Origin of the sequence: Mesorhizobium sp. M0808 (assembly GCF_040320025.1) — a bacterium.
Lineage (GTDB): Bacteria > Pseudomonadota > Alphaproteobacteria > Rhizobiales > Rhizobiaceae > Mesorhizobium.
This window is the reverse complement of sequence record NZ_JAMYOX010000034.1, coordinates 1-57,671: the sequence shown is the minus strand read 5'-3', so window position 1 is coordinate 57,671 and position 57,671 is coordinate 1. Positions and strand designations below refer to the sequence as shown.

Genomic DNA, 57,671 nt, shown 5'->3' with positions numbered 1-57,671 from the left:
CACCGCCGCATCTACCTCGACTACATTGGCGTCAAGACCTACACCGGCAAAGGCGTGCTTTCAGGCGAGCTCCGTATCGTCGGCCTGTTCACCTCGACTGCCTATACGCGCTCGGTGATGAAAATCCCCTACCTGCGCTCGAAGGCGGAAACCGTCATTGCCAAATCCGGCTTCAATCCAGGCGACCATTCCGGCAAAGCTTTGATCAACGTGCTGGAGAGCTATCCGCGCGACGAGCTGTTCCAGGTTCCGGTGCCGATCCTGCGCAAGCATGCCGAAGCCATACTGGGCTTGATCGAGCGACCGCGCGTCAGGGCATTGGTGCGTGTCGACCAGTTCGACCGCTTCGTCTCCGTGCTCGTCTTCGTGCCGCGCGACCGCTACGACAGCGTCGTGCGCGAGAAGATCGGCACCTATCTGAAGACCGTCTTCGAAGGCCGGCTGTCGGCCTATTATCCGGCCTTCCCGGAAGGCGGGCTGGCGCGCGTCCATTTCATCATCGGCCGCTCCGGCGGCAAGACACCGAAGGTCGAGCAGGCGACGATCGAGGCGGCGATCCGCGACATCGTACGGACCTGGGACGATGCACTGCGCGAGACCGCGACAGAGACCGGCGCCGATGCGAGACTCACGGCCATCGCCTCGCGTTTTTCGGAAAGTTATCGCGACAGTTTTCCGCCGGCCGTGGCGCTGGCCGACGCCGGGCGCATCGCCAAGCTCGATGCGTCAAATCCGATCGCCATCGACTATTACCGTCACACCGTCCAGAAGCCGCATCAGGCGGCGCTGAAGATCTATCACCATGGCAGCCCGGTGGCGCTGTCGCGGCGCGTGCCCGTGCTGGAAAACATCGGTTTCCGCGTCATCAGCGAGCGCACTTTCGAGGTCGGCGACATTCAATCCGGCATGATCAATAGTGATCAGCCCGGCATGGTCTTCATCCACGACATGGAACTCGAGAACAGCTACGGCAGGCCGATCGACCTCGGCAATGGCGGCGCGCTGTTCGAGGATGCGTTCCTTTCCGTCTGGCGCGGCGATGTCGACAATGACGGCTATAACGGCCTTGCCCAGACCGCCGGCCTGTGGTCGGGCGAGATCACCGTCCTGCGCGCCTATGGCCGCTATCTGCAGCAGGCCGGCATCCCGCAGAGCCAGGATTTCATCGCCGCCGCACTCAACCGTTATCCCGAGATCGCCCGCGGCCTGCATGCGCTGTTTGTCGCCCGCCTCAGCCCGACGGCCGAGACGGAAGGCGTCGTTCAGGCCAAACATCTGAAAGCCAAGATCACGGATGCGCTGGAAGACGTCCCCAACATTGACGACGACACCATCATCCGCCGTTATCTGAACCTGATCGAAGCCTCGCTGCGCACCAATCATTTCGTTGCCGATACGAAACAGAAAGGCCAATCGCTGGCGATCAAGCTCGATTCGCAATCGGTCGACGGGCTGCCGGCGCCGCGGCCATGGCGGGAGATCTTCGTCTACGGCTCCGAGGTCGAGGGTGTGCATCTGCGCTTCGGCCCGGTCGCGCGCGGCGGCCTGCGCTGGTCGGACCGTGCGCAGGACTATCGCACCGAGGTGCTCGGCCTGGTCAAGGCACAGCAGGTCAAGAATGCGGTGATCGTGCCGGTTGGCGCCAAGGGCGGCTTCTACCCGAAAAAGCTGCCGATGAGCGCCGGGCGCGACGCAATTTTCGAGGCCGGCACGGCCGCCTACAAGAATTACGTTTCCAGCCTGTTGTCGATCACCGACAATATCGGGCTGGACGGCGTCATCCCGCCAGCCGGCGTCGTGCGCCGCGATCAGGATGATCCGTATTTCGTCGTCGCCGCGGACAAGGGCACGGCGACCTTCTCGGACATCGCCAACGCCATCAGCGAAAGGCACGGCTTCTGGCTCGACGACGCTTTCGCCAGCGGCGGTTCGGCCGGCTACGACCACAAGAAGATGGGCATCACCGCCAAGGGCGCCTGGGAAGCGGTCAAGCGGCATTTCCGCGAGATGAACCGCGACATCCAAACCACGCCGTTCACCGCCATCGGCGTTGGCGACATGTCAGGTGACGTGTTCGGCAACGGCATGCTGCTGTCGGAGCAGACCCGGCTGATCGCCGCCTTCGATCATCGCGACATCTTCATCGATCCCGATCCCGACATGGCGGCTTCGATGGCCGAGCGCCGGCGTATGTTCGCTCTCGCCCGCTCAAGCTGGCAGGATTACGACAAGACGAAGCTGTCCGAAGGCGGCATCATCGTCTCGCGCAGCCAGAAGTCGATCACCTTGCCGGCCGCCGCGGCTGCAGCTATCGGCCTCGGCAAGACAACGGCCACGCCGGTCGAGATCATGAGTGCCATCCTCAAGGCGCCGGCAGATCTTTTGTGGTTCGGCGGCATCGGCACCTATGTCAGGGCATCGGGCGAGACCAACCAGGACGTCGGCGACCGTGCCAATGACGCGATCCGCATCACCGCGCTCGACCTGCGTGCCAAGGTCATCGGTGAAGGCGCCAATCTCGGCGTCACGCAGCGGGCGCGCATCGAATTCGGATTGAATGGCGGCCGCTGCAACTCAGATGCGATCGACAATTCGGGCGGCGTGAACTGCTCAGACGTCGAGGTCAACATCAAGATCGCGCTGGCTTCCGCCATGCGAAAGGGATCGCTGACGCGGCCGTCGCGCAACAAATTGCTGGCCGAGATGACCGACGAGGTCAGCGCCCTGGTGCTGTCCAACAATTACCAGCAGACGCTGGCGCTGTCCCTTGCTCGCAAGCGCGGCCTTGCCGACATTGCCCATCAGAGCCGCTTCATGGAGGCGCTCGAGGCGCGCGGGCTGCTCGACCGTGCCGTTGAGACGCTGCCGTCGCCGGCGGCTGTTGCCGAGCGCGAAGCGCGCGGCGAGCCGCTCACCCGGGCCGAGCTCGGCGTGCTGCTTGCCTATGCCAAGATCGTGCTGTTTTCCGATATCGTCGCCAGCGACGTGCCGGACGATCCGCATTTCGACCGCGACCTGATGGGTTACTTTCCCGACGGCATGGCAAAGAAATATGCGGCGGAAATCCACGGCCATCGCCTGCGCCGCGAGATCATCGCCCGTGTCGTCGCCAATGATCTGGTCAATCGCGGCGGCCCGTCCTTCGTCAACAGGCTGCAGGAAGCGACCGGGCGCAGTGCCGCCGATGTCGTGCGCACCTTCGCCGTGGTGCGGGATGGCTTTGCACTGCCGGCGCTCTATCGCCAGATCGACGCGCTCGACAACCAGATCGACGGACAGATCCAGCTCGACCTCTATCAGGCGGTCAGCCGGCTGATCTATGTGACCAGCGGCTGGTACCTGAAGAACGATGCCGACACTGCACTGCTCGGGCAGCGGATTGCCGAGTTGCAGGATGCGCGCAAGGCGCTGGAGCCGAAGCTCGTTTCGCTGCTGCCGGCCTTCTCGCGCGAGCGGATCGAGGAGCGGCGGCACAGCCTGTCGAAGGGCGGCGCGCCCGAGAGCCTTGCCGAGCAACTGGCGTTGACCGATGTGGCGGAACTCATCCCCGACATAGCGCTGACGGCGCGGACGGCAAATGCCGGCATCGTCGCTGCCGCCAAGGCGTTTTTTGCAGTCAGCGATGTCTTCCGCATCCCGCGCGTCGAAGATGCGGCGCGCTCGATCACGCCCTCGGATTATTACGATCAACTGGCGCTTTCCCGCGCCACCGACACGATCGGCGCGGCCAGGCGCGGCATCGCGGTGGCGGCGCTGACCGGCCATGCCGAGGCGGCGGATCCGGTGACGGCATGGTTGGAGGCCGGCGGCGAACGGGTCGGACGCATCCGCGAGCGGTTGCAGGCTCTGACCGAGGGCGGCGACATCACCGTGTCGCGGCTGTCGGTGGCATCCGGCCTGATGAGTGATCTGACGCAGCTGTGAGACGTCTTCCATATCGCGCGGGATTGCCGGCAAGAACCGCGCTATAGAGCAAACGGCGCGCTGCTTTGGGGGGCGCCGGACCATGATCCCAAAAAGTGACGATCGGCTTTTGGACAAGATCGTGCTCAACAAGAAGACGGAGCATCATTCCGATTCGATCGGCATGGAGCAAGCTCCAGCGGAGGGACATGGCTGAGATGGCAGTGCAGCGGGCATCGGGACGCGGCATCTGGGGATGGATGCTGTTCGACTGGGCGGCACAGCCGTTTTTCACGGTCGTTACCACCTTCATCTTCGGTCCTTATTTCGTCTCGCGTATGGCCAGCAATCCGGAGACCGGGCAAGCGGCCTGGGGCTACGGCATTGCCGCCGCCGGCCTCGTCATTGCCGTTTTGTCGCCGGTCCTCGGCTCGATCGCCGATCAGACCGGACCACGCAAACCGTGGATAGCCTTCTTCGCCGCGGTCAAGATCACCTGCCTCACCCTGCTGTGGTTTGCCGCGCCCGGCTCTGATCTTTTTCTGGTCGTGGCGTTGTTCTCGCTGGCGTCGGTCGCGGCGGAATTCTCGACCGTGTTCAATGATTCGATGATGCCCCGCCTGGTGCCGAAGAGCGACATCGGCAGGATCTCGAACATGGCCTGGGGACTCGGCTATCTCGGCGGCATGATCGCACTGATCTTCGTCGTTACCGTCATGGCCGGCTCGCCTGAAACCGGCAAGACCGTCGTTGGGCTCGACCCGATCTTCGGCCTCGACCCCAGGCTCGGCGAGGACGCGCGCGCTACCGGGCCGTTGTCGGCGGGCTGGTATTTCCTGTTCATCCTGCCGATGTTCTTCTTCACGCCTGATGCGATCAAAGGCATTCCAATCGGGCCGGCGGTGCGCGAAGGCCTGTCGGAACTGAAGTCGACGCTGGCCGAAGTGCGCAAGCGCAGCGGCATTTTTCGCTTTCTCGTCGCCCGTATGATCTATCAGGACGGCGTCAATGCACTGCTGGCGCTGGGCGGAACGTTTGCGGCGGCAATGTTCCATTGGTCGATTACCGAGATCGGCCTGTTCGGCATCATCCTCAACGTCGTTGCCATCGTCGGCTGCCTGGTTGCCGCACGCCTCGACACAGCGCTGGGTTCCAAGACCATAGTGATGATTTCGCTGGTCATGCTGAGCATTGCCACGATCGGCATCGTTTCGACCGGACCGGGCTATACGCTGTTCGGCGCCTGGGTGATGCCCGGACTGGATGGTGGCGGATTGTTCGGCACGGCGGCGGAAAAAGCCTACATTTTCTACGGCCTGCTGATCGGGCTTGCTTTCGGCCCGGTGCAGGCATCGTCGCGCTCCTACATGGCGCGCAGCGTCTCCGCTGCCGAATCGGGCCGCTATTTCGGCATCTATGCGCTGGCCGGCCGGGCAACCAGTTTTGCCGCACCCTTCATGGTGGCCACGATCACCCTGGCCAGCGGCTCGGCGCGGCTCGGCATGGCGGCGATCGTGCTGTTCCTTGGCGCCGGCATGGCGATCCTGATCGGCACGCCCTATCCGGCAGATCGGCCGGCGGAGTGAGCTGCTCTTGCCTTCTCCCACAGCGGGAGGGTAACGCGTTCAATGCCGGAAATGCCTCACTCCGGTGAAGACCATGGCAATGCCGTGAGCGTCGGCGGCGGCGATGACATCGTCGTCGCGCATCGAGCCGCCGGGCTGGATGACGGCGGTGGCGCCGGCTTCGATTGCCGACAAAAGCCCGTCCGCGAACGGGAAAAAGGCATCCGAGGCGACGACCGAGCCCCTGGTCAAAGGCTCCGTCAGGCCGGCAGCCTCGGCCGCGTCGAGCGCCTTGCGCGCCGCGATGCGCGAGGAATCGACCCGGCTCATCTGGCCGGCGCCGATGCCGACTGTAGCGCCATCCCTGGCATAGACGATGGCGTTCGACTTGACGTGCTTTGCCACGCGAAAAGCGAATTTCAGATCGGCCAATTCGGCCGGCGTCGGAGCGCGCCTGGTCACCACTTTCAGCTCGAGGTCATCCACCACCGCGTTGTCGCGGCCCTGGACCAGCAAACCGCCGGCAACCGATTTCAAGCCAAGGCCCGCCGCGCGCGGGTCGGGCAGGCCGCCGGTGACCAGCAGGCGTAGGTTCTTCTTGGCGGCAATGATGCGGACTGCTTCTTCGGACGCCTCCGGTGCGATGATCACTTCGGTAAAGGTCTTGACGATCTCTTCGGCGGTTCCGGCATCGAGGATGCGGTTCATGGCGACGATGCCGCCGAAGGCCGAGACCGGGTCGCAGGCCAGCGCCTTGGCATAGGCCGCCTGCAGCGAAGCGTCCTCAGCGACGCCGCACGGGTTGGCGTGCTTGATGATGGCAATTGCTGCGGAGCGCGACGGGTCGAACTCGCCGACCAGCTCGAAGGCAGCGTCGGTGTCGTTGATGTTGTTGTAGGAAAGCTGCTTGCCCTGAAGCTGGCGCGCCGTGGCGACGCCCGGCCGCCTGTCGCCGTTGACATAGAAGCCGGCGCCCTGATGCGGGTTTTCGCCATAGCGCATCACCGACTGCAGCTTGCCGCCGAAGGCGCGCCATGTCGGATGCTCGATCTCAAGCGCCTCGGCGAACCATCCCGAGATCGCCGCATCGTAGGTGGCGGTGCGGGCAAAGGCCTTGGCTGCCAGCTTCTTGCGGAAATCCAGCGACAACGACCCGAAATTCATCTCCAGCGCGTTGAGCACCGAGGCATAGTCATCGGGATCGGTGACGATGCCGACATAGGCGTGGTTCTTGGCCGAGGCACGGATCATCGCCGGGCCGCCGATGTCGATGTTCTCGACGATCGCCGCGTAGTCGGCGCCGGAGCGACGCACCTCTTCGAACGGATAGAGATTGGAGACGACGAGATCGATCGGCTCGATGCCGTGGTCGCGCATCGCTGCGGCGTGCTCGGGATCGTCGCGCACGCCAAGCAGTGCGCCATGCACCGACGGGTGCAGCGTCTTGACGCGGCCGTCCATGATCTCGGGAAAGCCGGTGAGCTCGGACACGTCGCGCACCGCCATGCCCGCCTCGGCAAGGGCCCTTGCGGTGCCGCCGGTCGAGACTAGCTCGACGCCGGCCGAAGCCAGCGGCCTGGCGAAATCGATCAGGCCGGTCTTATCAAAGACGGAAAGGAGCGCGCGACGGATGGGTACAAGGTCGGGCGCGGGAATGTTCTTGGCGGCGACGGCCATGGGCTGGCGGCCTTTCCAGTTCTGGTTGGAGAGCGTCCGCGGGCCGTAGCATATGAGGCCCGGAAATCAAGCCGCAAGACTTGATCAGTGTCTGCCGTTGCCACCGGCTTCAGCTTTTTCCGGACGGCCGGCGATGATGGTGCGCGTCAATTGCCAGTGGACCTCGGCAATTTCCGAGGCCTTGAACGCAAGCACGATCTGGCGGCTGCGGCGCGGGCCGCCAAGCCCTGCGAAATAGATCGATTCCTCGACCTCTGGCACCACTTCGGTAGAGGTAAACACCCAGGTGTCGGCATGGTCGGCGGCCAGCACCAGACGGTCATGCTCATCCTGGAGCAGGCTTATATCGGGATGGACATGGAAACGCACCGTGACGAAGTCACGTCCATTGTTGCGGATAGAAGCGCCGCCCGGGCGCAGGAAACGGTCCCTGCCGGCAAACACATTGCCTTCGGTCGATAATTTCAGCTCGCGCTCATGCAGGAAGCCGAAGCGCGCCACATAGCCGTCATGGCGGGCGATGAAGCCCTGGCTGCCCTTCTGGTCGGTGCGCTTGCAAGGTACATGCTGCGGTCCGCCGATCAAAGGCGTGCCGAGCAGGTCGTTGACGCGCAAGGAGTGATTGAAGCGCGCCGACGACGTGTCGTTGATGGTGGCGGTCGAGTGGGCGGCGGTGGCGCGGGCAAGCGGCCGGAACTCGGCGGCGCCATAAGTATCTATTCCGGCGTTGACGATATAGTGCTGGCGGCCCGACGACAATTCGAAGGCGAGGCATCCGGCGTGAGCGGCATTGGATACGTCGACGGGGGGCGGCGGGCCGGTATCGGCGATCACAGTGACACCGCCCATCGACAGGCGCTCATAACCCGAATGCGGCGCGTGCAGCAACGGTGCGCCGGCGGTGTCGTCGTGATGCAGGATGCTGGCGATACGGTCGTGAATGGTGGCGCCCATGCCGTTGAAGCGGGCAAGGCTGCCGTCCTGATGGCGAAAGAAGCGCAGTGCCGGCAGCATCCGGTCGATGGCGCCGATCAGGGCGGCCGGCGGCGTCTCGGCCTGATTGGCGTATGTCTGGCGCAACGGCAGAAGGTCGGCGAGGATTTCAAGCACGGTCATCGGATTACGCGAGATATGGCCGCCGTCAGGCAGGATCTGGCGGTCGAGCTCCTCGGCGAGATTGCGGGTAGCACCGCGTAGCGCCGAGGCCGGCGCCGGCAGCGACAAAGCGGCAAAGGCCAGCGCAATGCGGGCGCGCAGCCTGTCCTTGCCGTCCGGCATCTCGCGCACCATGGCGCGCAGATAGCGGATCTGGACGGCGAGCGATTTCAAGAACGCGCGGTAGAACGGAAATTCGGCGCCCTGCAACACGATCGAGGAATGCTGCAGCCAGGCAATGACACGCTTGGCCGTCGTGCCGGGCTCCCAGGCGACGCCGGAAATATGGCTGCCATGGATTGCAATCCAGTCGGAAACCAACGCCCGCGCGTTGGCGGCGGCGAGCTCGGTACCGGCGGCACGCATATGGCGCAGCCAGCGAAAGCCATGCAGCGTTTTTTGCCAGCCGGGATTGGGCACGTCGATCTGGAAGGGCGATTTGCCGCCGGTCTCGACCAGATGCCCCGAAAGCGGATAGCGGCCGTAATAGATCTCGAGCGCGATCTGAGGATCGGCGAGCCGCAGGTCCGGTGGGGCGATCAGGACGCGCTCCGGCGTGCGGCCTGAGTAGCGCCAGCGATAGAGTGGCCCGGCGCGCAAGCGCCGGCGCGTCTTGCGCCAGAACTCCCTCGCGACAAGCGTCCACAGACGCGTCGTGTTACCGGCAGCGATTGCCAAAACCCCTCCTGATCGTCCTCACCCAAGCACAAGTTTATATGATTCAAGAACTTGTGCGAAGGCGAATTCCGCGGCGGTGGGGCCGTTCAGCCTGTTTTCCATGCCTCCTCGCCCCATGAAGCCGGACGGCACTTCAAGATCGTCCCTTAGCCGGCTCTGCGCATGCGGGCGGCGAAGAAGCCGTCCAGCCCGGAGCGGCCCGGCGAGCCTAGCTCCAGATCGGCAGGCGTGGTGCGCAACGTGCCTTGCGGCGTCAGAAACGGGTCGATGCCGGCGATCTCACCCGGCCGAAGCGGGTCGTCGACAATCTCCGCATTGCCGGCGAGAAAGTCGCGATAGAGCTCTTCGCCTTCCAGCGGATCGAGCGAACAGTTGGAAAAGACGATGCGTCCACCAGGCTTGACCAGGGTGACGGCGCGGGCAAGCAGCCGGCGTTGCAGGTCGGCCAGTTTTTCGACGTCGGCCGCCGTCTTCGTCCAGGGAACGTCGGGATGCCGCCGCACCGTCCCGGTCGAAGAGCATGGTGGGTCGAGGAGGACGGCGTCGAAGAGGTCCTTCGGCTCGTATTTGAGCAGATCGGCCTGGACGATCTCGGCGGCCAGACCGAGCCGTTCGAGGTTCTGCGTCAGCCGTGCCAGCCGCGTTTTGGACATGTCGAGCGCGGTGACGTGGGCGCCGGCGAGGATCAGCTGGGCGGTCTTGCCGCCCGGCGCGGCACAGAGGTCGGCGATTCGCAAACCATTGATGTCGCCGAACAGCCGGGCCGGCAGGCTGGCCGCTGCATCCTGAACCCACCAGGCGCCTTCCCCAAAGCCGGGCAGTTCGGTCACGGAAGCGCTGAGCTTTTCCACCCGCACCGTGCCGGTCGGCAAGACAAAGCCGCCGAGCCGTTCGGCCCACAGCGCCGGGTCCGACTTGACCGAGAAATCGACCGGTGCCTCATGGCGATGGGCGAGCAGTATCTGCCTGGCCTTGTCGAGGCCGTAGACCGTTTTCAAACGGTCGGAAAACCATTTTGGCGCCTCGTCGGTAGCGGCACGTGCTGCGGCGAGCTCGTCCTGCTTGGCCCGCGCCAGCGTGCGCAGCACGCCGTTGACGAGGCCGGAAAAGCGCGCCGTGCGCGGATCGGACTTGGCGTGTGTCACGGCGAGGTCGACGGCGGCGCTGTCGGGAACATCGAGGAACAGGATCTGCGCTGCCGCCACATGCAAAATGTGCGAAAGCGCCGTGGCGTTGGGCGGCAGCGGCTTTTCCAGGCGACGGGCCAAAAGGCCTGATATGGTCATGCGGTAGCGCAGGGCGGTGACCAGAATGGCGCGCACCAAGGCGCGGTCGCGCAGGTCGAGCGCCTTGTACTGCGGATGGCCGTTCTCTTGGTCGGTCAGCCCGTCGAGCGGCGTCCTCGCGTCTATAACCGCGGCAAGCAGGCGCGCGGCTGCCTTGCGCGCGGCGAGGCCGGCTACGGCCTCGCCGCTCGAATTGTGTTCACGATCGCCTGAAATTCCGTGCCGGCGCTTCGCTGAACTCACGACCACGGACCTTTGGGGCCGGTCGGATTGCGTCCCCAGGGATTGGGTCTCGGCTTGGCCGGCTCAGCCGGCCTCTCGGGCCGCGCGGCCCTGTCCCACGGACCAGACGGCTGCTGCCCGGTCCCTTCCGGCGCCGGCCTTGGCGTCGCGGCCGCTTCGGGTGCGCCGGCCATTTCGCTCGCCATCCTCTGCAACGCGGCGATGCGGTTTTCTGTGCTCGGGTGAGTGGAAAACAAACTGTCCATGCGCTCGCCGGAAAGAGGATTGATGATGAAGAGATGGGCGGTTGCCGGATTGCGCTCGGCATCCGGGTTGCGGATGCGTTCGGCGCCCCGCGCGATCTTGTCAAGTGCCGAGGCGAGCCACAGCGGGTGTCCACAGATTTCGGCACCGCGCCGGTCGGCCTCATATTCGCGGGTGCGGCTCACCGCCATCTGCACGATCATGGCGGCCAGGGGCGCGACTATCATCGCCACCAGCACGCCGACGATGCCAAAGGAATTGTTATTGTCGCGGTTGCCGCCGAAAAAGAAGGCGAAATTGCCGAGCATCGAAATTGCGCCGGCAAAGGTGGCGACGATCGTCATGGTCAGCGTATCGCGGTGCTGCACATGGGCGAGCTCGTGTGCCATCACCGCCGCGACTTCTTCATGCGATAGCCGCTCGAGCAGGCCGGTGCTGGCGGCGACAGCGGCATTTTGCGGATTGCGGCCGGTGGCGAAGGCATTGGGCTGCGGATTGTCGATGAGATAGGTTCTCGGCATCGGCAGGCCGGCACGTTGCGCGAGACCCTTCACGATGGCGTAATATTCAGGCGCGTTGCGTTCGTCGACTTCGATCGCACGGTGCATCGACAGCACCATCTTGTCGGCGTTCCAATAGCTGAACAAATTGGTGCCGGCGGCGATCAGCAACGCGATCATCATGCCGCCGGATCCGCCGATGAGATAGCCGACACCCATGAACAGGGCCGTCATTGCGGCCAAAAGCATGGCGGTGCGAAGGGTGTTCATCGTCTGCTCCGTTCTGGCCCAACAAAGGGGTCGATCCTTGTGGGCCCATCGCTATATGATGGGAAACAGCGGTTCCCGTTTCAATCGGGGCCTGTTTCAATCTAGCGGAAGATCGCATGATCGACAAAACCAGCCAAACGCATGCTAACGGCTCGCCGCAAAAGCCGCTGACCCCGGCAGCCAGGCGCGCCTTGGTCGAGGCCGAGGCCCGGCGGGAGAAATATCGCGAGCAGGAAGCCACGCTGCCGAGGGAGATGGGCGGGCGCGGCGGCAAGGAGCCTGGCCGCTATGGCGACTGGGAGGTCAAGGGCCTGACCAGCGACTTTTAGCCCAGGCAGGGTGCTAGTCAAACAGGCAGCGCGGCCCGCTCCACTCCGATGGCAATCCAGCCGCTGGAATCGACGGCGATGCCGATCGCGTCATAGCCGGCGATGGTGGCATGCGGCGTCTCCAACGGATGCCGGTGCGTGGCGCTGATCACCACGACCGCAGCGCCCGCGGCTTCGGCCGCCGCTATGCCGGCCGGCGCGTCCTCGAAGACGAGGCAGTCGCCCACATCGACGCCGAGCCGTTCGGCCGCCAGCCGGAAGCAGTCGGGCGCCGGCTTGCCGCGCGATACATCCTCCGCCGCAACAATCACGGCGGGAGCCGGAATACCCGCGGCCTGCAGGCGCAGCAGGGCGAGCTCGCGCGGTGCCGAAGTGGCGATCGCCCAGCTTCCAGGCGGCAGCGACGCCAGGAAGGCCGCGGCGCCGGCAATCGGGCGAATGCCCTCGACATCGGCCGCCTCGGCCTGCAAAAGCGAATCGGCTTCGCGGGCAGGATCGACGCCTGGGAGCGCCAGCCGGCCGATGGTCTCGATCGCCCGCACGCCGTGGATGGTCGGCAGGAATGCGGCGACGTCAAGACCTTGCCGATGCGCCCACGCTGCCCAGACCCTTTCCGCTGCGGCGATCGAATTGAGAATCGTGCCGTCCATATCGAACAGGAAGGCCGCGAATTTTCTGCCTGCAAACATCGGTTTCCCGGGGTCATCTTGGAGGGATTATTTCGAAAGACGCGTGTCAATCGACCGTAACGTTGCCGCGTCCGTATGGGAAGCCGCGAGGCGTCGTTTTTGACGACCACAAGGAACCGCCACGCACTGTCCCGCGTTGATCGGCACTATCTTCCATGACGATCGCAGGGGAGGGCGATGCTGATTCGGCTCGGCTATGAAATTGCCATTGAATGCGTTGCAGCAACGCCGGTCGTTTCATTGCTCGATATCCACGGGGATCGCCAGGCCGACATCAAGCGGCAGACGCGCGTGCTGACCTCGCCGTCGGTCCCGACCAGGGTCTACCACGACCTTTTCGGCAATAGCTGCCGCCGCTTCACGGCGCCGGCCGGAAGCTTTCGCATCCTTTATGACGCGGTGGTCGAGGACAGCGGCGAGACGGACGAAGTCAACACGCTGGCGAGAGAAGTCCCGGTTGCCGAATTGCCGGACGAGGTGCTCGGCTATCTGCTCGGCAGCCGTTACTGCGAGACCGACCATCTCGGCGACCTGGCCTGGCAACTTTTCGGCCAGCTTCCACCGGGCTGGGCGCGGGTGCAGGCCATCGTCGACTATGTCCACAACCGCCTGTCCTTCGGCTACGGCTATGCGCGCTCGACCCGCACGGCGGCGCAGGCGCATGAGGAACGCGTCGGCGTCTGCCGCGACTTTGCCCATCTGGCGATCACGCTCTGCCGCTGCATGAACATCCCGGCCCGCTACGTGAACGGCTATCTCGGCGATATCGGCGTGCCCGCCGATCCGGCGCCGATGGATTTCTCGGCGTGGGTGGAAGTGTTCCTCGACGGCAGGTGGTACACTTTCGATCCTCGCCACAATGTGCCGAGGATCGGCCGCGTCGTCATCGCCCGCGGCCGCGACGCCACCGACGTGCCGCTGCTGCACAGTTTTGGCCCGCATCGGCTCACCCTGTTCAAGGTCTGGACGCACGAGCAGGAAGGTAATCTGTTCAAGCCGCCTTGTCGTGGCGTCGACAAGACGGTCAGCGCACGGATGCTGGCCTAGTCTTTCGGGACACATTCACAGTCCGTGTTTCCATTTCCCGCCACCGCGATCGTGCTGAACCGGTTCGATACATCTCGTCTGTACCGGATTGGGACGCAGTCCAGTCGTCCTGAATTGCGAGCCTGTTCGTGGTAAGCGCTTTGTCGACAAAGCCGTGCCGGCGCAGCTTTCGTTTACCCTCTGTTTACCCTGCCGCCGCTCGAAACCGTTTGGAAACAATGACCTGATCGCGGGCCGGTCGCTTTCCCGGGCCTGGCGGCGCGATCCGGCCGGATTCCTGCAATGCGCGTTCGGACAGCTGCAGGCTGTAGCGAATGGAGGCGGAAGGAATGCGGCGTTTCGGGGGTCTTGTTCAGACGATCGGCGGCTTTGCCGGGGATCGCAGCGGAAATTTCGCGGTCCTGTTTGGGATAATCGGCTCAGTGCTGGCACTGAGTGTCGGCTTTGCGGTCAACGTGTCCCAACTCTACAATGTAAAATCGAGCCTGCAAGGCGTGGTCGATGCAGCGGTCACCTCGACGGCCCGCGACCTGACAACCGGCGTCATCAGCGAGGCCGACGCCAGCAAATCGGTGCAGGCCTTTCTCGATGCCAACAGCACGGCGGGTATCCTCCAGGACAACCAGATCGTCCTCGACAATCTGGTTGTCGACAGGACAGCCAAGACTGTCCAGGCGGACGTCCATGTCAACGTCAACTACTATTTCCCGCTTTTCAGCACGGGTGGCATGCAACGCGTCCCCGCATCGACGACGGCGCTCTATTCGGACAAGCAGATCGAAGTCGCGATGATGCTGGACGTGACCGGGTCGATGGCCGGCCAGAAAATCATCGATCTGCGGGCGGCCGCGGCGAATGCTGTCGACAGCTTCCTGGGCGGCCAGGACCCCTCCAAGCCACGTGTGCGGGTTGCCATCGTGCCTTATGCCAATTCGGTGAATGCCGGTACACTTGCCGCCAGCAGCGTCTATGTGGAAACCACCGCCAGTCAACGCAAACAGGCGCCGGCCAATGACGCCGTGCAGTATGTCTCGGGCTTTATCCGTCCCGATAATTGCGCCACCGAGCGCAAGGGGACCTATCAGTATTCGGATGCGGGCCCCGACGTCAGCATGGTCAATCGCGACTACCTGCTGTCATCCTTCGCCTGGCAGACCGGCACCGCCGCCTGCCCGATCGCCGCGCTGATGCCGCTGACAGCGGATGCGACGGCGCTCAAGACGGTCATCAAGAATTTCGTCGCCTCCGGCGGCACCGCCGGCCATATCGGCGTGCAGTGGACCTGGTACATGCTTTCGGAAAACTGGGGCAGTGTGATGAAAGCCTCGGAACGGCCGGCCAAGATGGATCCAAAGAAGGTTGCCAAGATCGCGATCCTGATGACCGATGGCGAATTCAACCTGTCCTACTTCGATGCGAGCACGGTCAGCGACGTCTACAATGACGCCGGCAAGGAGCCGACCCGCACGGCCGCCAAGAAACTTTGCGCTGCCATGCGCGACAAGGGCATCGAGGTCTTCACCATTGGGTTTGACCTAAACGAAACGAATGCCAAGGCGACGCTCCAGGATTGCGCGAGCCCGGACACCGCCAAGATCAAGCACTTTTATCAGGCGGCCAATGGAACGGAACTCAACCAGGCTTTCCAGGATATAGCGCGCAACGTCGAGATGTTAACCGTAACCAAATAGGGGACAACAGCCCAAAAAGGAAAGGCCGCCGCTTCTCGCGAAGCCGGCGGCCTTCCGTGTTTCCGTCCATGGCGCGGCTCCTGGCGGCGACCCTGGTCGCCAGCCGCGCATCTCGCGCCTTAGCGGGAAGACTGCTTCCCGAAAGTGCGATCCGCTGAGGCCACGTTCTGGAAAACGAAATCACTCGACATCGGATCACCTCCTTTCGATTTGTTGAACACTCCCTCATGATGGGGTGTCATCCGGCAAATGGCAAGGCGCGGCACCCGAAAATCCTGAACAAGCCTGCTTGTGCACTCGGGCGGCTTGCGGCCGGCCGATCGGGCAGGCAAGATCGAGCCGCTATTGTTCCGGGCCACTATTTTGCCGGGTAAGGGAGGACGGGATGGAGGCAGCCGAGAGAGCGGCCCGGATTGTTCGGACGGTCATCGAGACGCTGAAGCCGGGTTTTGCGGTGAGGCTGTGGACAGGCGAGCGGATCGGCCCGGCTGCCGGCCCGGTGCTCACCATCAACGACCAGGACATCGTCTGGCAGATCGTACGTCGGCCCTCTTTATCGACGCTGATCGAGATGTGGATTGCCAAGGCGGTCGACGTCGAAGACGGATCGCTGTTCGATTTCTACGCCTTGCCCACGCACGGCAAGCTCAGGACGAAGCTCAAGACATTGCCGAAGCTGGCGATCCTGCGCGACCTGCCGGCGGTGCTGTTTTCGCGAAAACAGATGACGACGCGAACCGATCTTTCCGGCCGCAATCCTTTCGTCAGCGGTTCGAGCAAGGAGGCGATCGAGCATCATTACGACATTTCCAACGCATTCTACCGGCTCTTCCTCGACGAGCGCATGGTCTATAGCTGCGGCTACTTCAAGGATTTCGCCAACGATATCGATCAGGCCCAGAGAGACAAGCTCGACCATATCTGCCGCAAGCTTCGGCTGAAGCCCGGCGATAGATTGCTCGACATCGGCTGCGGCTGGGGAGCGATGCTCATCCATGCGGTGAAGAATTATGGCGTCGTCGGCCACGGCGTTTCGCTATCGGAAGCACAGACCGAGCTCGCCCGTGAACGCATCCGCGCCGAGGGGCTGGAGGACCGCATCACCATCGAGATAAAGTCCTATGCCGAGCTGTCCGGCTCCTTCGACAAGATCTCGTCGATCGGCATGTTCGAGCATCTGGGGCTTGCCAACCATGCGGCCTATTTCTCGAGGATCCATCGCCTGCTCAAGCCGGGCGGCATCTATCTGCACCACGCCATCACCCGGCGCGACAAGGGCAGCTTGAAGAAGACGCTGCGCAAGGGGCCGGAATTCAAGGCGCTGATCAAATACATTTTTCCGGGCGGCGAACTCGACACGATCGGCATGACGCTCGGCAATCTCGAGGCCCACGGCTTCCTCGTCTACGACGTCGAAAATTTGCGCGAGCACTATGCGCGCACCTGCAGGCTATGGGCCGAGCGCCTCCACGCACGCTTCGACGAAGCTATCGCCGAGGTCGGCGAAGCCAAGGCGCGGCTCTGGCTGCTTTATCTCACCGGCTGCTCGATTACCTTCGAACGCGCCTCGGCGCAGGTTTTCCAGACCGTCGCCACAAGGCGCGCGCGTGGGCCGAGCGGCCTGCCGCCGACGCGGGCGGATTTGTACCGATAGCTACAGGAGGCGCATCGTGGCGCCGATCTCGACGCGGGCCGGTCGATCGACGGTGCAGTAGACGCCGAGGTTATGGGCGTTGTGGCGGACCAGGCTGCGCAGGATTGCCGGGTCGTGGTCGAACCCGTCCTGGCCAATGATGGTGAAGCCGCAGCGGCGGCACGGCTCGGAGATGGTCAGGAGCAGGTCGCCGATCGCCAGCTTGCGCCCGATCCATTCCGTCTCGGGGAACGACCCCTCGACCTCCGGCACATCGACGACGATGTTGGGGCGGAAGCGGCGCGCGTCGGCGGTGCCCTTTGGATGCAGCACTTTCAAACGCGCCAGTGAGGCGGTGGTCAGCAGATGAATAGGGGCTTTGACGTAGCGTTCCGTCAGCAGAGGGCCGGCGTAATCCGGAGCCGCATTTTCCCGACGGAACGGCCGGATGGAAGCCGCAAAGCCGAGATAGGCGCAAATGGCGCGATCACTTTGCGCGCCAGGTGCCGAAAGCCAGCGTCCGTCGGGGATGGCGACCTCCAGCCTGCCGGCCTGCGACAGCCGGGTGCGGATGCGGGGCACCTTGTGCCATTTCGCTTCGCGGTCGGGCCGTGCGATTTCATCGGTCGAGGTATCGACAAGACCAAACAGGCGGTCGCCTTCGACGGTATGCCGGTCGACGGAGATCGCCTGCTGAAACTCGCCGGCGAGCGAGCTCGCGGGATAGCGCCAAAGCTCGGTGACGGCGCCCAATGCGGGTTGCATCAGCCCTTCTTGTTTTGCCGGTTGGCGATAAGGTCGTCGACGACCGCCGGATCGGCCAGCGTCGAGGTATCGCCGAGCGCGGCAAAATCATCCTCGGCGATCTTGCGCAGGATGCGTCGCATGATCTTGCCGGAACGGGTCTTCGGCAGGCCGGGCGCGAACTGGATCTTGTCGGGCGAAGCGATGGCGCCGATCTCCTTGCGGACATGGGCGACGAGTTCCTGGCGCAATTCCTCGCTTGGCGTTTCGCCGGCCATCAGCGTGACATAGCAGTAGATGCCCTGGCCCTTGATATCGTGCGGGTAGCCGACGACGGCGGCCTCCGAGACCTTCTCATGCGAAACCAGCGCCGATTCGACCTCGGCGGTGCCCATGCGGTGGCCGGAGACGTTGATGACGTCGTCGACGCGGCCGGTGATCCAGTAGTAGCCGTCAGCATCGCGGCGGCAGCCGTCGCCGGTGAAGTATCTGCCCTTGTAGGTCGAGAAATAGGTCTGCACGAAGCGGTCGTGATCGCCATAGACGGTGCGCGTCTGGCCCGGCCATGAGTCGGCAATACAAAGATTGCCGCTGGCTTCGCCTTCGAGCACCTTGCCGTCGGTATCGACCAGCTGCGGCTTGACGCCAAAGAAGGGCCGCGTCGCTGAACCCGCCTTGAGGTGGGTGGCGCCCGGAACCGGCGTGATCATGATGCCGCCGGTCTCGGTCTGCCACCAGGTATCGACGATCGGCACCTTGCCGTTGCCTACGACGTTGAAATACCACTCCCAGGCTTCCGGATTGATCGGCTCACCGACGGTGCCGAGCACGCGCAGCGACTTGCGCGACGTTTTGGTGACATGGGCATCGCCGGCGCCCATCAGCGCGCGCAACGCCGTCGGCGCCGTGTAGAAGATGTTGACCTTGTGCTTGTCGATCACGTCCCAGAAACGCGACTGCGACGGGTAGTTCGGCACGCCTTCGAACATCAGCGTGGTGGCGCCGTTGGCGAGCGGCCCGTAGACGATGTAGCTGTGGCCGGTGACCCAGCCGACATCGGCGGTGCACCAGTAGATATCGCCGTCATGATAGTCGAAGACATATTGGTGGGTCATCGAGACATAGACGAGATAGCCGGCGGTGGTGTGCAGCACACCTTTCGGCTTGCCGGTCGAGCCGGATGTGTAGAGGATGAACAACGGGTCCTCGGCGTTCATCTTCTCGGGCTTGCATTCGGCCTTAACCGTCGCGACCTCGTCATGGTACCAGACGTCGCGCCCGGCGGCCCAGCCGGTCTTGCCGCCAGTGCGGCGCACTACCAAGACCTTTTCGACTTTCGTTGCGGCCTTGGCGGCGATCTCGATCGCCTTGTCCGTGTTCTCCTTTAGCGGGATCGGCTTGCCGCCGCGCAGGCCTTCGTCGGCGGTGATGACGAAGGTCGACTTGCAGTCATCGATGCGTCCGGCCAGCGCATCCGGCGAAAAGCCGCCGAAGACGACCGAATGAATGGCGCCGATGCGCGTGCAGGCGAGCATCGCATAAGCGGCCTCCGGGATCATCGGCATGTAGATGGTTACGCGGTCGCCCTTCTTGACGCCGTGCTTTTTCATCACATTGGCGAGGCGGCAGACATGCGCGTAAAGCTCGTTATAGGTGATCTTCCTGTCGTCGTAGGGATTGTCGCCTTCCCAGATGATGGCGGTCTGTTCGCCGCGCTTCTTCAGATGCCGGTCGATGCAGTTCCAGGAAACGTTGGTCTGGCCATCCTCGAACCATTTGATTGAGACCTGGCCGTCGAAGGACGTGTTCTTGACCTTGCTGTACGGCTTGAACCAGTCGATGCGCTTGCCGTGCTTGCCCCAGAACTTGTCCGGGTTCTTGACGCTGTCGGCGTACCATTTCAGGTAGGTGTCATTGTCAATCAGCGCGTTCTTCTTCCACGCCGGCTGGACGCGATGGACATGAACATCGGACATTTCTTCGCCTTCCTCCCCAAAACCAAACCGCCGGCTTGACCGCCGGCAGGATCGCAGCGATGCGGCCGCGAATTCGCGCGCATTATTAACAGTTCGGCCGCGACGGCAACATTAGACGTTGGATTCGCGCGGCGGGATGCCGCAGGCGCCTTACCAGGCGGTGTCAGCACTCTCGTGAGTCGGCTGCTAAGCGCATGTTTTTGCGGAAGTAATCTGGTTCGATCATAGAAATATCAATAGACGATTAAGCAAATGGGGTGCACAATTTCAGCCTGGGAGGAAGGAGAATCAACCAGGGGACCGCAATGCGCGACCATTCCGAAATGGACCTGATGCTCAAGGGCTATGGCTTGACCACGGCCAAGATTCTTTATCACTTTCCAGATCATCCGCATCTGCTGCAGAGCTTCATCTGGCAGGATTACGACATCGCCCCGAAATTTCCCGTGCTGATCCGTTTCATCGAGTTCTGGAAGGCCAAGCTCGAAGGCCCGCTGCATTCGGTCAGCTACACGCACCAGAAGCTGATCGCGCCGAACGAATGGCGCAAGGTCGACGGCGAGTTCGTTCTGCATTAGCCGGGCGGGCGGCAGCCTGGGAGCCGCCGCCCAGCTTTTGGAGCGTCAGACTGCGGGCGGGTTCAGCCGGGCAAAACCCTCCTGCCGGCGATAGGGAAAATACGGATAGGGTGCGGTGACCTCACTTGCCGTGTCGAGCTTCTTCATCTGCTCGGCTGTCAACGACCAGCCGACGGCGCCGAGATTCTGGCGCAACTGCTCCTCGTTGCGCGCGCCGACGATGACGGAGGCGACGGTCGGCCGCTGCAGCAGCCAATTGATGGCGATCTGCGGTATGGTCTTGCCGGTTTCCTCGGCGACAACATCAAGCGCGTCGACGACCCGATAGAGATGCTCATCCTCGACGGGCGGTCCGAAGCTTGCCGTGTCGTGCAGCCGGCTTTTCTCAGGCAGCTTCTGGCCACGGCGGATCTTGCCGGTCAGGCGGCCCCAGCCGAGCGGGCTCCACACCAGCGCACCGACACCCTGGTCGAGGCCGAGCGGCATCAACTCCCATTCATAGTCGCGTCCGACCAGCGAGTAATAGACCTGATGGGCGACGTATCGGGGATAGCCGTATCTGCCCGCCAGGCCGAGCGATTTCATCACTTGCCAGCCGGAAAAATTGGAGACGCCGACATAACGCAGTTTGCCGGCGCGCACGAGACTGTCCAGTGTCGACAGCACCTCCTCGATCGGTGTTGCTGCGTCGAAGGCGTGCAGTTGCAGCAGGTCGATGTAGTCGGTGCCAAGGCGCCCCAGCGCGTCTTCGACGGCCTTGATCAGGCGTGAACGTGACGATCCGGCATCGTTGGGACCGTCGCCCATCGGCAGCGAGGTCTTGGTCGAGATCAGCACGGCGTCGCGGCGGCCCTTGATGGCAGCGCCGAGCACTTGTTCGGAAGCGCCATTCGAATAGACGTCGGCGGTGTCGAACAGGTTGACGCCGGCCTCAAGGCAGATGTCGACCAGCCGCCGTGCTTCCGTCGCATCGCTGTTGCCCCAGGCGCCGAACAGCGGGCCTGAACCGCCGAAGGTTCCAGCGCCGAACGAGAGCGCCGGGACCTTCAGGCCTGATGCGCCAAGATTTCGATAATCCATGGGTTTGCTCCTTGTGGAAGGATGGCTGTTTCAAAGATTGGTTGAGGTTTGCCGTTCTATGACCGCGCGATTTCCGGTGTGGCGAGGACAGGATCTCGGTCGAGGCGCAGCGCAAACGCCGCCACGGCAAGCGCTGAAAGCGGCAACAGGGCCGCGACCCAGGTGACGGCATCGAGGCCGGGACCATGGGCGATGACCACGCCGCCGAGCCAGGCGCCGGCAGCATTGCCGAGGTTGAAGGCGGCGATGTTGAAGGATGAGGCGAGGCTCTGGCCGGCGCCTTGTGCCTTCTGCAACACCCATAACTGTAGCGGCGCGACGGTGGCGAAGGCGGCGGCGCCGAGCAGGCCGACATAGATAACGGCCATGACCTGGCTGTGCAGGGCGAAGGTCATGGTGCCGAGCACCATCGCCAGGACGACGAGACTGCCGAGAACGGACGGTACCAACCAGCGGTCGGCGAACTTGCCGCCGGCGAGGTTGCCGGCAATGAGGCCGCCGCCGAAGACCAGCAGGATCGGCGACACCGCTGCTTCATCAAAACCGGTGATCTCGGTCAGCAACGGGGCGATGTAGGTGAAGACGGCGAAGACGCCGGCATAGCCAAGCACGGTGGTAGCAAAGCCAAGCAGGACCGGCGTGCGGCCGAGCACGGCGAGATCGGCGCGCAAATTGCTCTTCTCAGGCTCTGTTCGGCTGCCCGGCACCAGCAGCAGAATGATGGTAAAGGCGGCGATGCCGACCAGGGTCACCGCCCAGAAGGTCGCGCGCCAGCCGAAGGCTTGGCCGAGCCATGTGCCGAAGGGCACGCCGAGGATGTTGGCGATGGTCAGGCCGGTGAACATCAGGGCGATCGCCGAGGCTTTCTTGTTGGGCGCCACCAGTCCGGTCGCCACGACCGAGCCGACGCCGAAGAAGGTGCCGTGGGCGAAGGCGGTCAGTACGCGCGCACCCATCAGCGTCCAGTAGTCTGGGGCAAGCGCACAAGCGAGGTTGCCCAGCGTGAAGATCGCCATCAGCGCCAGAAGCACGGTTTTGCGCGGCCAACGGCCGGTTGCGATCGTCAGCAGCGGCGCGCCGATGACAACGCCCAGCGCATAGCCGGAAATCAGCTGGCCGGCAGCCGAGATCGAGACGTCGAGATCGGTGCTGACGTCGAGCAGCAGGCCCATGATGACGAATTCGGTGACGCCGATGCCGAACGCACCGGCGGCAAGAGCGTAAAGAGCAAGGGGCATGGCGGTTCCCACTTCGATGACGACCAGTTTTGACGACGGGCGCCGTGTCCTCCAACGCCCCGATCCGGAAGATCGTGCCGCGATGTGCTGTGAACCAGCCTTGCATCGGGCACATCGTCTGTGAAATAGATTCACCAATGGCCAGGCCCGACATCAATCGCTCCGGCGAGATCGAAGTGTTCGTCCGCGTCGTCGAGGCGGGCAGCTTTTCAGCCGCTGCCCGCGCGTTGCGGATGACGCCGTCGGCGGTGAGCAAGCTGATCGCGCGGCTGGAGGCGCGGCTTGGTGCGCGGCTGGTCAGCCGTTCGACGCGCAAGCTGCAACTGACGCCGGAGGGGGCGGCGTTCTTCGACAGCGGCGTGCGCGTCCTGGCCGACATGGCGGCGGCCGAGCGCGAGGCAGCGGCGGGTGCCGCGCCGCGTGGCCGGCTGCGGATCAACAGCTACGTGCCTTTCGGGCAGCATCGGCTGATCCCGCTTTTGCCGCGTTTCCTAGAACGCTACCCCGAAATCTCGGTCGATCTGGTGTTGACCGACGATGTCATCGACCTGATGGAGGAGCGCGCTGACGTCGCCATCCGCGCCGGACCGCTCGGCGAATCACGGCTGGTGGCGCGCAAGCTCGGGCAGAGCCGGGTGGTCGTCGTTGCGGCGCCATCGTATCTCGAAGCGCGTGGCACGCCCAAGACGCCCGCCGATCTCGATCGTCACAACCGGATGGGCTTCCGTTTCGTACGTCACCTCGAGGGCTGGCCTTTTATCGACGCGGCCGGCAAGCCGATCACCCTGTCGATCATCGGAAATACGCTGGTCAGCGACGGCGAGGCGATGCGGCTGATGGCGCTCTCGGGGGCGGGCCTCGCCCGGCTGGCACGCTGGCATGTGGAGGCCGACATTGCCGCCGGCCGGCTTCTGCCGCTGCTGGAAGAGTTCAACCCCGGCGACGAGGAACTCACCCACGCCGTCTATGTCGGCCAAGGCAAGCATCTGCCGGCGCGGGTGCGGGCGTTTTTGGACTTTTTGGTCGAGACGGTCCGGCTGACCTGAGCCCAAAAAAGATCGGGAGCCTGCCGGCTCCCGAAGCATCGAATCGAAGGTGAGATTGAGTTACGTTTTCGGCACAACGGGCGCCGGACGCCGGCCGGCAGCCTGACGTTCCAGCATCCAGCCGGGGTATTCGGCGGGCAGGGCACTGACTTCGTCGAGGCGAACGAGATCATCGGCATCGAGCTTCAACTCGGTGGCTGCAAGGTTCTGTTCCAGCTGCTCCATGCGGCTGGCGCCGATGATGACGCTCATCACGAATGGCTTGGCCAGGACATAGCCGAGCGCCACCGTGGCGACGCTGACGCCGTGCTTGACGGCGATCTCGCGCATGACGGCGACTGCTGCCCAGGCACGGTCCTCATTGACCGGCGGGAAATTGAAGCTGGCGCGGCGGCCCTCGCCATTGCCGGGGGCGCCCGGTCCGTATTTGCCGGAGAGCAGGCCGCCAGCCATCGGCGACCAGACCATCAGCCCGAGCTTCTCCTCGTTGAGCAGCGGCACGATTTCGCGCTCGAGATCGCGGCCGGCGATCGAGTAGTACGACTGCACGGTCTCGAAGCGGGCAAATCCCTTGCGCTCGGCAATACCCAGCGCCTTGGCAACGCGCCAGGCCTGCCAGTTCGAGACGCCGACATAGCGGACCGTGCCGGCGGCAACGAGGTCGTCGAGCGCCCGCAGTGTCTCGTCGATCGGCGTCACCGTGTCGGTGCCGTGCAGCTGGTAGAGATCGATGTGATCGAGCTGCAGCCGCTCGAGGCTGCCTTCGACCGAATCCATGATGTGGCCGCGCGAGGAACCACGCTGGTTCGGGCCCCCGCCCATGGCGCCATGGACCTTGGTGGCGATGATCACGTCCTGTCGGTTGACGCCAAGATTCCTGAGCGACTGGCCGAGAAGCCGTTCCGAGGCGCCGAAGGAATAGACATCCGCCGTGTCGAAGAAATTGACGCCGGCGGCGAGCGAGCGGGCAACGATCTCGTCGACGCCCTTCTGGTCGAGGCTGGCGATCAGGCCCCATTGGGCATTCTCGCCGGCCGCGCCGAACGTCATCGTGCCGAGGCAAAGTTCGGAGACGAACATCCCCGTATTTCCAAGTTGATTGTAACGCATGGGTGGCTCCAGACGGGTTGAGAATAACTCGACCCATATAGGAACGAAACGTTCCGTTTCTATACGCTGGCGCAGTCAATGTCAGCCTGTGGCCTAAGGTCGGCTGCGCCTCATCTGGCGCCGAAAATTGCCGATCCAACCCTGACACTGGTCGCGCCGAAGGCGATCGCGGTTTCGTAGTCGCCGGACATGCCCATGGAGAGCTTGTCGACGCCGGCCTCAAGCCCAAGCTTTTCCAGCAGCGCGAAATGCGGACCGGGGTTCTCGTCGGCCGGCGGAATGCACATCAGCCCTTCGATGGCGAGGGCGTGAACCGAGCGGCAGCGGGCCACGAAGGCGACAGCCTCGCGCGGCTCGATGCCGGCCTTTTGCGGCTCGGAGCCGGTGTTGACCTGGACATAGAGCCTTGGTGACCGGCCTTGCCTGGCGATCTCCTTGGCCAGCTCTGCGGCGATCTTTTCACGGTCGACGGTTTCGATGACATCGAACAATGCCACCGCTTCCTTGGCCTTGTTCGATTGCAGCGGACCGATCAGATGCAGCTCGATGTCGGAAAATGCCTCCTTCAGCACCGGCCATTTCGCTTGTGCTTCCTGGACGCGGTTTTCGCCGAAGACGCGCTGGCCGGCCTCGATAATCGGGCGGATATCGGCGGCGTCGAAGGTTTTCGAGACTGCGACCAGCGTCACCGCTCCGGCCTCACGGCCTGCCTCGCGCTCGGCGGCAGCGATCCTTGCCTTGACCGTGAAAAGCTGTTCGACGGCGCTCGCCATGCCTATATCCTGCCTGTGTTTGGCTTTTCGCCGGATCGCCGCAGTTGACGGGTCCGGCAATCCATGGTGAACACCGCGACGACATTTCCTGAGCCGCCCGGGCATTGTCCGGCGGCTCGCGCATGCTTTTAAGTGAAAAACACCCGATGGCAACCGAACGATACAATCCGCGCGCGTCAGAGCCCAAATGGCAGAACGCCTGGGACGCCAAGAAGCTGTTCGAAGCCGACAATGACGACCCGCGCCCGAAATACTACGTGCTGGAGATGTTCCCGTATCCGTCGGGGCGCATCCATATCGGCCATACCCGCAACTATACGATGGGCGACGTGGTGGCGCGCTACAAGCGGGCCAAGGGTTTCAACGTGCTGCACCCGATGGGCTGGGACGCCTTTGGCATGCCAGCCGAAAACGCGGCGATGCAGAACAAGGTCCATCCCAAGGACTGGACCTATCAGAACATCGCCGCCATGCGCGAGCAGCTCAAGGTCATGGGCCTGTCGCTCGATTGGGCCCGCGAGTTCGCCACCTGCGACGTCGACTACTATCACCGCCAGCAGATGCTGTTCCTCGATTTCGTCGAGAAGGGGCTGGTGACGCGCAAATCCTCCAAGGTCAACTGGGATCCGGAGGACATGACGGTGCTTGCCAACGAGCAGGTCATCGACGGACGCGGCTGGCGCTCAGGCGCGCTGGTGGAACAGCGCGAGCTGACGCAGTGGTTCTTCAAGATCACCGATTACGCGCAGGATCTGCTGGATTCGCTCGACCAACTCGACGACTGGCCGGAAAAAGTGAAGCTGATGCAGGCGAACTGGATCGGCCGTTCGGAAGGGCTGCTGATCCGCTGGCCGCTGGCCAAGCCAGTCGCCGGCGAGCATGAGCTCGAAGTCTATACGACCAGGCCCGACACCATCTTCGGCGCGTCCTTCATGGCGATTGCGGCCGACCATCCGCTGGCCAAAAAGGCCGCCGAGGACAATCCGGCGCTGGCAAAGTTCATCGACGAAGTCCGCCATATGGGCACTTCGGCGGCGGCATTGGAGACGGCCGAGAAGAAGGGTTTCGATACCGGCATTCGCGTTGTCCATCCGTTCGACGAGAGGTGGACGCTGCCCGTCTACGTCGCCAATTTCGTGCTGATGGACTATGGCACCGGCGCCATCTTCGGCTGCCCGGCACATGACCAGCGCGACCTCGACTTCGCCAACAGATACGGCCTTCCGGTCATTCCGGTGGTGATGCCGGAAGGCGAGAATCAAGGAAGCTTCCAGGTCATCGACGAGGCTTATGTCGATGATGGCGCGATGATCAATTCGCGCTTCCTCGACGGCATGAAGCCGGATCAGGCATTCGACGAGGTGGCGAAGCTGCTGGAACAAAGGACCATCGGCAACCGGCCGATGGCCGAGCGCAAGGTGAATTTCCGCCTGCGCGACTGGGGCATTTCGCGCCAGCGCTATTGGGGCTGCCCGATCCCGATGATCCATTGCGAGGATTGCGGCGTGGTGCCGGTGCCGAAGGCCGACCTGCCGGTCAAGCTGCCGGACGACATCGAGTTCGACCGGCCGGGCAATCCGCTCGATCGCCATCCGACATGGCGGCACGTCAAATGCCCGCGTTGCGGCAAGGATGCGCGGCGCGAAACCGACACGATGGACACATTTGTCGATTCTTCTTGGTATTTCGCTCGCTTCACCGCGCCGTGGGCAAACGATCCGACCGATCCCAAGGCCGCGACTGAATGGCTGCCGGTCGACCAGTATATTGGCGGCATTGAGCATGCGATCCTGCATTTGCTCTATTCGCGCTTTTTCACCCGCGCCATGCGCGAGACCGGCCATGTCGATCTCGCCGAGCCGTTCAGGGGCCTGTTCACGCAAGGCATGGTGGTGCACGAGACCTATCGGGTTGGCGGCGCCTCGAACGGCCGCTGGCTTGCGCCTAGCGAGGTCAGGCTGGAAGACGCCGACGGCAAGCGCCGCGCCTTCGAAATCGCCACCGGCGAAGAGGCGGTGATCGGTCCGCTCGAAAAAATGTCGAAGTCGAAGAAGAATACGGTGAGTCCGGAAGAGATCACCGACGGCTACGGCGCCGATACGGCGCGCTGGTTCATGCTGTCGGACTCGCCGCCCGAGCGCGATGTCGAATGGACCGACGAGGGTGCGGCCGGCGCGCATCGCTTCATCCAGCGCATCTGGCGCCTGGTGTCGACGGCTGCCGAATCGCTCGCCGGAGTCCGGCCAGAGGCGGCGAAGGACGGCGAGGCCGGGACAGTGTCCAAGGCCGCGCACAAGATCTTGAAGTCGGTCGGCGAGGATATCGAAAAGCTCGCCTTCAACCGCGCCATCGCCCGCATCTACGAGCTCGCCAATGCCTTGACCGTACCGCTCAACGAGGCGGCAGAGGGCAGGGCCGGTCCGGCGCTGCAAGCGGCCTGCCGTGAGGCCGTCGAGATCCTGGTGCACCTGATCGCGCCGGTCATGCCGCATCTGGCCGAGGAGTGCTGGCAGACGCTCGGCGGCACCGACCTTGTCGCCGAACGGCCCTGGCCGGATTACGATCGCTCGCTTGTCGTCGACGCCGAGATCGTGCTGCCGGTCCAGGTCAACGGCAAGAAACGCGGCGATTTGACAATTGCCCGTGACGCGGATCAAGGTGCGGTCGAAAAGGCGGTTCTGGCTCTCGACTTCGTGCAGAAAGCGCTCGAAGGTAAGGCGCCGCGCAAGGTGATCATAGTGCCGCAGAGGATCGTCAATGTCGTTGCCTGATCCGCGAAAGACAGAGTTGACGCTGCGCCGCGTTGTGCTTTGCGGGCTGCTCGCCTCGGTGGCGCTGGTTTCCGCCTGCACGGTGCGGCCGCTCTATTCGAGCGCGCCGCTGATCGCCGGCTCGCAGGTCGGCGCTGCTGCCGAACTGGCATCGATCTCGGTCAAGCCGGTCAAGACCCGCTACGCCCAGCAGGTCCGCAACAATTTGATCTTCGCGCTCGGCCAGGGCGCCGGCGAGCCGGCTTCGCCGGTCTATTCGCTTGATCTCGGCGTCTCCGAACTCGTCGAATCGGCGGCAATCGAGCAGGTCACGACCGACGAAGACGAGCCGACCGCCGGCACTGTGACGCTGACTGCCAACTATGTGCTCAGCGATGCCAAGACGGGCACGGTCATAGCGAGGGGCAAGCGCTCGATTCCGTCGTCATACGACAGGCCGCGCCAGGAATTCGCGTCATACCGGGCCCAGATCGACGCCGAGAACCGTGCGGCGCGCGAGCTGGCAGATGTGCTGCGGCTGTCGATTGCCCAGGATCTGATCAAGCACGGCAAGCCGGCGGCAAGCTAGGTCTTTCCAGAGTGCGCAATCTGCAAAAAAGGCCGATTGCTCGGCTTTTTTTGTTCGTAGGATAGTCGCTTCAGCCGATCTTCTGCCCGGTCTTTGCCCAGTCGGCGAGGAACAGTTCCAGGCCCTTGTCGGTCAGCGGGTGCTTGACCAGCGCCTTGAGCGTCGCCGGCGGCGCGGTGATGACATCGGCACCGATCAGCGCCGCCTGCTTGACATGGTTCACGGTACGCACCGAAGCGGTCAGGATTTCAGTCTGGAAGTCATAATTGTCGTAGATGGTGCGGATATCGGCAATCAGCTCCATGCCGTCCCAGCCGCTATCGTCGATGCGGCCGACGAAGGGCGAGATGAAGGAGGCGCCGGCCTTGGCGGCGAGCAGCGCCTGGGTGGCCGAGAAGCACAGCGTGACGTTGACCATGCGGCCGTCCGACCGGATGTCCTTGCAGGCTCTCAGGCCGTCGAGCGTCAGCGGCACCTTGATGCAGACATTGTCGGCGATCCTGGCCAGGATCTTGGCCTCCGCCATCATGTCCTTGTATTCGGTGGCGACGACTTCGGCCGAGACTGGGCCCTTGACGATCTCGCAGATCTCTCTTGTGACGTCGGCGATCTTGCCGCCGGATTTCAGGATCAGCGACGGATTGGTGGTTACGCCGTCGAGCAGCCCCAAATCGTTCAGCTCGCGGATTTCCTTGACATCGGCGGTGTCGACAAAAAATTTCATGGCGGTCTCCTGAAGATTTTTCATGTGCACGTCATGCACATTTGGGGTCGGACTTTGATCTAGACCAAAGTCGGGGCAAGGTCACGCCTCATGATCGAAGATTCGCCCTTTGTCGCGGCCGCACCGGTGCTGGTGCCGATGCCCGCCGAGCGCCCCTACACCTATGCCGTGCCGGCTGGCATGCGCGTGGTGCCGGGCTCGATCGTGCGCGTTCCGCTTGGGCCCCGCCAGGTCGCCGGCATCGTCTGGGACGGCGCCGTCGAAAAGGTCGACGCGAAGAAATTGCGGCCGATCGAGCAGGTTTTCGACTGCCCGCCGATCGACCGCGCGATGCGGCGTTTTGTCGATTGGGTGGCGCAGTACACGCTGTCGCCGCCCGGCATGGTGGCGCGCATGCTGCTCAGGGCGCCGGAGGCGTTCGACCCGGAGCCGTGGATCGAAGGGCTGCAGCGCACGTTCGCCAAGCCCGACCGGATGACGGAGGCGAGGACGCGCGTGCTGGAGACGGCCGAAGGCGGACTTGCCTGGACGCGATCCGGCCTGGCGCATGCGGCAGGCGTGTCGTCGACGGTGGTGGACGGGCTGCGGGTGCAGGGCGTATTCCAGACGGTGATGATCCCGCCGCGGCCGGTGGTCGCAGCACCCGATCCCGGCTACGCCGTGCCTTCACTGATGCCCGACCAGAGCGATGCCGCCGAGACGCTGCGCGCCAATGTCGCGACCGGTACATTCGGCGTCACCCTGCTCGACGGTGTAACCGGATCCGGCAAGACGGAGGTCTATTTCGAGGCGGTCGCGGCCGCGCTCGATCGCGGCAAGCAGGTGCTGATCCTGCTGCCGGAAATCGCGCTGACCCACGCCTTCCTCGAACGCTTCCAGGAGCGGTTCGGCGCCAAGCCGGCGGAGTGGCACTCGGACCTGCCGCCAAGGATGCGCGAAAAGGTCTGGCGGCAGGTAGCGGAAGGCGGCGTGCGGGTCGTCGCAGGCGCGCGCTCGGCGCTGTTCCTGCCATTCAGGGAGCTTGGACTGATCGTCGTCGACGAAGAGCACGATCCCGCCTACAAGCAGGAGGATCGCGTCTTTTACAACGCGCGCGACATGGCCGTGGTGCGCAGCCATATCGGCGGCTTTCCGGTCGTGCTCGCCTCGGCGACACCGTCGGTCGAAAGCCGGGTCAATGCCAGCCAGGGCCGCTACAGCAGGGCGGTGCTTTCGGCGCGCTTTGCCGAGGCGGCACTTCCCGATCTCAAGACGATCGACATGCGCCGCGCGCCGCCGGCACGCGGCGGCTTCCTGTCGCCTGTACTGCTCGGCCATATACGGCAGACGCTGGAAAGAAAGGAACAGTCGCTGCTGTTCCTCAACCGGCGCGGCTATGCGCCGCTGACGCTCTGCCGGGTCTGCGGCCACCGCTTCGGCTGTCCGGTCTGCTCGGCCTGGCTGGTCGAGCACCGCTTTCGCGGCCAGCTCGTCTGCCACCACTGCGGGCACAATGAACGCCGGCCCGAAGCCTGTCCGGAATGCGGCACGCTCGATCATCTGGTCGCCTGCGGGCCAGGCGTCGAGCGCATCGCCGAGGAGGTCGTCGCGCATTTCCCCGATGCCCGCACCATCGTCTTGTCGTCCGACCTGATGGGCGGCGTGCGGCGGCTGCGGCTCGAGCTTGAAGCCATCGCCAATGGCGAGGCCGACATCGTCATCGGCACACAACTCGTCGCCAAGGGCCATAATTTCCCCAACATGACGCTGGTCGGTGTGGTCGATGCCGATCTCGGCCTTGCCAATGGCGACCCGCGCGCCGCCGAGCGCACCTTCCAACTGCTCAGCCAGGTGACCGGCCGCGCCGGCCGCACCGGCAAGAAAAGCCTCGGCCTGCTGCAGACCTTCCAACCCGACCACCCGGTGATGCGCGCGATCGTCTCAGGCGATGCCGAGGCCTTCTACGAGCGCGAGATCGCCGAGCGTGAGCGGGCGGGGCTGCCGCCCTTCGGCAGGCTCGCCGGCGTCATCGTCAGCGCGGCGACACGGGCCGAAGCCGAAGGGCACGCCCGTGGCCTGCGTCGCGCCGCGCCGCAGGCCAGCGACCTGTTCGTGCTCGGCCCGGCCGAGGCGCCGCTGTCGTTGATCGGCGGCCGCCATCGCTTTCGCCTGCTGATCCAGGGCGAACGGCGCGCCGACATGCAAGGGTTCATTCGCACCATGCTGGCCGAGGGACCGAAGATAAGGGGCTCGGTGCGAGTCCAGGTCGACATCGACCCGCAGAGCTTTTTGTGAAGGGGCTCAGAGGACAGGCTTCCGTAAATTGCCGATGCCCATCTGGCGTATGTCTCTTGCTTCGTTAGAATGCCCGAAATTTTGAATATCCATTTACGAGGGGACAACATGGAATTTGCGTTTCCGTGGCCGATGAGCCAGGGCGAGTGGCTGGCATGGTCGAGCGCCGTGGTGACCTTGCTGTTCGGCCTGCTGCTGTTCCTGGCGCCAGGATTGGCCTTCCGGATCCTGCGGCTGCAGGTCAGACCGGAGAAGGCAGCGGCGATCGCCGAGGGGCGCGGCCGGATGTCGGGCTTCTATCTCGGCCTCAGCCTGTGCTGCATCCTCCTGGCGCAGCCGCTGCTCTATATGGCGCTCGGCTTCTCCTGGCTGTTCACCGCCTTCGGCCGGCTGCTGTCGATGATGTCGGACGGCGCCAACACGCCGTTCAACTGGGCATCCATCGTCGTCGAGCTGGTGCTGGCGGCGCTGCCTCTGGCCTTCGCCTTCGGCTTTTTGCCCTGAATCAGGGATCAATCCGGGGTTGGTTGCTGAACTCGGCCGGCGGATGCGACAATAGTGCCTGAAAACCATGCCGGACGACGCATTGCGGTCTGAAAATGCCTGTGCTAGACGGCAATCGACTTTCGACCGGGGATAGCGGAAGCCGCGCCTCCGTGCTTGGAAAAATGCAGTAAGGTCAAAGATTTAGCCAGAGTTTTTGCTCGCGCCAACAATCTGCGGCCTGTCAGACAAGAGAAAAGACGGTCCGTGGCCCAATCGTCATCGCCAATCTCAGGTGTCGCAGAACGCTATGCGGGTTCGCTGTTCGAACTCGCGCTGCAGGCCAATTCGGTCGCCAGCGTCGAGGCCGACCTCAATAGGTTCGAAACGATGCTCGAAGGCAGCGCTGACCTTTCGCGGCTGATCAGGAGCCCTGTCTTCTCCAGCGAGGACCAGGCCAAGGCGATCGCCGCGATCGCCGACAAAGCGGGGATCACCGGCCTCACCGGCAATTTCCTGCGCGTCGTTGCCCAGAATCGCCGGCTATTTGCCGTGCCCGGCATGATCAAGGCGTTCCGCCAGATCGCCGCCGAACACCGCGGCGAGACCGCCGCCGAGGTTACCTCGGCGCATGCGCTGACGCCTGCCCAGGAAACCGAGCTGAAGGCAGCGCTGAAAAGTGTCGCCGGCAAGGATGTGGCGATCACGGTCACCGTCGATCCGTCGCTGCTCGGCGGACTGGTGGTCAAGATCGGCTCGCGCCAGATCGATACGTCGCTCAAAACCAAACTCAATTCGCTCAAGCTTGCACTGAAAGAGGTCGGCTGATGGACATCCGCGCCGCGGAAATTTCCGCAATTCTGAAAGACCAGATCAAGAATTTCGGCAAGGAGGCCGAGGTCTCCGAAGTCGGCCAGGTGCTGTCCGTCGGTGACGGTATCGCCCGCGTCTACGGCCTCGACAATGTCCAGGCCGGCGAGATGGTCGAGTTCCCCGGCGGCATCCGCGGCATGGCGCTCAACCTCGAAGCCGACAATGTCGGCGTTGTCATCTTCGGCGCCGACCGCGACATCAAGGAAGGCGACACCGTCAAGCGCACCGGCGCCATCGTCGATGCGCCCGTCGGCATGGGCCTGCTCGGCCGCGTCGTCGACGCGCTCGGCAACCCGATTGATGGCAAAGGCCCGATCCAGGCCACCGAACGCAAGCGCGTCGACGTCAAAGCGCCCGGCATCATCCCGCGCAAATCGGTGAACGAGCCGATGTCGACCGGCCTCAAGGCCATCGACGCGCTGATCCCGGTCGGCCGCGGCCAGCGCGAACTGGTCATCGGCGACCGCCAGACCGGCAAGACCGCGATCATCCTCGACACCATGCTCAACCAGAAATCGGTGCACGACAACGGCCCTGAGAAGGAAAAGCTGTACTGCGTCTATGTCGCCGTCGGCCAGAAGCGCTCGACGGTGGCGCAGTTCGTCAAGGTCCTGGAAGAGCGCGGCGCGCTCGACTATTCGATCATCGTCGCCGCGACCGCCTCCGATCCGGCGCCAATGCAGTTCCTGGCGCCGTTCACCGCCTGCACCATGGGCGAATATTTCCGTGACAACGGCATGCACGCGCTGATCAGCTACGACGACCTGTCGAAGCAGGCCGTCGCCTATCGCCAGATGTCGCTGCTGCTGCGCCGTCCGCCGGGCCGCGAAGCCTATCCCGGCGACGTTTTCTACCTGCACTCGCGCCTGCTCGAGCGCGCCGCCAAGCTCAATGACGAAAACGGCGGTGGGTCGCTGACGGCGCTGCCGATCATCGAAACGCAGGCCAACGACGTGTCGGCCTATATCCCGACCAACGTCATCTCGATCACCGACGGCCAGATCTTCCTGGAAACCAATCTGTTCTTCCAGGGCGTGCGCCCGGCGGTCAATGTCGGCCTTTCGGTGTCGCGCGTCGGCTCCTCGGCGCAGATCAAGGCGATGAAGCAGGTTGCCGGGTCGATCAAGGGCGAGCTCGCGCAGTACCGCGAAATGGCTGCTTTCGCGCAGTTCGGCTCCGATCTCGACGCCGCCACGCAACGCCTGCTCAACCGCGGCTCGCGTCTGACCGAGCTGTTGAAGCAGCCGCAATTCTCGCCGCTCAAAGTCGAGGAGCAGGTCGCGGTGATCTTCGCCGGCGTCAACGGCTATCTCGACAAGCTGGCGGTCAACCAGGTCGGCAAGTTCGAGCATGGTCTGCTGTCGCATATGCGCTCGGCCGGCAAGGACGTGCTCGACGGCATCCGCAAGGAGAAGGCGCTGTCCGACGATCTGCGCGCCAGGCTGAAGGCAGAAATCGACGCCTTCGCCAAGACCTTTGCTTGAGCAGGACGGACGGGATCAGGTTTGAAGCATGCCTTCGTTAAAAGACCTTCGTAACCGTATCGCCTCGGTCAAGGCGACGCAGAAGATCACCAAGGCGATGCAGATGGTCGCCGCGGCGAAGCTGCGTCGCGCGCAGGAAGCGGCGGAAGCGGCGCGTCCCTATTCGGAGCGCATGGGCGCGGTGCTGGCCAATATCACCCAGGCGATCGGCGGCGGCGGCGATGCCCCGGCGCTGATGACCGGCACCGGCAAGGACGACGTGCATCTGCTTGTCGTCTGCACGGCCGAACGCGGTCTGTGCGGCGGTTTCAATTCGCAGATCGCCCGCTTTGCCCGCGACCACATCCGCAAGCTTCTGGCCGACGGCAAGCAGGTCAAGATCATCTGCGTCGGCAAGAAGGGGTTCGACATATTGCGCCGCGACTACGGGGCGCTGATCATCGAGCGTGTCGACCTGCGCGAGGTCAAGACGCTGGGCTTCGTCAATGCCGATGCCATCGCCAAGAAGGTGATCCACCTGTTCAACGAAGGCGGCTTCGACATCTGCACGCTGTTCTATTCGCAGTTCAAGTCGGTGATCAGCCAGATCCCGACGGCGCAGCAAATTGTCCCGGCGGGCGCGCCTGCGGCTGGCGCGGAAGTGAAGGACGGCGGCAGCGCCGTCTACGAATACGAGCCGGAGCCGGGCGAGATCCTCTCCGATCTCATCCCACGCAACATTTCCGTGCAGGTTTTTCGCGCGCTGCTCGAGAATGCTGCCGGCGAGATGGGCGCCAAGATGAGCGCCATGGACAATGCGACGCGCAACGCCGGCGACATGATCAACAAATTGTCGATCACCTACAACCGCCAGCGGCAGGCGCAGATCACCAAGGAATTGATCGAAATCATTTCGGGCGCCGAGGCGCTCTAGGCACGCCCACAAGGAGGTCATCGACCTCAAGCGTGTGAGAAACAAAGAGACGAAAAGGGTAAAGACGATGGCGAAAGCAGCGACCCCGAAGACGGCAGCCCCTAAGGCCGCGGCACCAGCGAAGGCTCCGGCAGCAGCAAAGGCCGCTCCGGCCAAGAAGGCGGCAGCAACCAAGGCCGCCGCTGTGAATACGCCGGCCGCCACCATCAAGAAAACCGGCCTGGCAGGCAAGGTTCGCCAGGTCATCGGCGCCGTTGTCGACGTCCAGTTTGGCGAACATCTGCCGGCGATCCTGAACGCGCTTGAGACGATCAACGTCGGCAATCGCCTGGTGCTAGAGGTGGCCCAGCATCTCGGCGAAAACACCGTGCGCTGCATCGCCATGGACTCGACCGAAGGTCTGGTCCGCGGCCAGGACGTCTATGACACCGGTGCACCGATTACCGTGCCGGTCGGCCCGGGCATGCTCGGCCGCATCATCAACGTCATCGGCGAGCCGGTCGACGAGGCAGGCCCGGTCGACGGCATCGAGATGCGCTCGATCCACCAGCCGGCGCCGACCTATGTCGAGCAGTCGACGGAAGCGCAGATCCTGGTCACCGGCATCAAGGTGCTCGACCTGCTGGCCCCCTATGCCCGCGGCGGCAAGATCGGCCTGTTCGGCGGCGCCGGCGTCGGCAAAACGGTGCTGATCCAGGAACTGATCAACAACGTCGCCAAGGCGCATGGCGGCTTCTCGGTGTTCGCCGGCGTCGGCGAGCGCACCCGCGAAGGCAACGACCTCTATCACGAGTTCATCGAGTCCGGCGTCAACAAGAAGGGCGGCGGCGAAGGCTCCAAGGCCGCGCTCGTCTATGGCCAGATGAACGAGCCGCCGGGCGCCCGCGCCCGCGTCGGCCTGACCGGCTTGACGGTTGCCGAATATTTCCGCGACCAGGGCCAGGACGTGCTGTTCTTCGTAGACAACATCTTCCGCTTCACGCAGGCGGGCTCGGAAGTGTCGGCGCTGCTCGGCCGCATTCCTTCGGCCGTGGGCTACCAGCCGACGCTGGCTACCGACATGGGCGCGCTGCAGGAGCGTATCACCACGACGACCAAGGGTTCGATCACCTCGGTGCAGGCGATCTATGTGCCGGCCGACGACCTGACCGACCCGGCACCGGCGACCTCGTTCGCCCACCTCGACGCGACGACCGTGCTCAACCGCGCGATTTCGGAAAAGGGCATCTATCCGGCCGTCGATCCGCTCGATTCGACCTCGCGCATGCTCGACCCGATGGTTGTCGGCGAAGAGCATTACCAGGTCGCCCGCCAGGTGCAGTCGATCCTTCAGCGTTACAAGTCGCTGCAGGACATCATCGCCATCCTGGGCATGGACGAGCTGTCGGAAGAGGATAAGCAGACCGTGGCCCGCGCCCGCAAGATCGAGCGCTTCCTGTCGCAACCCTTCTTCGTCGCCGAAGTGTTCACCGGCGCACCGGGCAAGCTGGTCGACCTCGCCGACACCATCAAGGGCTTCAAGGGCCTTTGCAACGGCGATTACGACCATCTGCCGGAGGCCGCCTTCTACATGGTCGGCGGCATCGAGGAAGCGGTCGAGAAGGCACAGCGCCTGGCCGCCGAAGCGGCCTGATGGTGAATGGTCAATAGTGAATTGTGAATGGGGAGTAGCGGATAGGAAATCGGGGCTGAGTGAAGGTCATTCTTTCTGACCGTTCACCATTCACCATTCACCAGTCGCTAAACTGATCATGCCTGAAGCTTTCAAATTCGAACTGGTCTCGCCGGAGCGCCTCTTGGTTTCCGAGCAGGTCGAATCCGTCGTCATTCCGGGCGCCGAAGGCGAGATGACTGTCATGGCGCATCACGCGCCGGTCATGACCACAATCAAGCCGGGCGTCGTTACGCTGAAGACCGCGCAAGGCAAGGAAGAGCGCTATGTGGTGTTCGGCGGCTTTGCCGACATCGTTCCGGCCGGCTGCACGCTTCTGGCGGAATCGGCGGTAGCCGTCGGCGACATTGACCGCGCCGACCTTGCCCGCCGCATCCAGGAGGCCAGGGAAGACGCCGCCGACGCCAAGGACGACCAGACCCGCAGCAAGGCCGAGCAGTTCCTCAACCAGCTTACGACGCTTGAAGGTGCGCTGTTGCCGGCGTGAGTTCCGGTCAAATGACTAACTGAAAAAGCGGGCTTGCCCCGCTTTTTTGTTTGGTGGACAGTCTGGCTGCCTTGGCGTGGGGGGTGGCCGATGACAGAACAAGCAGTGCAACAAGAAACTATCTCGCGATCCAGATGGTCGACGGCCCTGGTTTCGGCCTTTGGCGGCCCGTTTGGCGGGTTCCTCTGGATCGGCAGCGGCAAACTGGCGGTCGCCAGCCTGGTGGTGATCAGCGTCGTCGTTTTCGCGCTTATTTACATTGGCTTTCCGGTATTGCCTGGCGTCGATCTTGCTTGGTGGGCCAATTTTTCAGGGATCGGTTTGATGGCCCTGTGGGCAGCGATCGTTGTTCCCTTCGCGCACCGGTTCAAGCCGGACAGATGGTACGCGCGTGGGCTTTCGGTGCTGGTGCTCGTCTTTCTGACCTCGTATCCGGCTGCATTCGCAATACGCGCGTTCCTGCTCCAGCCTTTTTCGATTCCCTCCAGCAGCATGGTGCCGACGTTGCAGGAAGGCGACTATCTCTTCGTCTCCAAAATGGCATACGGCTACAGCCGCTAAAGCGTGCCGTTCAACTTGCTTCCCGTTGATGGACGTATATTCGGCGCGGAACCCAAAAGGGGAGATGTGGTTGTCTTCAAGTTCCCGCCCGATCCGAGCGTGGACTACATCCAGCGGATTGTCGGCCTTCCCGGCGAGAAGATCCAGATCATCGACGGGGTGCTTCACATCAACGATGTCGCGGTGGGACTCGACGATATTGGTACTTTTTCGTCCGACGAGTTCTCGAGAGCCAAGCTCCAAAGCGAAACCTTGCCGGGGGGTGTCACCCATTCCGTTCTCAACCTCACCGACAACTCGATCGGCGACAATACGCGCGTGTTTGAGGTGCCCGCAGGCCACTACTTCGTGCTTGGCGACAATCGCGACAATGCCTCCGACAGCCGGTTCAGTGTCGCGTTTGTTCCCTATGAAAATCTGGTCGGCAAGGCCCTGCGGCTGTTCTGGAATTCCAAAGGTACCGATTATTCGTCTCGACAGACGCTGAACGGCCAGGCGAGCAAGTAGCTCAAACTGTCAGTGCCTCTACTGCGCGCATGACGCCGCGCAGTTCGGCGAGGCCCTTCAGGCGGCCGATGCAGGAATAGCCGGGGTTCACCTTCTTGCCGATGTCGTCGATGATGGCGTGGCCATGGTCGGGACGCATCGGCACCTGCCAGTCCGCCCTGCCGGCTGCCTTGCGTCGCCGTTCTTCGCCAATCAGCGCCGACACGACCGCCACCATGTCGGTGTCGCCGTCGAGGTGCTCGGCTTCGTGGAAAGAGCCGTCTGGCTCCTTGGTGACGTTGCGCAGATGGGCGAAATGGATGTTTTCGGCGAAGGCCTTGGCCATCGTCGGCAGATCGTTCTGCGCGCCCGCACCGTAGGAGCCGGTGCACAGCGTCAGCCCGTTAGCCGGCGAAGCGACCGCGTCGAGCAGCGCGCGGGCATCGGCTGCCTTGGAAACGATGCGCGGCAGGCCAAACAACGAAAAAGGCGGATCGTCGGGGTGGATCGCCATTCTGACTCCGGCCTCTTCGGCGATCGGCACGATCTCGCGCAGGAAAGCAAACAGGTTTTCGCGCAGTCCTTCGGTGGAGACGTCCTTGTAGAGGTCGAGGGCGCGGCGAAAGCTTGCCCGATCGAAGATGAATTCGCGCGCCGGCACCCAGCCGATCAGGTTGCGCTCCAGCCTTGCCTTGTCGCTGTCGCTCATCCCTTGCAGCCGCGCACGCGCGGCCTCGATACGGGCCGGTGGGTGATCGGCCTCCGCCCCTTCTCGCTCAAGGATGAAGACGTCATAGGCGCAGAGCTCGACGACATCGAAGCGCAGCGCCGTGCCGCCATGCGGCATCGGGTAATCGAGGTCCGTCCGCGTCCAGTCGGTGATCGCCATGAAATTATAGCAGACGGTGTTGATACCGGCGGCGGCGACGGCGCGGATCGAGGCCTTGTAATTGTCGATCAGGCTGCGCCAGTCGCCGCTGCGGGTCTTGATGTCCTCGTGCACGACGATGCTCTCGACCACGTCCCAGGTCAGCCCTGCTGCCTCGATCTCGGCCTTGCGCCTGACGATCTCGTCTGCCGGCCAGGCGCGGCCGTCGTTGAGGTGGTGCAGCGCGCTGACGATGCCGACGGCGCCGGCCTGACGGACATGGGCAAGCGTCACCGGATCGTCCGGCCCGAACCAGCGCCAGGTCTGTCTCATGGCTTCTCACTCCCTATGCCAAGCGCCGCCAAAGCTGCGGCAGTGCCGCCCCGCCGCAGGCGCTCGAGATGGGCTGCCGTCAGATCGATCAGTGTCATGCGGTGGGCATGATCCTTGGCGAAGCCGGCGAGATCGAATATCGCTGTCACCGTTTCATCAGCCGGCCGGCTGCCGAGCGCCATAAGCCGAGTGTCGATCGGGTCGGTAAAATGGGCTTCCGGCAAAGTTTTGCCGCGCGCCTCGCAAGCGGTGATCCAGGCCGCCACCACCAGCATGAGATGCGCGGGCGGGTCACCGGCGCCCAGTCGATCGAGGGCCGAGGCGACGATGCGCTGCGGCAGCTTCTGGCTGCCGTCATTGGCGATCTGCGCCGTGCGATGGGCGAGCGCGGTGTTCGAATAGCGTTCGGCGAGCTGGGCCGTGTAGCCGGCCGTATCGAGCCCGGCGTCCTGCGGCAGCGTCGGGATGGCCTCGGCCCATAGTCCGTCGACGAATTGCCGGATCGCCGGATTGGCAAAGGCGCGGTCGACCGTGTCGTAGCCGCTGAGCAGGCCGAGATAGGCGATTGCCGAATGCGAGCCGTTGAGCAGCCGCAGCTTCATGTCCTCGAAGGGCCCGACGTCGCCGACCATGGTGACGCCGAACTTTTCCCAGGCCGGCCTGCCAGCCGGGAAATCGTCTTCGACCACCCATTGGCAGAACGGCTCGGTCATCACCGGCCAAGCATCCTCAACGCCGAGCTCGACGGCGATACGCGCCCGGTCGACATCGGTGGTCGCCGGCACGATGCGGTCGACCATGCTCGACGGGAAGGCGACGCCGTCGGCGATGTGTGCGGCGAGCCTGGCATCGCCTGAAGTGGCGAGCCTGGCATCGCCTGAAGCGGCGAGCCTGGAATCGCGCAGTGCGGCGAATTCGACCAGCAGGCGGTGCAGCGTGGCGCCATTGGCCGGAAGGTTGTCGCAGCAGAGCACGGTGAAAGGCTGGATGCCGGCGGCACGGCGGCGCGACAGCGCCTCGGTCAGGAAACCATGCGCCGTCCGTGGCATTTGCGGGTTGGCCAGATCATGGACGATGTCGGGGTGGGTATTGTCGAGGCCGCCGCCGGCTGCCCTCAAATAGGCCTTTTCGGTGATCGTCAGCGTGACGATGCGGGTGCGCTGATCGGTCAGGGCGGCGAGCACCGCAGCCGGATCTTCCGGCGCCACCAGCAGCGACAGGATCGAGCCGACGACGCGCAGCTCTTCGCCGATGCTGCTCCTGATCGCCAGCGTGTAGAGGCCATCCTGCGGCGCCAGTGCGTCGCGCGCGTCAGGACTGCGCAAGGACACGCCGACAATGCCCCAGTCCGCCTCGCCCGCCGCCAGGCAGTCGTCGACATAGGCCGCCTGGTGGGCGCGATGGAAGGCACCGACGCCGAGATGGACGATGCCAGGTGCGACGCCGCCGCGGGCGTAGCGCGGGACCGCGACCGAAGCCGGCAGTGCCTTCAGCGTGCTGTTGGAAAGGCGTCTATTGGTCATTGCGCCACGTGTCTGATCGAGATTGTTGGGTCACTGCTGGCAGGCGGCGTAACACCCGATGCCGTCACGCACAATGGGCAATGGCCGACGAAAAGTCATCATACAACAACCCAGTTTTTGTATGTTGACATTATTTCTTTCCAACCCTACCGATGTCCGGATTGGGAGGATTTACGTGGCCGCATTGACGGATCCGGACTTGCTGTTTGCCGCCGAGGGGCGCCCGCGTTCGCTGGCCCGCGATCTCTACGCCACGGTCAAGGACCTCCCGATCGTCAGCCCGCACGGCCACACCGATCCGCGCTGGTATGCGCTCAACGAGGCGTTTCCCGATCCGGCGCAGTTGCTGATCGTGCCGGACCACTACATTTTCCGCATGCTGTTCAGCCAGGGCGTTCGGCTTGAAGAGCTTGGGGTGCCGACGCTTGACGGCTCGCCGGTGGAAACCGACGGCAGAACGATCTGGCGGCGCTTTGCCGAGCATTATTACCTGTTCCGGGGTACGCCGACCCGGCTGTGGTTCGACCACGTGCTTGCCCACCTGTTCGGCATCGACGAGCCGTTGACGGCCGCAACCGCCGACCGCCATTACGACATGATCTCGACCTTGCTGCAGTGGGAGAATTTTCGCCCGCGAGCGCTGTTCGAGCGCTTCAACATTGAAGTCATCGCAACGACCGAAGGCGCGCTCGACGATCTCAGATGGCACCAGATGATCCGCGACAGCGGCTGGGAGGGCCGCGTCATCACCGCCTATCGGCCGGATGCGATCGTCGATCCTGACTTCGAAGGGTTCTCGGCCAATCTCGACCGGCTTGGCGAGATCACCGGGTGCGATACCGGCAATTGGACAGGCTATCTCGAGGCGCACCGCCAGCGGCGCGCCTTCTTCAAGGGTTTCGGTGCGACTTCCTCCGATCACGGCCATCCGACGGCCGAAACCGCCAATCTCTCGGATGCCGCCGCGCAGGAGCTGTTCAACCGCATCCGCCGGGGCTCGGACGACGAGCGCGAGCGAAAACTGTTTCGCGCCCAGATGCTGACCGAGATGGCCAAGATGAGCCGCGACGACGGCCTGGTCCTGCAGATACATCCCGGCTCCTGGCGCAATCATTCGCCGGCTGTCTTTCAGAAGTTCGGCAGGGACAAAGGCTTCGATATCCCGACCCGCACCGATTATGTGACGGCGCTGAAGCCGCTGCTCGACTGCGTCGGGCTGGAGCGCGACCTCACCATCATCCTCTTCACCCTTGACGAGACCAGCTATGCGCGCGAACTGGCGCCGCTTGCCGGCGTCTACCCGGCATTGAAGCTCGGGCCAGCCTGGTGGTTCCACGACAGCCCCGAAGGCATGCGCCGGTTCCGTGAGATGACCACCGAAACCGCCGGTTTCTACAACACCGTCGGTTTCAACGACGACACCCGCGCCTTTCCATCCATACCGGCCCGCCATGATGTGGCGCGCCGGGTCGATTGCGCATATCTGGCGCGTCTCGTCGCCGAGCATCGGCTCGGCGAGGACGAGGCGCACGAGCTGGCGCAGGAACTTGCCTATACGCTCGCGAAACAGGCGTACCGGCTCTAACGGCGCTTGCCGCCATCGTTCAAAACGGGAGGAAACCAATGCTGCATTTTTCGAGATTGGCGGGAGCTACGCTACTTGCCGCCGCACTGCTGGCCGGATCGGCAAGCGCCCAGACGGTCCTGCGCTCGTCCGACACGCACCCGGACGGCTATCCGACGGTCGAGGCGGTCAAATATTTCGGCGAGCTGGTGAAGGAGCGCACGGCCGGCCGCTATGTGGTCGAGATCTATCCTTCCGCGCAACTCGGCGAGGAAAAGGACACGATCGAGCAGGTGCGTACCGGCGTGATCGATCTCAACCGCGTCTCGATGGCGCCGTTCAACGGGCTCATCCCGGAGACCACCGTGCCCTCGCTGCCCTACATCTTCCGTTCGGAAGAGCATATGCACAAGGTCATGGACGGGGCGATCGGCGACCAGATCGCGGCGGCGTTCGACCAGGTCGGGCTGGTGCTGCTCGCCTTTTACGACGGCGGCTCGCGCTCCTTCTACAATTCGAAGAAGCCGATCAACACCGTAGCCGACATGGCCGGCATGAAGTTCCGCGTCATCCAGTCCGACATCTTCGTCGACATGGTGGCGGCACTCGGCGCCAACGCGACGCCGATGCCGTATGGCGAGGTGTATTCGGCGATCGAGACCGGGGTGATCGACGGCGCGGAGAACAATTTTCCGAGCTACGACACCGCCAAGCACGCGGAAGTCGCCAAATACTATTCGCTCGACGAGCATACGATGGTGCCGGAAGCCTTCGTCATGGCGAAGTCGAGCTGGGACAAGCTGACGCCGGAAGACCAGGCGATCTTCAAGGCGGCCGCCAAGGAAAGCGTCGCCAAGCAGCGCGAGCTGTGGACCGCCAAGGTCAAGGAATCGCGCGCCAAGGTCGAGGCGGCCGGTTCGCAGATCACGACGCCGGACAAGCAGCCCTTCATCGACGCGATGGGGCCGGTCTACGAGAAGCACGTCAAGGACGACAAGCTGAAGGCCATGGTCGAAGCCATCAAGGCCGTGCAGTGATCAAGCGGCGGCGCGGACATTCCGTGCCGCCATCCTCCTGGGGAGAAAACCGGTGACTTCCAGCCCAAAACCAACACCGCTCCTGTCCGGCGTCGCGCAAGTGATGTCGCGCGTCAGCACGGCGGCGCTGTCGATCGCCGGCATCGGGCTGGTGCTGATGACCGCGTTCGTCGCCTGGCAGGTGTTCGGCCGCTATGTTCTGAACCGCTCGCCGAGCTGGACCGAGCCCGGCTCGGTGATGCTGATGAGCTGGTTCATTTTCCTCGGCGCTGCCGTCGGCGTTCGCGAGAACTACCATCTTGGCTTCGACGTCCTGCTCTACGTGCTGCCGAAAGGCGGCAAGCGCTGGCTGCGGATGATTTCGGATATTGTCGCGCTCGCCTTCGGCATCGGCATGATCTGGTATGGCAGCCAGCTGGTCGCATTGACCTGGGGCTCCGTCTTGCCGTCACTCGGCATATCGGGGGGCTGGGACTATGTCCCGCTTGTCGCGGGAGGCGCGCTCATCGTGCTCTTCACGCTGGAGCGCATCGTGCTTCGCCTCTCCGGCGCGCCGATCGACGATGCCCTCGATGAACTGCCGCCGGCCGAAGTCGCGGCCGAACTCGACACCGCCAACGTGAAGGTCTGACGCCATGGAACTGTGGATTCTCTTCGGCGTCTTCACCCTGCTGATGCTTATCGGCACGCCGATCGCTTTCTGCCTCGGCGTCGCAAGCCTCGCCACCGTCCTCTATATGGGCCTGCCGCCGCTCATCGTGTTCCAGCGCCTGAATTCCGGCATGAGCGTCTTTTCGCTGCTGGCCATTCCGTTTTTCATCTACGCCGGCGACTTGATGGTGCGCGGCGGCATCGCCAGCAAGATCGTTGCCTTCGCTGGCTCGCTCGTCGGCCATTTGCGCGGCGGCCTCGGCCAGGTCAACATTGCAACCGCTACACTGTTCGGCGGCATTTCCGGCTCAGCGGTTGCGGAGGCAGCGGCGGTAGGCGGCCTGATGATCCCGCAGATGAAGGCGCGTGGATATGGAGCGGACTACGCCGTCAACGTCACGTCGATGGCGGCACTGATCGCGCTGCTGCTGCCGCCGTCGCACAACATGATCATCTACTCGATCTCGGCAGGCGGAAAGATCTCCATCGCCGATCTGTTCACGGCCGGTATCATCCCGGGCCTGCTACTGGCCCTGTCGCTGATGGTCACCGCCTATATCGTGGCGCGCTCCCGCGGCTATCCGACCGAGGCGTTTCCGGGCTTCACCGCGGTCGCGCATCTTTTCGCCGTCGCCGTGCCCGGCCTGCTGCTGATCGCGATCATCTTCGGCGGCGTGCGATCGGGCGTCTTCACCGCCACCGAGAGTTCCTGTATCGCCGTCATCTATGCGCTGCTCGTGACCGTCTTCGTTTACCGGCAGATGACCTGGGAAGGGTTCGTTCATGCCACCCATGGCGCCGTGCGCACCACGGCTATGGTGCTGCTCATCATCGGCATGGCGGCGGCGTTCTCGTGGCTGATGGCCTTCCTGAAAGTGCCGGCAGCGTTGATAGCCTCCATGAACGCGATCTCGGACGATCCGCTGGTTGTGCTTCTCCTGCTCAACCTCTTGATGCTGTTCCTCGGCACGTTCATGGACATGGGGCCGACGATCATCATTTGCACGCCTATCTTCCTGCCCGTGGCGCAGGCCTACGGCGTCGATCCGGTGCATTTCGGCGTCATCATGATCCTCAATTTCGGCATCGGGCTGAACACGCCGCCGGTGGGCGCAGTGCAGTTCGTGGCATGCGCAGTGGGCAAGATATCCGTCTGGGAATCGATGCGCTCGATCTGGCCATTCTATGGCGCAGGCCTCGTGGTGCTGGCGCTCGTCACTTACATTCCGGCCATTTCGCTATGGCTGCCGAGCGTCTTCAAATAGGGGGTGCGACATGGCATCGGACACGGCCGTCGGGCTCCGCGTCGAACGAAGACCGAAGCTTTCGGAAACCGTCGTCGCGGCGATCCGCAAGCAGCTGCAGGCGGGCGAGATCCAGCCTGGGCAAAAGCTGCCGACCGAGGGCCAGCTGACGGAAACCTTCGGGGTCAGCCGCACCGTGATACGCGAGGCGCTGGCCAAGCTTGCCGCGGACGGCCTGGTCGAGCCGCGCCAAGGCGCCGGCGTTTTCGTGACCGAACATATCTCGACAGCGTTCGGTGCTCTGGCAGCGGAGATGGGCAGCAAGGATTCGATTGCCCTCAACGTGCTCGAAGTCAGGTTGGCGATCGAGATCGAATCCGCCGGGCTCGCCGCCATCCGGCGCAACGCCGCGCAGGAAGCGGCAATCCAGGAAGCCTTCTTCGAGTTCGAACGGCTGCTCCTCAACAGCGAGCCGACTGGACCGGCCGACCTTGCCTTCCACCGCGCAATCGCCAGCGCCACCAACAATCCGTTCTATGTCGAGATGCTCGACGTGCTCGGCCGGCGCGCTATTCCTTGCGATGTGACCTCGCCCTGGTCGACCGAGTTCGCGCAGTCCGACGCCTACCAGCGCGGCCTGCAGCGCGAACACCTGATGATCCTCAACGCCATCTCGGCAGGCGATGCCGAGGCGGCGCGGGAGGCGATGCGCGGGCATCTCGGTGCCAGCCAGCAGCGCTATCGCGAGCGCCTGCACGCGCGCCAGGTTTTTTATGCCGACTCGGTCAAGGCCGCGGCAACGGAATAAGCAATTGAGGCAGCCCCATGGGACAGCAATGAATCACACTGACAATCATACGGATTTCACCTCCCGCTTCGCCATCGATCCTGTTTCTGCCGCAGCCATGGGAACGGACGAGCTGCGACACAATTTCCTGATCGAGGACTTGTTCCAGCCCGGCCGCATCGGCCTGACCTACACCCATTACGACCGCATGATCGTCGGCGGCGCCATGCCCGCCGGTACACCGCTGCCGCTGCAGGCGATCAAGCCGACCGGGACCAAGAATTTTCTTGACCGCCGTGAGATGATCATCGTCAACATCGCCGGTGCAGGCGTCGTCAAAGCCGGCGGCCAATCCTACGAGCTGCAGGCACGCGACATGCTCTATCTCGGCATGGGCACGGATGAGGTGTCGTTCGCTGCGACCAATCCGGCAGCGCCGGCTAAGTTCTACCTGCTCAGCGCGCCGGCGCATCAGAGCCATCCCAACCGGCTGATCCGCATCGGCGATGCCAAGCGGCTCGATCTCGGCAGCCAGGCAACCTCCAACGAGCGCTCGATCTTCCAGTTCATCCATGCCGATGGGGTAAAGACCTGTCAGCTTGTCGTCGGCATGACGCAGCTTGCCTCCGGTTCGGTCTGGAACACCATGCCATGCCATGTGCATGACCGGCGCATGGAGGCCTATCTCTATTTCGACCTGCCGGAGGCGGCGCGGGTGTTTCATTTCATGGGCGAACCGGACGAAACGCGCCATCTCGTCATGCGCAACGAGGAGGCGGTGCTGTCGCCGGGATGGTCGATCCATTCGGGCGCCGGCACCTCGAACTACGCCTTCATCTGGGCGATGGCCGGCGACAATGTCGACTATACCGATGTCGACCTGGTGGCGATGGAGGAGCTCAAGTGAGCGATCTCTCGGCCTTCAGCCTTGCCGGCAAGCGCATCCTCGTCACCGGCGCCAATACCGGCATCGGCCAGGGCATCGCCGTGTCGATCGCGCGCGCCGGTGGCGCGGTGGTCGGCGTCGGCCGGTCGGCGATGGACGAGACGGCGGAGAGGATTGAAGCGGCCGGCGGGCGCTTCGAGGCGGTCCGCTGCGACCTTGGCGACGATGCCGCCGCCCAGGCGATGCTTGACCGCGTCTGGGACGGCACCGGGCCGCTCGACGGCCTGGTCAACAATGCGGGCATCATCCGGCGTGCCGATGCGGTCGACCTCACCGAAGCCGACTGGGATGACGTCATCGGCGTCAATCTGAAGACGGTGTTCTTCCTCAGCCAGAGTTTTGCCAGGCGCGTGCTTGCCGACCCGGGGCGGCGTGGCAAGATCGTCAACATCGCTTCGGTGCTGAGCTTTCAGGGCGGCATTCGCGTCGCCTCCTACACCGCCTCCAAACATGGCGTGCTCGGTATCACCCGGCTGCTTGCATGCGAATGGGCGGCAAAGGGCATCAACGTCAATGGCATTGCGCCAGGCTATATCGAGACCAACAACACCGAGGCGCTGCGCACCGATCCCGACCGCAGCGCTTCAATCCTGGCGCGCATTCCGGCCGGGCGCTGGGGCGCGCCGGAAGACATCGGCGACGCAGCCGTCTTCCTGCTGGCGCCGGCGTCGAACTATATGCATGGCGCGGTGATGCCGGTGGACGGCGGCTGGCTGGCGCGATGAGCAACAAAAAAGATGAGAGTTTGGTGATGACCGGAACCAAAATCTTCTCGCATGCCGGCGAGGCTGCGTGGACGCCGACGCCGGATGGCAACCGCAGGCGCGTGCTCCTGCACACGGATGAGCTGATGATGGTCGAATTCGGTTTCGACAAGGGTGGCGTCGGCGCGCTACACTCGCATCCGCACGTCCAGGCGAGCTATGTCGCCGAAGGCCGCTTCGAAGTCACCATCGACGGCAGGACCGAAATCCTGGAGACCGGAAGCAGCTTCATCGTCCCGTCCAACCTTGTCCATGGCGTCAAGGCGCTGGAGGCGGGACGACTGGTCGACAGCTTTACGCCGCACCGCGCCGATTTCCTCGACTGAGCTGCGGACCCGAAGATCAGGCAGCCGGTTCTCAGAACGAAAAAACCCGCGCCTCCGGAGAGACGCGGGCGTGTTGCCTGGGCGCTTGTGGCGCCGCGGTACTCAAAACATCACCGCAGAACCTGAACCTGCCGAATGATGGTGAAGATAGGATTAACCGCTCCGAGGCGGTGCGATATTCACAGCCAAGGCGAATAGGGGCTGGAACGACGGTCTGATATCGGCCAATGAGAGAGAAGTTCGCCTCAGGCGGTGCCGCGGACAGGACCAGAGGGGTCGATAAATGTTCGAATCTGCTGTCCAGGCAATCACCTGGCGATTCGCCGGGGAATTTCGGCAGGTCGTATCCCCGAAAGTTCTGTAATGCAGGTAGCAGCGAGCATCCCGGCAGAGGATTCCAAGCGGCGCGTCCTGAAGGATGTATTCGGCTTCGATGATTTTCGTCTCGGCCAGGCGGCCGTGATGGAGGCGCTGCTGGCCGGGCATCATGTGCTGGCTGTCATGCCGACCGGCGCCGGCAAATCGCTCTGCTACCAGGTCCCGGCGCTGGTGCTGGGCGGGCTCACCATTGTCGTTTCGCCGCTGGTGGCCCTGATGCAGGATCAGGTCGCCGCATTGCGCCTTGCCGGCGTGGCGGCCGATACAATCAATTCCTCGCTCGACCGCGATGCCAATGTCGCTGCATGGCGCCGTGTCGCGGCAGGCCAGACGCGCCTGCTCTATCTTGCACCGGAGCGGCTCATGACCGTGCGAATGCTCGAGGCGTTGACCAAGCTCGATGTCCGGCTGATCGCCATCGACGAGGCACATTGCATCTCCCAATGGGGACCGGCGTTCCGGCGCGAATACGAAGAATTGTCGAGACTACGTGATATCTTCCCGAAAGTGCCGATCATTGCGTTGACGGCGACGGCGGACGAGGCGACGCGCACCGACATTGCCGCGCAACTGTTCGACGGGCGCGTCGATACCGTGGTGCTCGGCTTCGACCGGCCGAACATCAAGCTAAGCATTGAGCCCAAGCAGGATAGCAAGCGCCAATTGCTAAACTTCGTGCAGCGCCATGCGGGCCGCAGCGGGATCGTCTATTGCCTGTCACGCAAAAAGACCGAAGAGATGGCGGCGTTCCTCGAGCGGAACGGCGTACGCGCGCTCGCCTATCACGCCGGCATGAGCAAGGACACGCGTGAAGCGAATCAAAACGCTTTCATGACCTTGTCCGGCGTGGTGATGGTGGCGACCATCGCCTTCGGCATGGGGATCGACAAGCCGGATGTCGCCTATGTCTTCCACACAGACCTGCCGGGCAGCTTGGAGGCCTATTATCAGGAAATCGGGCGGGCGGGCCGCGACGGGCGGGCGGCCGAGGCACATATGCTCTTCGGTCTCGGCGATATCCGCATGCGCCGGCTTTTCATCGAAGACGAGGACGCGCCGGCTGAGCACAAAAGGCGCGCGCATGGCCGACTCGATACGCTGATCGGTTATTGCGAGACGACGCAGTGCCGCCGTCAGATCCTGCTTGGCTATTTCGGCGAAAGTGCTTCGCCTTGCGGCAATTGCGACAACTGCCTCGACCAGGCGCCGCATGCGGATGGCGAGGCGGAGGCGCGGATCATCCTGGCGGCGATCGCACAGACCGGCGAGCGCTTCGGCGTCGCCCATGTCGTCGATGTCCTGCTCGGCCATGAGACCGAGAAGGTCCTGGACAGGAACCACCACAGGCTTGCCAGCTTCGGCACCGGTGTGGCGCATAAAAAGAGTTTCTTGCTGTCGCTGCTCCGCCAACTCGTCGCGGGAGGGTTCCTGACATTGGACTCAGCCGGCCATGGCGGCGTCGCCATTGCCGAGAAGGGCCGTGCGCTGGCTCGGGGCGAGGCTTCATTCCGGTATCGCTTGGACGCGCGCCAGTCATCGCGAGGCAAGATACGTCCTGAGGATACCGCAGCAGGCACGGAAGGTCTGGATTCGGCGCTGCTGGCCGCGCTCAAGGCTGTACGGCTGCGTCTTGCCCGGGAACGCCAGGTGCCGGCCTTCGTGATCTTTTCGGATCGTACACTGATCGATATGGCCGAACGCTGCCCGCGTGATCTGGACGCCTTCGCCGCGGTCAACGGCGTCGGCGCCGCCAAGCTCAAGGATTTCGGCGAGATATTCCTCGGCGCGATCGCTGCGCATCAGCCCGGTGGATCGGCGTGAGGGTAGCCAAAAATCAAACTCGCAATTGCGCGACACTGCAACAGGTTAGTTTGCCAGGCAGCATTTCTTTGCTTTCTTGCCGCTTCCACAGGGACACGGATCATTGCGTCCGACATGGCGCCAAGGATTTGTGACCGGCGCTGTCAATCTCGACAACTCGTCGAGCCAAGTTTGTTCCGGCAAGGGCGATTGCCAATCTTCCTCGCCAAAATACTCAAGGTGGCTGGTCCATTCCAACGCTTCAAGCACGTCGTCGATATAGCCGAGAGCGGCGCGCTCGAATCGATCCATGTCGTTTGGGCTTTGCTCGGCGGCCAGGAGATCGTCTTCGAAATCGCGGCGGTCGATTACCCCTTCGGGGATGCGGCCGTCGTCCCATGCGCTGTGAACAAGTGACGCCAGATCGCGCAAGCCAAGCAGGGCGATCGCCCCCAGCCAGGCGATCCAGGCGAAATCGTCGTCATCGGCCAGCCTCTCGGTGTGGAATCGCTCGAGAAAATCTCGCATTCGGTCACGCTCGATGCGGCCTTCCCAGGTCAGGAAGGTCGCTGCGCCCAAAACTGCATCGCGGACGAATTCATCGACGGAGCGGTCGCTGATCAAGCTGAACAAAGCGTCGGCGTCGCCATCAAATACGCCGGCGACGATACGCGCCATGCTCTCGGTCACCACGTCGCCGAGCAGGTCATCGAGGTCGCGTCCCGGCCGGCGCAGCAGGCGCAACAAGGGCCCGAACGTTCTAGTGTCGCGAGCGCCGCCCAGAATGTAGATGCCTCGCAAGAGCAGCATCTGATCATCCCGCGACAGAGCCTCTCCTTCGGCCGCTCTTGTGACGACGGCACGCAGCGCGGGAGCCGATTCTTCAATCCTCGCTATGCAGTGAATGATTGCGACATCCGGCAATTGCTGCTCGTTTGCCACGGCATGTAGTTGATCTTCTATCGGACCGAGATCGAAGCCGGGCTTGCCCCGGCCAAGGACGGAGTCCAGTGCTTCTTTCTTCATGGCATCCTCGCTGCCGTTCGCGCTTGCCAAATCTACGACAGGCCGGCTGCCTTTCAACAGTTCATCCGCACAAACGGCAAATTCCTGTGCAGAAAGTACCAGACGGGGCGAGTTCGATCTCGACACAGCTCTATCCTGAACTGACCTGTGGGGGACGAGGATCGGCCAGCAGCCAAGCAACCATGAGCGAATATCAATACTACGAGTTTCGGGCGGTCGACCGCCCACTCAGCGAAGCGGATCGCCGGGACTTGCGCGATGTGTCGACGCGGGCGCGGATTACGGCCACGAGCTTCACGAATTTCTACGAGTGGGGCGACTTTAAAGGCGATCCGGTCGCGTTGATGCGGCGTTGGTTCGATCTTCATCTCTATTTGGCGAATTGGGGCACCCACCGGCTGATGATCCGGTTTCCAGCGCGATTAATCGACCGGCAGCGTCTCGAGGGATTCCTGCATGCGGTCGATTGCCTCGAGATCAGCACGTCCGGCGAGAACCTGATCGTCGACATCCTGTGCGAAGAACTGGAACCTGCGGACGATTGGGATAATTGGGACGACGACTCGCACTGGCTCGAAGCACTGGCGCCGCTGCGCGCCGACGTGCTCGGCGGCGATCTGAGGCTTTTCTACCTGCTGTGGCTGAAGGCGGCCGAGATCGGTTCCGTCAAGCCGGACGAGGCGGAGCCTTTGCCGGGGATCGGCCCGATGACGCCCGCGCTCGACGCTTTCGCGCGCTTCTTTCAGCTCGACGCCGACCTCGTCGCTGAGGCGGCCGAGCGTCCCGCCGGCACGACAACGGAATTGTCGCCGGATATGGTCCGGCGTTCAGTCGGCGCCTTGTCCGATCATGAAAAGACGACGCTGCTCGTTCGTCTCGTCGACGGCGATCGGCATGTTGAAAACGAGCTTCGGGCGTTCGTCCGGAATCGCTCGATGTTGAAAGTCTCTGTTGGAAGCCCCATGGCCACTGTTCCGCGCTCGGCCGGCGAACTGCGAGCCCGTGCCGAGGCGATCCGTCAGGCCCGCGAGCGCGCGCAGGAGGAGCAACGAGAGGCTGAAAGAAAACGGCAGGCGGCGGAAGAGGCGCGCGCTCGCCGTATTCGGCTCGATGCGCTCTCGCGACGCGGCGAAAGCGTCTGGCGTGAGGTAGAGAGCGAGATCGAACGCCGCAACCCTCCCGGCTACGATGAGGCCGCCAGCCTTCTGCTCGACCTCAAGGCAATCGCCGAGGAATGTGGCACGACCCACGATTTTGCTCGCAGGCTGCAGGCGATCCGCGATCGGCATATCCATAAGAGGCGTTTTATCGAACGGCTAAGAGACGATTAGCACCGGCTTCGTCTCGCCGCGGCAATCGCAGCCTCCTGCTGCCGCAAGCGCTCGATCTTCGCACTCTGGCGGGCAGCCACGGTCGAGGCGACACGCTGCCCTCCCAGCAGCCAGCCCGGAATGTTGGTGTGGACGACTTTGCCACGAGCGATGGCTGTCGCCGACATTTCGTCGGCGACAGCGCCGATCGCCACGTTGAGCTCGACGCAACTCATCTTGTCGTATTTCGCAGCATCAAAGGATGCCGGCAAAGGCGATGCGCAACTTCCGACAAACATGAGGCTGCATATCAGAGGCGTGGACGTGGAGATCGCCTTCATTCCCTTATCAAGCACATTGATGCCGGACGGGCGGATTTTCGGAGGGTTCTCGATCTAGGGCCGCGAAGCACTCGCGAGGTTCCGCGTAACTGAAGCATGTGACCTCTACAATACTCTGTGCTGACCGACCTGTTTGTCTTCAAAGAATTCCGAGAGAGCCGCTGCCGTCTTGTCGGGGTGCTCTTCCGGGAAAAAGTGCCCGCCTTGGACAGCGCATCCTGCCACTCTGTCGGCCCATTTCCTCCAGATGGCCAGCGGCCCGCCTTCTTGCGCATACCAGTTCTCCAGGGCGCCTTCGCCACTCCATAGCGCCAGTAGCGGACAGTCGATGCGACGACCGTTTGCGCGGTCCAGCGCGTCATGTTCACGATCGATCGTCGCAGCGGCGCGATACTCTTCGCAGATGGCATGAATATGCGCGGGATCGCGAAGCGCATCAACATAGGCGTTCCTGACCTCTTTGGAGACCATTTTCGCCGACGATCCCCAGTGCGTAATTGCATCGTCGACGACAGCATCGGGAGCCGCGCCGATCAGACGCTCCGGCAGGGGCTCCGGCTGCGCAAGAAGGCTCCAGGGCCAGAAGCCGAGCGCCAGTCTGGCATCCGCCCGACCCCACGTTGCGGCGGTGGGGATGATGTCGAGGACGGCGATTTTGAGCACTTTGTCGGGATGGTCGAGCGCCAGGCGATAGGTAACCCGCCCGCCGCGATCATGCCCGGCAACCATGAACCGCTCAAACCCCAGCTGCTTCATGGCCTGAACCATGTCGCCGGCCATGGCGCGTTTGGCGTATGGGCTATGATCGGCAGAGGAAATCGGACATCCGCTTTGCCCATAGCCTCGAAGGTCGGCGGCGACCACCGTGAAGCGGAGCGCCAAGGCTGCGGCGATATCCCTCCACATCAGATGCGTTTCTGGAAAACCGTGAAGAAGCAGCAGCGGCGGACCGGTGCCTCCGACCCTTGCGAAAATCGTCGTATCGTCCAGTCGTAGGCTGGTGGCTCTGAACCCTGCAAACACCGTCAGCTTCCTCCGCGCCCTTAGGAAAGCTCCCTAAGGGCGCTAACGGCCGCCTGGGGCGAAAACCCCGGCCGCGATGGCCAGGGTTCAAGCCGGCCAGTTGCTAGAATCGAAACCAGACCCAGACGCGCCTGCGGAAGCACCGCCTGCGCCGATAGCCGTTTCGCCAGTAAACGCGACAGACCCTTCTCCAAGCGCGCCGGCGGCGCCGGCGCGGCCGGTGCCACCGGCGATGATAGACTGGTTGCAACTCTGCTTGAGTTTCATCGTCGTCGAAGGTCTCGACATCCGGCGCCTCGAGTTCATCGAGAATGCCGCTTCTGGCAGTTGGAACGCCGGCCACTGCGTTGATTGGCCGAACTGTGCTTGCAAGGGCCGCGGCCCCGGCAATGCCAAACATTCCTGTCAAAAATAGTCGCCGATCCATGGAAACCTCCCAGTCTTCAACCAGCGATAGAACAAGCTAACGATGGTGAGATAGCGCAGTCGGTGCAAACGCCTAGTGCCGCACGGCGATTGGCGGTGGTCCGGTCGGCCGGAGGGTGTTGCCTCGTCCTCGAAGTGGGATGGCTACCTCGATCGACAAACACCGGAGCTGTCTGAATGGATGGCGGGCCGAGATCAATTAAGATCGAATGACGTCTACGCCATAGCCACGCAATTTCACGCTACTCGCGTTGCAATAAGACTTGACTGCCATCCTACCAGAAGGTAGGTAAAAGTATGAGCAACTTGTCTACCACCTCTGATGACATCCTGGCTTGCGCACGTTCACTGATCGTCGCTGGCGGCTACAACGGTTTCAGTTATGCCGACATCGCTGATGTGGTCGGGATCCGTAAGGCGAGCATCCATCACCATTTTCCAAGCAAGGTCGATCTGGTTCGGACACTGGTTGCGCGGTATCGCGAAGAAACTGAAGCTGGGATGGCAAATGTCGAACTTCACGAATCCGATCCGCTCGAACAGTTGCGGATCTATGCCGGGTATTGGGAAGCCTGCATCGCGAACGCCAGCGCCCCGTTTTGTATCTGCGCGCTGTTGGCAAGCGAGCTCCCCGTGCTGCCCGAGGAAGTTGGCCTTGAGGTCCGGGCGCATTTCCGCTCGCTGTCGGCTTGGCTGACATCGGTGATGGAGCGCGGTGCGCGGCGCGGCCAATTTCGACTGATGAGTACCCCTCGTGCCGAGGCTGAAGCGTTCATGGCGACCGTTCACGGCGCGATGCTTTCAGCCCGGGCCTATGGCGATCCGAAGACATTCGCCGTCGTGACGGGCCCGCTCCTGGAGCGGCTCCGCGCTTCCCCACGGATACGAGCCTAGATCTCAACTAACCATAATAGCAATCACTCCGCGACGTTCGTCGAGAGTCCCTACCTACTAGTCGAAAGGACGATCCAATGACGGTTCACAGTGGCGATCTTTCCCGCGCCAGCCAGGAACAATGGCTCAAGCTCTATTACTTCGCTCGGACGGCGTTCTCGGCTGTCTGGGTGGCGGCTGCCTTTACGATGGGACAGCATTCCGGGGTGGTCGCGGCGGTGTTACTCGTGGCTTATCCTGCATGGGATGCCTTGGCCAATTTTGTCGACGCATCGCGCAGCGGAGGATTGGGACAGAATCGCACCCAGACCATCAACGTCGTGGTCAGTGTGGCGACAACGCTCGCGGTCGTTGTTGCGCTGAAGATGAGCATGAATTGGGTGCTGGGCGTGTTCGGCCTATGGGCGATCCTGTCCGGCCTGCTTCAACTCGGCACCGCCGTCCGCCGTTGGAAGAGCTCTGGTGCGCAGTGGGCGATGGTCCTGAGCGGAGGGCAATCAGCACTGGCAGGCACGTTTTTCATCGCGCAGGCGCGGATGCCGATGCCGCCATCGATCACCAACGTGGCCGGCTATGCCGCAGTAGGCGCCCTCTACTTCCTTGTTTCGGCGGTGTGGCTGAGCGTGAGCCAATTGCGGCGGAAGGCTGCATAGGCCCGCGATCTTAAGCCATTACCGGCGCGATGAGAGATGCTGTTACCTATGGGTCCGGGTTGGACACCATTCCGAAGTGGATAGTGTGCTGAAGGTTCTGCAAAAAGTTTTGGAGAGAGAACGGCGCTTGCTCTGAGGGGCGAGCGGCCATGGCACGGTGGTGACGTTGCGATCACCGATTCCCGTGGAAGGGGAAGTGCCATGACCAATCGAGAAGTTAGACTGAGCAGAGGCGAGTTGAAAGCGTTGCTGTTGTCGGATGAGGACGGCTTTCGCCAAGCATTGCAGAGTGTCGTGCAGGAGGTTCTTGAAGCCGAGATGACGGAGGCGATCGGGGCCGAGAAAGGGGAGCGGACGAGTTACCGGTCCGGCTATTACGAGCGCAAGCTGGTGACGCGGGTCGGGGTGCTGGAGCTTCGCGTTCCGCAGGATCGGGCTGGCCGGTTCTCGACGGAGTTGTTTGAGCGCTACCAGCGTTCGGAGAAGGCATTGGTGTCGGCGCTGGTCGAGATGTACGTGCAGGGCGTCTCGACCCGCAAGGTGAAGGCGGTGACGGAGGAATTGTGCGGCCACTCTTTCTCGGCCTCGACGGTGAGCGAGGCGACGATGCGGCTGGATGAGGCGCTCAAGGCGTTCTTCACGCAGCGGCTCGAGGAAAGCTATCCGTATCTCATTTTGGACGCGCGCTACGAGCGGGCTCGCGAGGCGGGCGTGATCGCCAGCCAGGCGGTGCTGGTAGCGATCGGCGTGGATTGGGAGGGCCGGCGCCAGGTTCTGGGCGTGGAGCTGGCCAACCGGGAGAGCCATTCGAGCTGGCGCGAGTTCGTGACGGGGCTCAAGAATCGCGGGCTCGCCGGCGTCGAGTTCGTCGTCTCCGACGACCATCCGGGGCTCAGGGCGGCAATCCGCGAAGTGCTGCCCGAAGCGGTCTGGCAGCGCTGCTACGTGCACTTCCTCAGAAACGCGCTCGACTACGTGCCGCGCAAGGTCGACGACGATTGCCTGATGGAGCTCAGATGGTTCTACG

47 protein-coding genes and 1 pseudogene (1 of these 48 running past the window's edge) are annotated in these 57,671 nt (G+C 63.4%); 31 read left to right on the top strand and 17 right to left on the bottom strand.

Going from position 1 to position 57,671, the window contains the following annotated elements; genetic code table 11:
• Both NKI25_RS27885 and NKI25_RS27880 read left to right on the top strand, forming a co-directional pair.
• A protein-coding gene (locus NKI25_RS27885; protein ID WP_352999954.1) for an NAD-glutamate dehydrogenase crosses the window boundary here: on the top strand, positions 1–3,924 show its 3' portion. The gene continues 897 nt to the left of window position 1, outside the view; 3,924 of the gene's 4,821 nt are visible here — the last part of the coding sequence; its start codon lies off the left edge, out of view; it ends in the stop codon at positions 3,922–3,924.
• Between the two features lie 188 nt (positions 3,925–4,112).
• Positions 4,113–5,489, top strand: coding sequence for an MFS transporter (locus NKI25_RS27880; protein ID WP_023678123.1), 1,377 nt, complete (start codon positions 4,113–4,115; stop codon positions 5,487–5,489).
• 39 nt (positions 5,490–5,528) lie between these two features.
• On the opposite strand, the gene purH is transcribed toward NKI25_RS27880, so the two are convergent.
• The 4 genes from purH to htpX all read right to left on the bottom strand — a co-directional run bounded on the left by purH (position 5,529) and on the right by htpX (position 11,520).
• The gene (gene purH / locus NKI25_RS27875; protein WP_352999951.1) at positions 5,529–7,145 is read right to left on the bottom strand and encodes a bifunctional phosphoribosylaminoimidazolecarboxamide formyltransferase/IMP cyclohydrolase; all 1,617 of its coding nucleotides are present in this window, start codon (positions 7,143–7,145) and stop codon (positions 5,529–5,531) included.
• A gap of 84 nt (positions 7,146–7,229) precedes the next feature.
• Positions 7,230–8,978 (bottom strand): heparinase II/III family protein, encoded by a 1,749-nt coding sequence (locus NKI25_RS27870; protein ID WP_023678121.1) that lies wholly within the window; start codon positions 8,976–8,978, stop codon positions 7,230–7,232.
• A gap of 146 nt (positions 8,979–9,124) precedes the next feature.
• Complete coding sequence (locus tag NKI25_RS27865) at positions 9,125–10,513, bottom strand: RsmB/NOP family class I SAM-dependent RNA methyltransferase (protein WP_023678120.1); 1,389 nt, start codon at positions 10,511–10,513, stop codon at positions 9,125–9,127.
• Positions 10,504–11,520 (bottom strand): zinc metalloprotease HtpX, encoded by a 1,017-nt coding sequence (htpX, locus tag NKI25_RS27860; protein WP_023678119.1) that lies wholly within the window; start codon positions 11,518–11,520, stop codon positions 10,504–10,506. Before htpX ends, NKI25_RS27865 begins: the two co-directional genes overlap by 10 nt.
• A 116-nt stretch (positions 11,521–11,636) precedes the next feature.
• Here htpX and NKI25_RS27855 point away from each other — a divergent pair, with 116 nt between their 5' ends.
• A complete protein-coding gene (locus NKI25_RS27855; protein ID WP_023678118.1) occupies positions 11,637–11,849 on the top strand; it encodes a DUF1674 domain-containing protein in 213 nt (70 codons plus the stop codon).
• A 17-nt stretch (positions 11,850–11,866) separates the two neighbouring features.
• Here the strand turns inward: NKI25_RS27855 and NKI25_RS27850 are convergent, their stop codons facing one another.
• The gene (locus NKI25_RS27850; protein WP_023678117.1) at positions 11,867–12,538 is read right to left on the bottom strand and encodes an HAD-IA family hydrolase; all 672 of its coding nucleotides are present in this window, start codon (positions 12,536–12,538) and stop codon (positions 11,867–11,869) included.
• 177 nt (positions 12,539–12,715) lie between these two features.
• On the opposite strand from NKI25_RS27850, the gene NKI25_RS27845 reads away from it, so the two are divergent.
• The 3 genes from NKI25_RS27845 to NKI25_RS27835 all read left to right on the top strand — a co-directional run bounded on the left by NKI25_RS27845 (position 12,716) and on the right by NKI25_RS27835 (position 16,930).
• Positions 12,716–13,585, top strand: a complete 870-nt coding sequence (locus NKI25_RS27845) for a transglutaminase-like domain-containing protein (protein ID WP_023678116.1) — start codon at positions 12,716–12,718, stop codon at positions 13,583–13,585.
• A 329-nt stretch (positions 13,586–13,914) separates the two neighbouring features.
• Positions 13,915–15,276, top strand: a complete 1,362-nt coding sequence (locus tag NKI25_RS27840; protein ID WP_023678115.1) for a pilus assembly protein — start codon at positions 13,915–13,917, stop codon at positions 15,274–15,276.
• Positions 15,277–15,661: 385 nt separating this feature from the next.
• Positions 15,662–16,930 (top strand): class I SAM-dependent methyltransferase, encoded by a 1,269-nt coding sequence (locus NKI25_RS27835; protein WP_023678114.1) that lies wholly within the window; start codon positions 15,662–15,664, stop codon positions 16,928–16,930.
• Here the strand turns inward: NKI25_RS27835 and NKI25_RS27830 are convergent, their stop codons facing one another.
• Positions 16,931–17,674, bottom strand: coding sequence for an MOSC domain-containing protein (locus NKI25_RS27830; RefSeq protein WP_023678113.1), 744 nt, complete (start codon positions 17,672–17,674; stop codon positions 16,931–16,933).
• On the bottom strand, positions 17,674–19,629 hold the full coding sequence (acs, locus tag NKI25_RS27825) for an acetate--CoA ligase (RefSeq protein ID WP_352999950.1): 1,956 nt from the start codon (positions 19,627–19,629) through the stop codon (positions 17,674–17,676). Before acs ends, NKI25_RS27830 begins: the two co-directional genes overlap by 1 nt.
• 305 nt (positions 19,630–19,934) lie before the next feature.
• Here acs and NKI25_RS27820 point away from each other — a divergent pair, with 305 nt between their 5' ends.
• Positions 19,935–20,207 (top strand): usg protein, encoded by a 273-nt coding sequence (locus NKI25_RS27820; RefSeq protein ID WP_023678111.1) that lies wholly within the window; start codon positions 19,935–19,937, stop codon positions 20,205–20,207.
• Between the two features lie 45 nt (positions 20,208–20,252).
• Here NKI25_RS27820 and NKI25_RS27815 read toward each other — a convergent pair whose 3' ends face one another.
• Together NKI25_RS27815 and NKI25_RS27810 are read right to left on the bottom strand one after the other, a co-directional pair.
• On the bottom strand, positions 20,253–21,287 hold the full coding sequence (locus NKI25_RS27815; RefSeq protein ID WP_352574608.1) for an aldo/keto reductase: 1,035 nt from the start codon (positions 21,285–21,287) through the stop codon (positions 20,253–20,255).
• 56 nt (positions 21,288–21,343) lie between these two features.
• Positions 21,344–22,525, bottom strand: coding sequence for an MFS transporter (locus NKI25_RS27810; RefSeq protein ID WP_352569514.1), 1,182 nt, complete (start codon positions 22,523–22,525; stop codon positions 21,344–21,346).
• A gap of 137 nt (positions 22,526–22,662) precedes the next feature.
• Here NKI25_RS27810 and NKI25_RS27805 point away from each other — a divergent pair, with 137 nt between their 5' ends.
• Entirely contained in the window at positions 22,663–23,571 is a 909-nt protein-coding gene (locus NKI25_RS27805) for a LysR family transcriptional regulator (protein ID WP_023678108.1), read from the top strand.
• Positions 23,572–23,631: 60 nt separating this feature from the next.
• Here NKI25_RS27805 and NKI25_RS27800 read toward each other — a convergent pair whose 3' ends face one another.
• Together NKI25_RS27800 and NKI25_RS27795 are read right to left on the bottom strand one after the other, a co-directional pair.
• Complete coding sequence (locus tag NKI25_RS27800; protein ID WP_023678107.1) at positions 23,632–24,681, bottom strand: aldo/keto reductase; 1,050 nt, start codon at positions 24,679–24,681, stop codon at positions 23,632–23,634.
• Positions 24,682–24,791: 110 nt separating this feature from the next.
• On the bottom strand, positions 24,792–25,454 hold the full coding sequence (locus NKI25_RS27795) for a YggS family pyridoxal phosphate-dependent enzyme (RefSeq protein WP_023678106.1): 663 nt from the start codon (positions 25,452–25,454) through the stop codon (positions 24,792–24,794).
• Between the two features lie 146 nt (positions 25,455–25,600).
• On the opposite strand from NKI25_RS27795, the gene leuS reads away from it, so the two are divergent.
• Positions 25,601–28,225: a leucine--tRNA ligase gene (gene leuS, locus NKI25_RS27790; RefSeq protein ID WP_023678105.1), complete on the top strand. Its 2,625-nt coding sequence runs from the start codon at positions 25,601–25,603 to the stop codon at positions 28,223–28,225.
• Positions 28,212–28,793 (top strand): LPS assembly lipoprotein LptE, encoded by a 582-nt coding sequence (locus NKI25_RS27785; RefSeq protein WP_023678104.1) that lies wholly within the window; start codon positions 28,212–28,214, stop codon positions 28,791–28,793. Before leuS ends, NKI25_RS27785 begins: the two co-directional genes overlap by 14 nt.
• A gap of 70 nt (positions 28,794–28,863) precedes the next feature.
• On the opposite strand, the gene fsa is transcribed toward NKI25_RS27785, so the two are convergent.
• On the bottom strand, positions 28,864–29,517 hold the full coding sequence (gene fsa, locus NKI25_RS27780; RefSeq protein ID WP_023678103.1) for a fructose-6-phosphate aldolase: 654 nt from the start codon (positions 29,515–29,517) through the stop codon (positions 28,864–28,866).
• A gap of 90 nt (positions 29,518–29,607) precedes the next feature.
• Here fsa and NKI25_RS27775 point away from each other — a divergent pair, with 90 nt between their 5' ends.
• The 8 genes and pseudogenes from NKI25_RS27775 to lepB all read left to right on the top strand — a co-directional run.
• On the top strand, positions 29,608–31,791 hold the full coding sequence (locus tag NKI25_RS27775) for a primosomal protein N' (protein WP_023678102.1): 2,184 nt from the start codon (positions 29,608–29,610) through the stop codon (positions 31,789–31,791).
• Positions 31,792–31,899: 108 nt separating this feature from the next.
• Positions 31,900–32,295, top strand: coding sequence for an AGROH133_08824 family phage infection protein (locus NKI25_RS27770; protein ID WP_023678101.1), 396 nt, complete (start codon positions 31,900–31,902; stop codon positions 32,293–32,295).
• Positions 32,296–32,541: 246 nt separating this feature from the next.
• Complete coding sequence (locus tag NKI25_RS27765; protein ID WP_023678100.1) at positions 32,542–33,102, top strand: F0F1 ATP synthase subunit delta; 561 nt, start codon at positions 32,542–32,544, stop codon at positions 33,100–33,102.
• Positions 33,102–34,631 carry a F0F1 ATP synthase subunit alpha gene (gene atpA, locus NKI25_RS27760; protein ID WP_023678099.1) on the top strand — a complete coding sequence of 510 codons (1,530 nt, stop codon included), beginning with the start codon at positions 33,102–33,104 and terminating at the stop codon, positions 34,629–34,631. The genes NKI25_RS27765 and atpA overlap by 1 nt, the downstream gene beginning before the upstream one ends.
• Positions 34,632–34,659: 28 nt before the next feature.
• Entirely contained in the window at positions 34,660–35,544 is an 885-nt protein-coding gene (locus tag NKI25_RS27755) for a F0F1 ATP synthase subunit gamma (RefSeq protein WP_023678098.1), read from the top strand.
• A 67-nt stretch (positions 35,545–35,611) separates the two neighbouring features.
• On the top strand, positions 35,612–37,177 hold the full coding sequence (gene atpD / locus NKI25_RS27750; protein WP_023678097.1) for a F0F1 ATP synthase subunit beta: 1,566 nt from the start codon (positions 35,612–35,614) through the stop codon (positions 37,175–37,177).
• A 118-nt stretch (positions 37,178–37,295) separates the two neighbouring features.
• Complete coding sequence (locus tag NKI25_RS27745) at positions 37,296–37,703, top strand: F0F1 ATP synthase subunit epsilon (protein ID WP_023678096.1); 408 nt, start codon at positions 37,296–37,298, stop codon at positions 37,701–37,703.
• Positions 37,704–38,141: 438 nt separating this feature from the next.
• A pseudogene (lepB, locus tag NKI25_RS36560) lies at positions 38,142–38,714 on the top strand (signal peptidase I); the annotation flags it as partial.
• Between the two features lie 58 nt (positions 38,715–38,772).
• Here the strand turns inward: lepB and uxuA are convergent.
• Both uxuA and NKI25_RS27730 read right to left on the bottom strand, forming a co-directional pair.
• Positions 38,773–39,951 carry a mannonate dehydratase gene (gene uxuA, locus NKI25_RS27735; RefSeq protein WP_352594365.1) on the bottom strand — a complete coding sequence of 393 codons (1,179 nt, stop codon included), beginning with the start codon at positions 39,949–39,951 and terminating at the stop codon, positions 38,773–38,775.
• Positions 39,948–41,474, bottom strand: a complete 1,527-nt coding sequence (locus NKI25_RS27730) for a mannitol dehydrogenase family protein (protein ID WP_352999947.1) — start codon at positions 41,472–41,474, stop codon at positions 39,948–39,950. Before NKI25_RS27730 ends, uxuA begins: the two co-directional genes overlap by 4 nt.
• A gap of 175 nt (positions 41,475–41,649) precedes the next feature.
• Between NKI25_RS27730 and uxaC the strand changes: the two genes are divergently transcribed.
• The 9 genes from uxaC (at position 41,650) to recQ (ending at position 50,992) form a co-directional block, all read left to right on the top strand.
• Positions 41,650–43,059 carry a glucuronate isomerase gene (gene uxaC / locus NKI25_RS27725; protein WP_352754667.1) on the top strand — a complete coding sequence of 470 codons (1,410 nt, stop codon included), beginning with the start codon at positions 41,650–41,652 and terminating at the stop codon, positions 43,057–43,059.
• Positions 43,060–43,097: 38 nt separating this feature from the next.
• Positions 43,098–44,075, top strand: a complete 978-nt coding sequence (locus tag NKI25_RS27720; RefSeq protein ID WP_023678091.1) for a TRAP transporter substrate-binding protein — start codon at positions 43,098–43,100, stop codon at positions 44,073–44,075.
• Positions 44,076–44,178: 103 nt separating this feature from the next.
• Complete coding sequence (locus NKI25_RS27715; RefSeq protein ID WP_023678090.1) at positions 44,179–44,706, top strand: TRAP transporter small permease; 528 nt, start codon at positions 44,179–44,181, stop codon at positions 44,704–44,706.
• A 4-nt stretch (positions 44,707–44,710) separates the two neighbouring features.
• Positions 44,711–45,991 carry a TRAP transporter large permease gene (locus tag NKI25_RS27710; RefSeq protein WP_023678089.1) on the top strand — a complete coding sequence of 427 codons (1,281 nt, stop codon included), beginning with the start codon at positions 44,711–44,713 and terminating at the stop codon, positions 45,989–45,991.
• A 10-nt stretch (positions 45,992–46,001) separates the two neighbouring features.
• Entirely contained in the window at positions 46,002–46,778 is a 777-nt protein-coding gene (locus tag NKI25_RS27705) for a FadR/GntR family transcriptional regulator (protein ID WP_023678088.1), read from the top strand.
• Between the two features lie 28 nt (positions 46,779–46,806).
• The gene (gene kduI / locus NKI25_RS27700; RefSeq protein ID WP_023678087.1) at positions 46,807–47,664 is read left to right on the top strand and encodes a 5-dehydro-4-deoxy-D-glucuronate isomerase; all 858 of its coding nucleotides are present in this window, start codon (positions 46,807–46,809) and stop codon (positions 47,662–47,664) included.
• Positions 47,661–48,428, top strand: a complete 768-nt coding sequence (gene kduD / locus NKI25_RS27695) for a 2-dehydro-3-deoxy-D-gluconate 5-dehydrogenase KduD (protein ID WP_352569536.1) — start codon at positions 47,661–47,663, stop codon at positions 48,426–48,428. Before kduI ends, kduD begins: the two co-directional genes overlap by 4 nt.
• 26 nt (positions 48,429–48,454) lie before the next feature.
• On the top strand, positions 48,455–48,793 hold the full coding sequence (locus NKI25_RS27690) for a cupin domain-containing protein (protein ID WP_352594361.1): 339 nt from the start codon (positions 48,455–48,457) through the stop codon (positions 48,791–48,793).
• 363 nt (positions 48,794–49,156) lie between these two features.
• Positions 49,157–50,992: a DNA helicase RecQ gene (gene recQ, locus NKI25_RS27685; RefSeq protein WP_352754666.1), complete on the top strand. Its 1,836-nt coding sequence runs from the start codon at positions 49,157–49,159 to the stop codon at positions 50,990–50,992.
• Positions 50,993–51,037: 45 nt separating this feature from the next.
• Here recQ and NKI25_RS27680 read toward each other — a convergent pair whose 3' ends face one another.
• On the bottom strand, positions 51,038–52,177 hold the full coding sequence (locus tag NKI25_RS27680) for a DUF1186 domain-containing protein (RefSeq protein WP_352845698.1): 1,140 nt from the start codon (positions 52,175–52,177) through the stop codon (positions 51,038–51,040).
• A gap of 2 nt (positions 52,178–52,179) precedes the next feature.
• Between NKI25_RS27680 and NKI25_RS27675 the strand changes: the two genes are divergently transcribed.
• Positions 52,180–53,328 (top strand): hypothetical protein, encoded by a 1,149-nt coding sequence (locus tag NKI25_RS27675; RefSeq protein ID WP_352454999.1) that lies wholly within the window; start codon positions 52,180–52,182, stop codon positions 53,326–53,328.
• On the opposite strand, the gene NKI25_RS27670 is transcribed toward NKI25_RS27675, so the two are convergent.
• Together NKI25_RS27670 and NKI25_RS27665 are read right to left on the bottom strand one after the other, a co-directional pair.
• A complete protein-coding gene (locus NKI25_RS27670) occupies positions 53,325–53,579 on the bottom strand; it encodes a hypothetical protein (RefSeq protein ID WP_352594357.1) in 255 nt (84 codons plus the stop codon). The two genes, NKI25_RS27675 and NKI25_RS27670, sit on opposite strands and share 4 nt — an antisense overlap.
• A 174-nt stretch (positions 53,580–53,753) precedes the next feature.
• Positions 53,754–54,671, bottom strand: a complete 918-nt coding sequence (locus tag NKI25_RS27665; RefSeq protein ID WP_352999943.1) for an alpha/beta fold hydrolase — start codon at positions 54,669–54,671, stop codon at positions 53,754–53,756.
• Between the two features lie 723 nt (positions 54,672–55,394).
• On the opposite strand from NKI25_RS27665, the gene NKI25_RS27660 reads away from it, so the two are divergent.
• The 3 genes from NKI25_RS27660 to NKI25_RS27650 form a co-directional block, all read left to right on the top strand.
• Positions 55,395–55,991: a TetR/AcrR family transcriptional regulator gene (locus NKI25_RS27660; protein WP_352999941.1), complete on the top strand. Its 597-nt coding sequence runs from the start codon at positions 55,395–55,397 to the stop codon at positions 55,989–55,991.
• Between the two features lie 77 nt (positions 55,992–56,068).
• A complete protein-coding gene (locus NKI25_RS27655; protein ID WP_352999939.1) occupies positions 56,069–56,644 on the top strand; it encodes a DUF308 domain-containing protein in 576 nt (191 codons plus the stop codon).
• 201 nt (positions 56,645–56,845) lie between these two features.
• On the top strand, positions 56,846–57,671 hold an 826-nt coding region (locus NKI25_RS27650; protein WP_352999937.1), incomplete at its 3' end, for an IS256 family transposase.

What these genes read in the sequence shown, in the direction of transcription:
- NKI25_RS27710 (WP_023678089.1), top strand. Translation starts at nt 44,711, where the DNA reads ATGGAACTGTGGATTCTCTTCGGCGTCTTCACCCTGCTGATGCTTATC.
- NKI25_RS27690 (WP_352594361.1), top strand. Translation starts at nt 48,455, where the DNA reads ATGACCGGAACCAAAATCTTCTCGCATGCCGGCGAGGCTGCGTGGACG.
- NKI25_RS27815 (WP_352574608.1), bottom strand. Translation starts at nt 21,287, where the DNA reads ATGGATTATCGAAATCTTGGCGCATCAGGCCTGAAGGTCCCGGCGCTC.
- NKI25_RS27795 (WP_023678106.1), bottom strand. Translation starts at nt 25,454, where the DNA reads ATGGCGAGCGCCGTCGAACAGCTTTTCACGGTCAAGGCAAGGATCGCT.
- NKI25_RS27805 (WP_023678108.1), top strand. Translation starts at nt 22,663, where the DNA reads ATGGCCAGGCCCGACATCAATCGCTCCGGCGAGATCGAAGTGTTCGTC.
- NKI25_RS27785 (WP_023678104.1), top strand. Translation starts at nt 28,212, where the DNA reads ATGTCGTTGCCTGATCCGCGAAAGACAGAGTTGACGCTGCGCCGCGTT.
- kduI (WP_023678087.1), top strand. Translation starts at nt 46,807, where the DNA reads ATGAATCACACTGACAATCATACGGATTTCACCTCCCGCTTCGCCATC.
- NKI25_RS27830 (WP_023678113.1), bottom strand. Translation starts at nt 17,674, where the DNA reads ATGCAACCCGCATTGGGCGCCGTCACCGAGCTTTGGCGCTATCCCGCG.
- NKI25_RS27845 (WP_023678116.1), top strand. Translation starts at nt 12,716, where the DNA reads ATGCTGATTCGGCTCGGCTATGAAATTGCCATTGAATGCGTTGCAGCA.
- NKI25_RS27770 (WP_023678101.1), top strand. Translation starts at nt 31,900, where the DNA reads ATGGAATTTGCGTTTCCGTGGCCGATGAGCCAGGGCGAGTGGCTGGCA.
- NKI25_RS27850 (WP_023678117.1), bottom strand. Translation starts at nt 12,538, where the DNA reads ATGTTTGCAGGCAGAAAATTCGCGGCCTTCCTGTTCGATATGGACGGC.
- recQ (WP_352754666.1), top strand. Translation starts at nt 49,157, where the DNA reads ATGCAGGTAGCAGCGAGCATCCCGGCAGAGGATTCCAAGCGGCGCGTC.
- NKI25_RS27820 (WP_023678111.1), top strand. Translation starts at nt 19,935, where the DNA reads ATGCGCGACCATTCCGAAATGGACCTGATGCTCAAGGGCTATGGCTTG.
- atpD (WP_023678097.1), top strand. Translation starts at nt 35,612, where the DNA reads ATGGCGAAAGCAGCGACCCCGAAGACGGCAGCCCCTAAGGCCGCGGCA.
- NKI25_RS27660 (WP_352999941.1), top strand. Translation starts at nt 55,395, where the DNA reads ATGAGCAACTTGTCTACCACCTCTGATGACATCCTGGCTTGCGCACGT.
- NKI25_RS27880 (WP_023678123.1), top strand. Translation starts at nt 4,113, where the DNA reads ATGGCTGAGATGGCAGTGCAGCGGGCATCGGGACGCGGCATCTGGGGA.
- NKI25_RS27800 (WP_023678107.1), bottom strand. Translation starts at nt 24,681, where the DNA reads ATGCGTTACAATCAACTTGGAAATACGGGGATGTTCGTCTCCGAACTT.
- leuS (WP_023678105.1), top strand. Translation starts at nt 25,601, where the DNA reads ATGGCAACCGAACGATACAATCCGCGCGCGTCAGAGCCCAAATGGCAG.
- NKI25_RS27675 (WP_352454999.1), top strand. Translation starts at nt 52,180, where the DNA reads ATGAGCGAATATCAATACTACGAGTTTCGGGCGGTCGACCGCCCACTC.
- fsa (WP_023678103.1), bottom strand. Translation starts at nt 29,517, where the DNA reads ATGAAATTTTTTGTCGACACCGCCGATGTCAAGGAAATCCGCGAGCTG.
- acs (WP_352999950.1), bottom strand. Translation starts at nt 19,629, where the DNA reads ATGTCCGATGTTCATGTCCATCGCGTCCAGCCGGCGTGGAAGAAGAAC.
- atpA (WP_023678099.1), top strand. Translation starts at nt 33,102, where the DNA reads ATGGACATCCGCGCCGCGGAAATTTCCGCAATTCTGAAAGACCAGATC.
- NKI25_RS27705 (WP_023678088.1), top strand. Translation starts at nt 46,002, where the DNA reads ATGGCATCGGACACGGCCGTCGGGCTCCGCGTCGAACGAAGACCGAAG.
- htpX (WP_023678119.1), bottom strand. Translation starts at nt 11,520, where the DNA reads ATGAACACCCTTCGCACCGCCATGCTTTTGGCCGCAATGACGGCCCTG.
- purH (WP_352999951.1), bottom strand. Translation starts at nt 7,145, where the DNA reads ATGGCCGTCGCCGCCAAGAACATTCCCGCGCCCGACCTTGTACCCATC.
- NKI25_RS27745 (WP_023678096.1), top strand. Translation starts at nt 37,296, where the DNA reads ATGCCTGAAGCTTTCAAATTCGAACTGGTCTCGCCGGAGCGCCTCTTG.
- NKI25_RS27855 (WP_023678118.1), top strand. Translation starts at nt 11,637, where the DNA reads ATGATCGACAAAACCAGCCAAACGCATGCTAACGGCTCGCCGCAAAAG.
- uxuA (WP_352594365.1), bottom strand. Translation starts at nt 39,951, where the DNA reads ATGAGACAGACCTGGCGCTGGTTCGGGCCGGACGATCCGGTGACGCTT.
- NKI25_RS27655 (WP_352999939.1), top strand. Translation starts at nt 56,069, where the DNA reads ATGACGGTTCACAGTGGCGATCTTTCCCGCGCCAGCCAGGAACAATGG.
- NKI25_RS27775 (WP_023678102.1), top strand. Translation starts at nt 29,608, where the DNA reads ATGATCGAAGATTCGCCCTTTGTCGCGGCCGCACCGGTGCTGGTGCCG.
- NKI25_RS27755 (WP_023678098.1), top strand. Translation starts at nt 34,660, where the DNA reads ATGCCTTCGTTAAAAGACCTTCGTAACCGTATCGCCTCGGTCAAGGCG.
- NKI25_RS27730 (WP_352999947.1), bottom strand. Translation starts at nt 41,474, where the DNA reads ATGACCAATAGACGCCTTTCCAACAGCACGCTGAAGGCACTGCCGGCT.
- NKI25_RS27810 (WP_352569514.1), bottom strand. Translation starts at nt 22,525, where the DNA reads ATGCCCCTTGCTCTTTACGCTCTTGCCGCCGGTGCGTTCGGCATCGGC.
- NKI25_RS27835 (WP_023678114.1), top strand. Translation starts at nt 15,662, where the DNA reads ATGGAGGCAGCCGAGAGAGCGGCCCGGATTGTTCGGACGGTCATCGAG.
- NKI25_RS27840 (WP_023678115.1), top strand. Translation starts at nt 13,915, where the DNA reads ATGCGGCGTTTCGGGGGTCTTGTTCAGACGATCGGCGGCTTTGCCGGG.
- NKI25_RS27715 (WP_023678090.1), top strand. Translation starts at nt 44,179, where the DNA reads ATGTCGCGCGTCAGCACGGCGGCGCTGTCGATCGCCGGCATCGGGCTG.
- NKI25_RS27720 (WP_023678091.1), top strand. Translation starts at nt 43,098, where the DNA reads ATGCTGCATTTTTCGAGATTGGCGGGAGCTACGCTACTTGCCGCCGCA.